Annotated in this window: 55 protein-coding genes, 5 tRNA genes, 1 other RNA gene and 1 riboswitch (2 of these 62 only partly in view); of the genes, 29 read left to right on the top strand and 32 right to left on the bottom strand. The window is 61.5% G+C overall.

Annotation, left to right across the window (positions count from 1 at the left end):
• Both AB5Y80_RS10735 and AB5Y80_RS10730 read right to left on the bottom strand, forming a co-directional pair.
• Positions 1–508: the 5' portion of a siderophore ferric iron reductase gene (locus AB5Y80_RS10735; protein ID WP_368172904.1), read on the bottom strand. 281 nt of this gene lie to the left of the window's left edge; 508 of the gene's 789 nt are visible here — the first part of the coding sequence; it begins with the start codon at positions 506–508; the stop codon falls past the left edge of the window.
• A gap of 62 nt (positions 509–570) precedes the next feature.
• Positions 571–2,715 carry a TonB-dependent siderophore receptor gene (locus AB5Y80_RS10730; protein WP_368172903.1) on the bottom strand — a complete coding sequence of 715 codons (2,145 nt, stop codon included), beginning with the start codon at positions 2,713–2,715 and terminating at the stop codon, positions 571–573.
• 369 nt (positions 2,716–3,084) lie between these two features.
• On the opposite strand from AB5Y80_RS10730, the gene AB5Y80_RS10725 reads away from it, so the two are divergent.
• From AB5Y80_RS10725 to AB5Y80_RS10715, 3 genes are read left to right on the top strand one after another with little or no spacing between them, the layout of a single operon-like run.
• Positions 3,085–3,384: a hypothetical protein gene (locus tag AB5Y80_RS10725; protein WP_368172918.1), complete on the top strand. Its 300-nt coding sequence runs from the start codon at positions 3,085–3,087 to the stop codon at positions 3,382–3,384.
• Complete coding sequence (locus AB5Y80_RS10720; RefSeq protein ID WP_368172917.1) at positions 3,323–4,666, top strand: diguanylate cyclase; 1,344 nt, start codon at positions 3,323–3,325, stop codon at positions 4,664–4,666. The genes AB5Y80_RS10725 and AB5Y80_RS10720 overlap by 62 nt, the downstream gene beginning before the upstream one ends.
• On the top strand, positions 4,656–6,224 hold the full coding sequence (locus AB5Y80_RS10715) for an EAL domain-containing protein (protein ID WP_368172902.1): 1,569 nt from the start codon (positions 4,656–4,658) through the stop codon (positions 6,222–6,224). The genes AB5Y80_RS10720 and AB5Y80_RS10715 overlap by 11 nt, the downstream gene beginning before the upstream one ends.
• On the opposite strand, the gene AB5Y80_RS10710 is transcribed toward AB5Y80_RS10715, so the two are convergent.
• Both AB5Y80_RS10710 and AB5Y80_RS10705 read right to left on the bottom strand, forming a co-directional pair.
• The gene (locus tag AB5Y80_RS10710) at positions 6,221–7,120 is read right to left on the bottom strand and encodes a helix-turn-helix domain-containing protein (RefSeq protein ID WP_368172901.1); all 900 of its coding nucleotides are present in this window, start codon (positions 7,118–7,120) and stop codon (positions 6,221–6,223) included. The genes AB5Y80_RS10715 and AB5Y80_RS10710 overlap by 4 nt on opposite strands.
• 116 nt (positions 7,121–7,236) lie before the next feature.
• Positions 7,237–8,136 (bottom strand): LysR family transcriptional regulator, encoded by a 900-nt coding sequence (locus AB5Y80_RS10705; protein WP_368172900.1) that lies wholly within the window; start codon positions 8,134–8,136, stop codon positions 7,237–7,239.
• A 100-nt stretch (positions 8,137–8,236) separates the two neighbouring features.
• Here AB5Y80_RS10705 and AB5Y80_RS10700 point away from each other — a divergent pair, with 100 nt between their 5' ends.
• The 3 genes from AB5Y80_RS10700 (at position 8,237) to AB5Y80_RS10690 (ending at position 11,502) form a co-directional block, all read left to right on the top strand.
• The gene (locus AB5Y80_RS10700) at positions 8,237–8,875 is read left to right on the top strand and encodes an NAD(P)-dependent oxidoreductase (RefSeq protein ID WP_368172899.1); all 639 of its coding nucleotides are present in this window, start codon (positions 8,237–8,239) and stop codon (positions 8,873–8,875) included.
• 347 nt (positions 8,876–9,222) lie between these two features.
• A complete protein-coding gene (locus AB5Y80_RS10695; protein WP_368172898.1) occupies positions 9,223–10,245 on the top strand; it encodes an isopenicillin N synthase family dioxygenase in 1,023 nt (340 codons plus the stop codon).
• 93 nt (positions 10,246–10,338) lie between these two features.
• Positions 10,339–11,502 (top strand): PLP-dependent aspartate aminotransferase family protein, encoded by a 1,164-nt coding sequence (locus AB5Y80_RS10690; protein WP_323908172.1) that lies wholly within the window; start codon positions 10,339–10,341, stop codon positions 11,500–11,502.
• A gap of 84 nt (positions 11,503–11,586) precedes the next feature.
• Here the strand turns inward: AB5Y80_RS10690 and folD are convergent, their stop codons facing one another.
• Positions 11,587–12,444: a bifunctional methylenetetrahydrofolate dehydrogenase/methenyltetrahydrofolate cyclohydrolase FolD gene (gene folD / locus AB5Y80_RS10685; RefSeq protein ID WP_010674955.1), complete on the bottom strand. Its 858-nt coding sequence runs from the start codon at positions 12,442–12,444 to the stop codon at positions 11,587–11,589.
• Between the two features lie 203 nt (positions 12,445–12,647).
• On the opposite strand from folD, the gene AB5Y80_RS10680 reads away from it, so the two are divergent.
• The 4 genes from AB5Y80_RS10680 to katG all read left to right on the top strand — a co-directional run bounded on the left by AB5Y80_RS10680 (position 12,648) and on the right by katG (position 15,655).
• A tRNA-Pro gene (locus tag AB5Y80_RS10680) sits at positions 12,648–12,724 on the top strand.
• Between the two features lie 36 nt (positions 12,725–12,760).
• Positions 12,761–12,837, top strand: a tRNA-Arg gene (locus tag AB5Y80_RS10675).
• Between the two features lie 46 nt (positions 12,838–12,883).
• A tRNA-His gene (locus tag AB5Y80_RS10670) sits at positions 12,884–12,959 on the top strand.
• A 521-nt stretch (positions 12,960–13,480) separates the two neighbouring features.
• Positions 13,481–15,655, top strand: coding sequence for a catalase/peroxidase HPI (gene katG / locus AB5Y80_RS10665; RefSeq protein ID WP_368172897.1), 2,175 nt, complete (start codon positions 13,481–13,483; stop codon positions 15,653–15,655).
• Between the two features lie 86 nt (positions 15,656–15,741).
• On the opposite strand, the gene AB5Y80_RS10660 is transcribed toward katG, so the two are convergent.
• Entirely contained in the window at positions 15,742–17,184 is a 1,443-nt protein-coding gene (locus AB5Y80_RS10660; protein ID WP_368172896.1) for an HAD hydrolase family protein, read from the bottom strand.
• 272 nt (positions 17,185–17,456) lie between these two features.
• Between AB5Y80_RS10660 and AB5Y80_RS10655 the strand changes: the two genes are divergently transcribed.
• Both AB5Y80_RS10655 and AB5Y80_RS10650 read left to right on the top strand, forming a co-directional pair.
• Complete coding sequence (locus tag AB5Y80_RS10655) at positions 17,457–17,783, top strand: MFS transporter (protein WP_167826043.1); 327 nt, start codon at positions 17,457–17,459, stop codon at positions 17,781–17,783.
• The gene (locus tag AB5Y80_RS10650) at positions 17,780–18,295 is read left to right on the top strand and encodes a phosphoribosyltransferase (protein WP_167826042.1); all 516 of its coding nucleotides are present in this window, start codon (positions 17,780–17,782) and stop codon (positions 18,293–18,295) included. Before AB5Y80_RS10655 ends, AB5Y80_RS10650 begins: the two co-directional genes overlap by 4 nt.
• 217 nt (positions 18,296–18,512) lie before the next feature.
• Here AB5Y80_RS10650 and AB5Y80_RS10645 read toward each other — a convergent pair.
• Together AB5Y80_RS10645 and AB5Y80_RS10640 are read right to left on the bottom strand one after the other, a co-directional pair.
• Positions 18,513–18,600: transfer RNA gene (locus tag AB5Y80_RS10645), tRNA-Ser, on the bottom strand.
• 248 nt (positions 18,601–18,848) lie between these two features.
• Positions 18,849–19,304: a YbjN domain-containing protein gene (locus AB5Y80_RS10640; RefSeq protein WP_160839247.1), complete on the bottom strand. Its 456-nt coding sequence runs from the start codon at positions 19,302–19,304 to the stop codon at positions 18,849–18,851.
• 155 nt (positions 19,305–19,459) lie between these two features.
• Between AB5Y80_RS10640 and AB5Y80_RS10635 the strand changes: the two genes are divergently transcribed.
• Complete coding sequence (locus tag AB5Y80_RS10635) at positions 19,460–20,797, top strand: flavohemoglobin expression-modulating QEGLA motif protein (RefSeq protein WP_368172895.1); 1,338 nt, start codon at positions 19,460–19,462, stop codon at positions 20,795–20,797.
• A 70-nt stretch (positions 20,798–20,867) separates the two neighbouring features.
• On the opposite strand, the gene AB5Y80_RS10630 is transcribed toward AB5Y80_RS10635, so the two are convergent.
• Together AB5Y80_RS10630 and AB5Y80_RS10625 are read right to left on the bottom strand one after the other, a co-directional pair.
• Entirely contained in the window at positions 20,868–21,449 is a 582-nt protein-coding gene (locus tag AB5Y80_RS10630) for a thymidine kinase (RefSeq protein WP_048207844.1), read from the bottom strand.
• An 85-nt stretch (positions 21,450–21,534) separates the two neighbouring features.
• A complete protein-coding gene (locus tag AB5Y80_RS10625; protein WP_041211545.1) occupies positions 21,535–23,115 on the bottom strand; it encodes a Na+/H+ antiporter NhaC family protein in 1,581 nt (526 codons plus the stop codon).
• 87 nt (positions 23,116–23,202) lie between these two features.
• Positions 23,203–23,374, bottom strand: a riboswitch (Lysine riboswitch).
• Between the two features lie 317 nt (positions 23,375–23,691).
• On the opposite strand from AB5Y80_RS10625, the gene AB5Y80_RS10620 reads away from it, so the two are divergent.
• Complete coding sequence (locus AB5Y80_RS10620) at positions 23,692–24,090, top strand: H-NS family nucleoid-associated regulatory protein (RefSeq protein WP_041215041.1); 399 nt, start codon at positions 23,692–23,694, stop codon at positions 24,088–24,090.
• A gap of 79 nt (positions 24,091–24,169) precedes the next feature.
• Here the strand turns inward: AB5Y80_RS10620 and AB5Y80_RS10615 are convergent, their stop codons facing one another.
• The 5 genes from AB5Y80_RS10615 to AB5Y80_RS10595 form a co-directional block, all read right to left on the bottom strand.
• Positions 24,170–24,733: a cob(I)yrinic acid a,c-diamide adenosyltransferase gene (locus AB5Y80_RS10615; RefSeq protein WP_368172894.1), complete on the bottom strand. Its 564-nt coding sequence runs from the start codon at positions 24,731–24,733 to the stop codon at positions 24,170–24,172.
• Complete coding sequence (locus AB5Y80_RS10610) at positions 24,730–24,960, bottom strand: DUF3820 family protein (RefSeq protein WP_336584602.1); 231 nt, start codon at positions 24,958–24,960, stop codon at positions 24,730–24,732. The genes AB5Y80_RS10615 and AB5Y80_RS10610 overlap by 4 nt, the downstream gene beginning before the upstream one ends.
• A 1-nt stretch (position 24,961) precedes the next feature.
• Positions 24,962–25,633 carry a 7-carboxy-7-deazaguanine synthase QueE gene (gene queE, locus AB5Y80_RS10605; RefSeq protein WP_010674994.1) on the bottom strand — a complete coding sequence of 224 codons (672 nt, stop codon included), beginning with the start codon at positions 25,631–25,633 and terminating at the stop codon, positions 24,962–24,964.
• A gap of 61 nt (positions 25,634–25,694) precedes the next feature.
• Positions 25,695–26,402, bottom strand: coding sequence for a 7-cyano-7-deazaguanine synthase QueC (gene queC, locus AB5Y80_RS10600; protein ID WP_368172893.1), 708 nt, complete (start codon positions 26,400–26,402; stop codon positions 25,695–25,697).
• A gap of 22 nt (positions 26,403–26,424) precedes the next feature.
• Positions 26,425–27,078, bottom strand: a complete 654-nt coding sequence (locus tag AB5Y80_RS10595; protein ID WP_368172892.1) for a tRNA-uridine aminocarboxypropyltransferase — start codon at positions 27,076–27,078, stop codon at positions 26,425–26,427.
• On the opposite strand from AB5Y80_RS10595, the gene rrtA reads away from it, so the two are divergent.
• A complete protein-coding gene (rrtA, locus tag AB5Y80_RS10590; RefSeq protein ID WP_368172891.1) occupies positions 27,044–27,622 on the top strand; it encodes a rhombosortase in 579 nt (192 codons plus the stop codon). The two genes, AB5Y80_RS10595 and rrtA, sit on opposite strands and share 35 nt — an antisense overlap.
• Before the next feature lie 86 nt (positions 27,623–27,708).
• Here rrtA and pyrF read toward each other — a convergent pair whose 3' ends face one another.
• The 6 genes from pyrF to cmk form a co-directional block, all read right to left on the bottom strand.
• Positions 27,709–28,407, bottom strand: a complete 699-nt coding sequence (gene pyrF / locus AB5Y80_RS10585; protein ID WP_368172890.1) for an orotidine-5'-phosphate decarboxylase — start codon at positions 28,405–28,407, stop codon at positions 27,709–27,711.
• Positions 28,408–28,528: 121 nt separating this feature from the next.
• Positions 28,529–29,695 carry a lipopolysaccharide assembly protein LapB gene (gene lapB / locus AB5Y80_RS10580; protein WP_010674999.1) on the bottom strand — a complete coding sequence of 389 codons (1,167 nt, stop codon included), beginning with the start codon at positions 29,693–29,695 and terminating at the stop codon, positions 28,529–28,531.
• Between the two features lie 9 nt (positions 29,696–29,704).
• Complete coding sequence (locus AB5Y80_RS10575; RefSeq protein WP_010675000.1) at positions 29,705–29,989, bottom strand: LapA family protein; 285 nt, start codon at positions 29,987–29,989, stop codon at positions 29,705–29,707.
• Between the two features lie 156 nt (positions 29,990–30,145).
• The gene (ihfB, locus tag AB5Y80_RS10570; RefSeq protein ID WP_005299934.1) at positions 30,146–30,430 is read right to left on the bottom strand and encodes an integration host factor subunit beta; all 285 of its coding nucleotides are present in this window, start codon (positions 30,428–30,430) and stop codon (positions 30,146–30,148) included.
• 92 nt (positions 30,431–30,522) lie between these two features.
• The gene (gene rpsA, locus AB5Y80_RS10565) at positions 30,523–32,193 is read right to left on the bottom strand and encodes a 30S ribosomal protein S1 (RefSeq protein WP_010675001.1); all 1,671 of its coding nucleotides are present in this window, start codon (positions 32,191–32,193) and stop codon (positions 30,523–30,525) included.
• A 93-nt stretch (positions 32,194–32,286) separates the two neighbouring features.
• Positions 32,287–32,979: a (d)CMP kinase gene (cmk, locus tag AB5Y80_RS10560; protein ID WP_041215039.1), complete on the bottom strand. Its 693-nt coding sequence runs from the start codon at positions 32,977–32,979 to the stop codon at positions 32,287–32,289.
• Positions 32,980–33,242: 263 nt separating this feature from the next.
• Here cmk and ribA point away from each other — a divergent pair, with 263 nt between their 5' ends.
• Positions 33,243–33,836 (top strand): GTP cyclohydrolase II, encoded by a 594-nt coding sequence (gene ribA / locus AB5Y80_RS10555; protein ID WP_010675003.1) that lies wholly within the window; start codon positions 33,243–33,245, stop codon positions 33,834–33,836.
• A 66-nt stretch (positions 33,837–33,902) separates the two neighbouring features.
• Here ribA and AB5Y80_RS10550 read toward each other — a convergent pair whose 3' ends face one another.
• Positions 33,903–34,805, bottom strand: a complete 903-nt coding sequence (locus tag AB5Y80_RS10550) for a LysR family transcriptional regulator (protein ID WP_368172889.1) — start codon at positions 34,803–34,805, stop codon at positions 33,903–33,905.
• 93 nt (positions 34,806–34,898) lie between these two features.
• Here AB5Y80_RS10550 and AB5Y80_RS10545 point away from each other — a divergent pair, with 93 nt between their 5' ends.
• Positions 34,899–36,152: an MFS transporter gene (locus tag AB5Y80_RS10545; protein ID WP_069651374.1), complete on the top strand. Its 1,254-nt coding sequence runs from the start codon at positions 34,899–34,901 to the stop codon at positions 36,150–36,152.
• Here AB5Y80_RS10545 and AB5Y80_RS10540 read toward each other — a convergent pair.
• The 5 genes from AB5Y80_RS10540 to AB5Y80_RS10520 form a co-directional block, all read right to left on the bottom strand.
• Positions 36,137–36,691, bottom strand: coding sequence for a VOC family protein (locus AB5Y80_RS10540; protein WP_368172888.1), 555 nt, complete (start codon positions 36,689–36,691; stop codon positions 36,137–36,139). The two genes, AB5Y80_RS10545 and AB5Y80_RS10540, sit on opposite strands and share 16 nt — an antisense overlap.
• Complete coding sequence (locus AB5Y80_RS10535; protein ID WP_010675007.1) at positions 36,685–37,449, bottom strand: hypothetical protein; 765 nt, start codon at positions 37,447–37,449, stop codon at positions 36,685–36,687. Before AB5Y80_RS10535 ends, AB5Y80_RS10540 begins: the two co-directional genes overlap by 7 nt.
• A gap of 153 nt (positions 37,450–37,602) precedes the next feature.
• Positions 37,603–38,328, bottom strand: a complete 726-nt coding sequence (nfsA, locus tag AB5Y80_RS10530; protein WP_039038696.1) for an oxygen-insensitive NADPH nitroreductase — start codon at positions 38,326–38,328, stop codon at positions 37,603–37,605.
• Positions 38,329–38,395: 67 nt separating this feature from the next.
• Positions 38,396–39,958 (bottom strand): AbgT family transporter, encoded by a 1,563-nt coding sequence (locus AB5Y80_RS10525; protein ID WP_042880686.1) that lies wholly within the window; start codon positions 39,956–39,958, stop codon positions 38,396–38,398.
• A gap of 154 nt (positions 39,959–40,112) precedes the next feature.
• Entirely contained in the window at positions 40,113–42,053 is a 1,941-nt protein-coding gene (locus AB5Y80_RS10520; protein WP_029314665.1) for a bifunctional diguanylate cyclase/phosphodiesterase, read from the bottom strand.
• A gap of 148 nt (positions 42,054–42,201) precedes the next feature.
• Here AB5Y80_RS10520 and AB5Y80_RS10515 point away from each other — a divergent pair, with 148 nt between their 5' ends.
• The 4 genes from AB5Y80_RS10515 to AB5Y80_RS10500 all read left to right on the top strand — a co-directional run bounded on the left by AB5Y80_RS10515 (position 42,202) and on the right by AB5Y80_RS10500 (position 45,484).
• The gene (locus tag AB5Y80_RS10515) at positions 42,202–42,924 is read left to right on the top strand and encodes a DUF2982 domain-containing protein (protein ID WP_275058586.1); all 723 of its coding nucleotides are present in this window, start codon (positions 42,202–42,204) and stop codon (positions 42,922–42,924) included.
• A gap of 82 nt (positions 42,925–43,006) precedes the next feature.
• On the top strand, positions 43,007–43,951 hold the full coding sequence (locus AB5Y80_RS10510; RefSeq protein ID WP_039038698.1) for a LysR family transcriptional regulator: 945 nt from the start codon (positions 43,007–43,009) through the stop codon (positions 43,949–43,951).
• 46 nt (positions 43,952–43,997) lie between these two features.
• On the top strand, positions 43,998–45,020 hold the full coding sequence (locus tag AB5Y80_RS10505; RefSeq protein ID WP_042016635.1) for a response regulator: 1,023 nt from the start codon (positions 43,998–44,000) through the stop codon (positions 45,018–45,020).
• Positions 45,021–45,052: 32 nt separating this feature from the next.
• The gene (locus tag AB5Y80_RS10500) at positions 45,053–45,484 is read left to right on the top strand and encodes a PAS domain-containing protein (RefSeq protein WP_039038700.1); all 432 of its coding nucleotides are present in this window, start codon (positions 45,053–45,055) and stop codon (positions 45,482–45,484) included.
• Between the two features lie 63 nt (positions 45,485–45,547).
• On the opposite strand, the gene ltaE is transcribed toward AB5Y80_RS10500, so the two are convergent.
• From ltaE to AB5Y80_RS10485, 3 genes are all read right to left on the bottom strand, one after another.
• Positions 45,548–46,564 carry a low-specificity L-threonine aldolase gene (gene ltaE, locus AB5Y80_RS10495; RefSeq protein ID WP_368172887.1) on the bottom strand — a complete coding sequence of 339 codons (1,017 nt, stop codon included), beginning with the start codon at positions 46,562–46,564 and terminating at the stop codon, positions 45,548–45,550.
• An 86-nt stretch (positions 46,565–46,650) separates the two neighbouring features.
• Positions 46,651–47,358 (bottom strand): short-chain dehydrogenase, encoded by a 708-nt coding sequence (locus AB5Y80_RS10490; RefSeq protein ID WP_039038702.1) that lies wholly within the window; start codon positions 47,356–47,358, stop codon positions 46,651–46,653.
• 75 nt (positions 47,359–47,433) lie between these two features.
• Positions 47,434–47,841 carry a transcriptional regulator gene (locus AB5Y80_RS10485; RefSeq protein WP_042016637.1) on the bottom strand — a complete coding sequence of 136 codons (408 nt, stop codon included), beginning with the start codon at positions 47,839–47,841 and terminating at the stop codon, positions 47,434–47,436.
• Between the two features lie 166 nt (positions 47,842–48,007).
• Between AB5Y80_RS10485 and AB5Y80_RS10480 the strand changes: the two genes are divergently transcribed.
• Entirely contained in the window at positions 48,008–48,907 is a 900-nt protein-coding gene (locus AB5Y80_RS10480) for an aldo/keto reductase family oxidoreductase (protein WP_134997461.1), read from the top strand.
• Between the two features lie 69 nt (positions 48,908–48,976).
• Here AB5Y80_RS10480 and AB5Y80_RS10475 read toward each other — a convergent pair whose 3' ends face one another.
• On the bottom strand, positions 48,977–49,255 hold the full coding sequence (locus AB5Y80_RS10475; RefSeq protein WP_029314670.1) for an RNA-binding protein: 279 nt from the start codon (positions 49,253–49,255) through the stop codon (positions 48,977–48,979).
• A 212-nt stretch (positions 49,256–49,467) separates the two neighbouring features.
• Positions 49,468–50,010: a hypothetical protein gene (locus AB5Y80_RS10470; RefSeq protein ID WP_161470304.1), complete on the bottom strand. Its 543-nt coding sequence runs from the start codon at positions 50,008–50,010 to the stop codon at positions 49,468–49,470.
• Between the two features lie 174 nt (positions 50,011–50,184).
• Between AB5Y80_RS10470 and mepA the strand changes: the two genes are divergently transcribed.
• The 7 genes from mepA to AB5Y80_RS10435 form a co-directional block, all read left to right on the top strand.
• A complete protein-coding gene (gene mepA / locus AB5Y80_RS10465; protein ID WP_041215028.1) occupies positions 50,185–50,928 on the top strand; it encodes a penicillin-insensitive murein endopeptidase in 744 nt (247 codons plus the stop codon).
• Between the two features lie 42 nt (positions 50,929–50,970).
• Entirely contained in the window at positions 50,971–51,576 is a 606-nt protein-coding gene (locus AB5Y80_RS10460) for a LemA family protein (RefSeq protein ID WP_201926030.1), read from the top strand.
• Positions 51,573–52,307 carry a YgcG family protein gene (locus AB5Y80_RS10455; RefSeq protein ID WP_041211561.1) on the top strand — a complete coding sequence of 245 codons (735 nt, stop codon included), beginning with the start codon at positions 51,573–51,575 and terminating at the stop codon, positions 52,305–52,307. Before AB5Y80_RS10460 ends, AB5Y80_RS10455 begins: the two co-directional genes overlap by 4 nt.
• A 22-nt stretch (positions 52,308–52,329) precedes the next feature.
• Entirely contained in the window at positions 52,330–52,947 is a 618-nt protein-coding gene (locus AB5Y80_RS10450; RefSeq protein ID WP_039038708.1) for a TPM domain-containing protein, read from the top strand.
• Positions 52,948–53,212: 265 nt separating this feature from the next.
• Positions 53,213–53,300 (top strand) — tRNA-Ser (locus AB5Y80_RS10445).
• Positions 53,301–53,355: 55 nt separating this feature from the next.
• Positions 53,356–53,484: non-coding RNA, RtT sRNA (locus tag AB5Y80_RS10440), on the top strand.
• 670 nt (positions 53,485–54,154) lie between these two features.
• Positions 54,155–54,880 carry the 5' portion of a flagellar motor protein gene (locus AB5Y80_RS10435; protein WP_039038709.1) on the top strand. 33 nt of this gene lie beyond the right edge of the window, so 726 of the gene's 759 nt are visible here — the first part of the coding sequence; it begins with the start codon at positions 54,155–54,157; the stop codon falls past the right edge of the window.

The following is a 54,880-nucleotide window of genomic DNA, read 5'->3' as shown; positions in this document are numbered from 1 at the left end:
GGCGCACGAAACCGGGGCGCAGCCGCTGCACCGTCCCAAGGAGGGTGAACTGCCCCTGCCAGTGCGCCTGGAGTCGCTCTCCTGCCGTCTTGATCAACACGCCGGCCTCCCCTCTGATCATGGGCTCGGCCGGCAGGGTAAAGCCCGACACCACGCCGGCCTCATGCCCCTGTCCCAGCCTGTCGAGGGCAGGCACGGCCTGATGGCGATAGACAGCCACCATGGCGAGATAGATGGATTGCCAGCAGAGCATGCCCCAGCTGCGGGTGAGCCAGTAGGCGGGCCCCGCCTCCGGGTGTGCCTGCTGCCAGTGCGCATGGAGGGCTGCGGCCACCTCGGCCGACGTCGCTCCGGAGGTATCCGTCAGTGGCGGGCGCACGTCACCGACCGCCACCAGGTTCCCCTTGAGGGACGGGATCAGGCTGGCCGCCGCCGCGAACAGGGCCTGGTGATCCGAGACGAGGGCGCGTTCCGCGTCCGCTTTCTCCCGGCCAAGGCCGCGCGGCACACCGCGCGCCCTCTCCTCGCCCATTCGTTGAAAGGGCCCCGGGCGCGTGCCGGGGCGCAAGGTCAGAATGCGTATTTGAGTCGCGCCTCCACGCTTCGCTCGGCCCCGAACCAGCAGTTGTTCTGGTCGTAGCAGGAGTAGTAGGTCTTGTTGAACAGGTTGCTGGCGCCAAGCGATACCCCTACCCCCTTCAGGCTTGCGCTGAGGGCGGCGAGATCGTAGGAGGCGGACATGTCAATCAGGAGGTAGTCCGGTACCTTGTCGGTGTTGGCGGCATCCATCTCGGCCTCCCCCACGTAGCGCAGGCCGGCGCCCACTCGCATCCCCTCGAGGTTGCCGCCGGGGTAGTAGTTGCTCCACAGCGACGCCATCTGTCTGGGGACCCAGACCGGCGTCTTGCCCTGCAGCGTGGTGGTGTCACGCGTGATCTCCATGTCCATCAGGGTGTAGTTGAGGGCCAGATCCAGCTGGCTGGTGAGATCGGCTCTCCCCTCAAGCTCGATGCCCCTGGAGACCGTCTCCCCGGTCTGCAGCTTGGGCCCGTAGACATTGTCCGGATCCGTCACCAGGGCGTTCTTCTTGGTGATGTGGAACGCCGACAGGGTCGCCGTCTTGCTCATGTCGTCGGAGAGGAACTTGACGCCCCCTTCCCACTGATGACCGGTTGCCGGTTTGAACGCCTGGCCCTGCTTGTCCGCCCCCGGCACCGGCTCGAAACTCTCGGCATAGCTCGCAAAGGGGGAGAAGCCGCCATCCAGCTCATAGAGGGCGCCGACGCGGAAGGAGAGGTTGTCCTGATCGATGTGGGCCAGGGACTGGCTGTCCGCCCCCTGATAGAGGGTCCGGCTGTCGGTGTCCATCCGGTAGCGGTCGTAGCGGGCGCCGCCGATGGCCACCAGCCGATCGAGGCGCACCTGATCCTGCAGATAGACGCCGGTCTGGGACTGACGGATCACCTTTTTATCCTGGTAGTTGAAAGTGAGTGCCTCTGGGACTATCTGGCTATGATTCGGGTTGAAAATGTCGATGCTGGGCGCCGAGTAGTCGAGGGTATCCCGGTAGAGGATATGGGCATCCAGGTACTGGTAATCGACCCCAAGCAGCAGGTTGTGCTGGGCAGAGCCCGTCTGTACCTTGCCCGCCAGCTGGTTGTCGATGACAACGCCCCGGGACTCTTCATCGGTGAGATAGGCGTTGCGGGCCAGGGTGCGGTTGTCCGCCGCCAGGGCCGCGTTGTAGGTGTTGCGCTGATAGGCGGACGCATCCATGTAGCGGGCATTTTGCAGCACCTGCCAGCGCTCGTTGAAGTCGTGGCTCAGCTTGTAGCCCAGCAGGGTCACGTCCCGGTTGTACTCGTTCCAGTTCTCGTCGCCAAGGAAGGTGTCGCTGCCAAGCTGCCCCAGGGGGTTGGACTTGGCCGAGCCGCTGGCGGGCACAGTGGTGTAGATGCCGGCCTCGGGATCCTTCTGGTAGTAAAGGTTGAGGTTCAGCAGGGTGCGCTCGCCGAGCTGCCAGTCCAGGGACGGCGCAAAGACGTAGCGCTCCTCCTTCGAGGTCACCGCCTGGCCATCCTTCTCCCGGGCCAGTCCCACCAGCCGATAGGCGAGCTGCTCGTTGATGGCACCGGTGCTGTCGAGGGTCATCTCCTTGAGGGTGCCCGTGCCGGTCGCCACGCTCACGTTGTGCTTGCTCTCCCGCTGGGGGAGCTTGGCGATGAGGTTGACCATGCCGCCGGGGGGCATGCTGCCATAGAGCACCGATGTCGGCCCCTTGAACACCTCCAGCTGCTCGATGGCCACCGGATCTATCTGGGGTTGCAGGTTCCAGTCGTTGTACTGGAGCAGCAGGCCGTCATAGAAGTTCTGGTAGTTGTCAAAGCCACGGATGTTGAACAGATCCAGCCGGTTGACCGCCCCGCCCCGCAGCTCGGTGTTGACGCCGGGCACGTAGCGCAGCGCCTCGCTCACCGAACTGACACCGCGCAGCGACAGGGTCTCCCCATCCACCACCGAGATGGCCTGGGGCGTCTCGATGGGGTCGAGCCGGGTCTTGGTCGCGGTGTTGCGATAGGTCTGGCCGAGCACGGTCAGGGTCTCGTCGGCGGTGGCCGTATCCTGGCTGTCGGACGCGGCGGCCTGTACAGAGCCTGCAAGCAGGGTGGAGATGGTCACGGCGACCAGGGTCAAAGGGGGGTGAACAAGCTGCATCTGATCCTCGATTACTTACTGCATGTGAATAGTAACAAATATCATTTGCATTTTATTGTTCTATTTTGCCCCGATATTAACAATTTGGGGCATGTTGGCGGGGAAGCGGGAAAAGCGAGGGTAGCAGGCATGCCATCTCCTATCGGAGGCAACATGGCAACGTCGTCGAGGCTCTCTGAGAGGGTCCATCATGGCCGCCTGATGAAGGTCACCGCCTTCACTTTCACAGCCAATCGGCAAGTAACCATCACATATTCAGAACATGGCGGCATTTTCACCCCCATATTCACACTCATCAGACAAGTATGGTCGCGTTCTCCCTCCCCTTGTTGATCCTGGTCAATCGCTATTGATAAAGGAGGCGATAGCATGCCCACCCTTTTATCAGCCCTGATTGAGACAATACCAAGCCATCAGCACACGCCTATGAATGAGACCGCCCACCAAAATCTGCACTGCGATACCCAGCTCAACTTCACCTTCGGAGTCATCATCCTGACCCTGCTTATCGCCCTGATGGCCGTCAGTGTCAGCATCCGGACCTCTGCCGAGCGCAAGTACCACAAGGTGGCGGCCATGTTCGTGCACAACATGTGCGACCCAGTCCATCGAGCCACAGTTCAAGTCACTGGAACATGTCCTCAACGAAACGGGCAGTGTCATCGATGAATCAGGCCTGGATGCCTTCCTCAATGAGGATCACACGCCCCTTGGCCTCTCCCTGATGCAAACGTTGGCGCTCACCCCCTATGTGAAGAGCATCCTGCTCGCCGATCCGCAGGGGCGGTTCAACTCCATCCCCCATCTGCCGGTCGGGGAGCACGTTGATGCCAGGGAGCGCCCCTGGTTTCTCGCGGCCGCCGTGCGAACCCTCTTCGTGCACTACACCGACCACTACACCAGCAAGTTCGATGACAAGAGCCGCAGCGTCTCCGTCTCCCGCCCCCTGCTCGACAAGGAGGGGTTCTTCCTCGGCACCCTGGCCATGAACGTGGATCTCGAGCAGATGAGCTATCCCCTGCGTCAGCTCATGAGCCCTCTCAAGGGGGAGTTCTACCTGGTCGATCGGGCGGGCGACATCCTGCTGCATTCGGATGTGGGGAACCTGTTTCGCCATCGCGTGGACCGCCGGCTCATCGAGCAGATGACCAACGGCGCCGACCACCTCTTCGATGCAAAGCGCCAGACCCACCTCTACTACTACTCCTTCTCCAACCCGGACTGGTTCGTCATCTATGCCGTCAGCGATGCCAGGTTCAAGGAGGTAAGCAGCAGCGAGTCCCACCAGCTCCAGATCACCCTGGTGGGCTGCATGCTGATCTGCCTGCTCTGCTGGTGGTCCTTGCGTCATGTGCTCAGCAAGATGATTTTCGAGATCATCGCCCTGATGCGCACCGGACGCATCCACGCGGGCAAACCGGGGGATCAGTTGCACCAGGAGATCCAGAACAGCCATCGCCAGATGCTGGAAGCCGTGGAGGCGTCCAACACGGATGCCCTGACGGGTCTGTTCAATCGCCGCTGCTTTGACAAGGCACTCGACGACCAGCTGATCGCCGGCCGCCCTTTCTGCCTGGGGTTGATCGATCTGGACAACTTCAAATCCATCAATGACACCCACGGCCACCCGGTCGGTGACGACGTCCTGCGGGCGGTTGCCCGGGAAGGGCGGCAGATTGCAGGCCAGGAGGCCACCCTCTACCGCTACGGCGGCGAGGAGCTGGCCATCATCATTCCCGGGGATGACAGCACCAGAGCACTGACGATGCTCGAGCAGTGGCGCACCCAGGTGGCACAGCGACCATGGCGCGAACCGGACCTGGTGGTGACCTTCTCTGCCGGGCTGGGACTGTGGCGACAGGAGTCCGCCGAGCAACTGCTGGCGCGGGTCGATCAGGCGCTCTATCAGGCCAAGGATGCCGGCAAGAATCGGGTGCACCATGCCGACTGATCCCCTTGCACAGCGTCTGCGTCTGGCCATCGTGCTCGGGCTCCTCTTGCTGGTCGGCCTCACCGCCCTCAACCTCCTGCAGGCGGCCAGCGGCCTTCGCAAGGACAACGCGCGCAGCCTGAACCATGCTAGGGCCATGATAGAGAGTGCCATCAACGACAGTCAGTCCCTGGTCAAGGCCGCCCACCCCCTCGCCATGGGCCGCTGCCAGGATGAGCAACTGGCCCTGCGCGACCTCATCACCGCCTCCCCCTATGCGCGGGCACTCTATGTGCTGGAGGGGCAGCAACTGCGCTGTACCACCCTGCACAGGCCCATCCTCACCCGGGATATTCCCCGTGGCCCGGCGGGCAACCAGACGCTGATCCTCGCCAGACACAGCCCCATCACCGGGCAGACCGCCATCCTCTACCGTCAGCCATCCGGCGATCGCACCCTGCTGGCGGAGCTGGACGGCTTCCACATCTTCGGCGCCTTGCAGGCCGTGATGGGAGAGGACAACCTCTTCTTCCTCCTCGGGGACCAGGCCCTCGATGGCCACGGCAGGACCCTGCCCGCAGCCCGCCTGCTGGAAGGGGGACAGCGTCTGCAACAGAGCGAGCCCACCGCTCATCCCTATCGCCTGGTGGCGCTCAACGGTTACAAGGAAGTGCTGGCGTTTGCCTGGGCGTACAACCAGGAGAACCTGCTTGCCGCCCCTGTGCTGGCGCTGTTGCTGGGGCTGCTCACCTTCTATCTGAGGGGGCGCAGCGGCTCCCCTCGCAGCGAGCTTGCCAGAGCCATGGCGGCCCGGGAGTTCATCCCCCATCTGCAACCCGTGATGGACAGGCAGGGGCGCCTGCGCGGTTGTGAAGTGCTGATGCGCTGGCGTCATCCCACACAAGGGATGATTGCCCCCAACCACTTCATCCCCCTCGCGGAGGAGTGCGGCTACATAGTGCCGATGACCCGCCAGTTGATGGCCCAGACCCGGGATTATCTGGTCGGGGTGGCCGACAGGCTGCCCCCCGGCTTTCACGTCGCCGTCAATGTCTGCGCCCAGCACTTCAAAAACCAGGACATCGTCGCCGAGTGCCGCGACTTTCTTCGCGCCTACCCGGGCCAGGATCTGCGCCTGGTGCTCGAGGTGACGGAGCGGGAGATGGTGGATGCGGACGAGCAGACCCGCGCCATCTTCGATGCCCTGGACGAGCTGGGCGTGCTCATCGCCATCGATGACTTTGGCACCGGCCACTCCAGCCTTTGCTATCTGCAGATGTTCCATGTGGACATCATCAAAATCGATCGCAGCTTTATCAAGGGAATGAAAGAGGAAGGCCCCTCCCGCCATATCGTCGAAAACATCCTGGATCTCGCCCATCGCATGGGGCTGGCTCTGGTCGCCGAGGGGGTGGAGACCCAGGAGCAGGTCGAGATGGCACGCCACTATGGCATCGACTACCTGCAGGGCTTCTACTTCGCCAAGCCGCTGCCACCGGCCCAGTTCACTGATCTCCTGGCCAGCGCCACACGCCCGGAGCCATCCCGGCGCCATGCCGGGATGAGCCTCCTTCCCTAACGGGGGGCGACGGGCAGCCAGTACTCCATGGTGGCGTCGGGCTGCTGGCCGTCAAAGCCGGGGGCATAGCGCTCCAGTTCGAAACCGTCCAGCCCCCGGTATGCCGACTCCGGCAGCCAGTGCAGGATGAACCAGTGCAGGCTCTCCCCCAGCTGGGCAATGGGTCCTTTGTGGGTGAGCACGGCATACTCCTGAGCCGGCACGTTGAGACTCGACAGGCCGGGGGGCGTAGGCGCCGTCGTGGCCACTCCGGCCCAGTAAGGCAGCCGCTCCCCTGCCCCCGACACGTCCACCACCCCCAGCCATTCCCTCGACAGGTCCAGCGCCCCCGTCTCGCGCAGCGCTCGCCAGATGGCGGGCACCGTCTGCTGAAAATCCGGTGAGGCATCGAACAACCCCCGGATCGTGCCCCTGACCCCCTGCAAGGTGAACGGCGGCAGGCTCTCTATGCGCACCTGCACCAGGTTGGGAGAGGCAGAGCGGGGGACCGCCGCCCGCACCAGGGGCGTGCGCAGCCCCAGCCGCAGGCCCCGCTTGCGATACGCCAGCGGCGAGCAGCCAAATTGCTGCTTGAAGGCGCGGCTGAAACTCACTTCGGAGCCAAACCCGTGATCCAGCGCCACATCCAGCACCCGCAGCCGGGTGGAGAGCAGCGCCTCCGCCGCCATGCTCAGCTTCAGCTCGCGCACATAGTGAGCCACCGTCTGGCCCGTCTCATGCAGGAATACCCGTTGCAACTGCCAGCGGGACCAGCAGCTCTGCCGGGCCAGCGCCTCCAGGGAGAGCGGCTGATCCAGATTGGCATGGATGTAGTCGAGCACTCGCTCGATGCGGGTGAGGTGGGCGCGCGCCTCGGGTGCCGGCTCACGGAGTGGGTGGGGAGAAGTCGGTGTCATGATGCGCTTGAGACCACACCAGCAGAGGGCGCTCTGGCCCGGGAGGGCCACATTAAACAGGGGTGTCGCGCCGACCGCAAGGCTGGCGCACCGCCTGGCTATTCATCCCGCCCCGCTCAGGGTAGACGGCTCTGGCCATGCTCGGCAAAGTGGCTGCGAAGGGCGCTGATCACCCGCCGCACCTTCTCCGGGATCTCCCGCTGGGGGGTGATGGCATGGATCTCCATGGGAGGGGCCAAAAAGCCCGGCAGCAGCGCGAGCAATCGACCGGTGGCGAGATCTTCTTCTATTTCACCTTCCGGTTGCAGCGAAATCCCCTGCCCTGCCAGGGTGAACTGGCGCAGGGGCAAGACGTTGTTGCACAGCACCCTGGGCTTGGGCTTGACCTTGTGGGCCTCCCCCTTCTCGTCCAGCAGCAGTATCCCGCCCCCCAGCATGTCCGAGGCCAGCCAGTCGTGGGCCAGCAGATCCGCCGGGCTGCGCGGCGTGCCCTTGCGTGCCAGATAGGCGGGCGAGGCACACAGCAGCATCCGGGTCTGACCCAGCCTGCGTGCCACCAGGGTGGAATCTTCAAGCGTGCCGACCCGCAGCGCCACGTCGATGCGATCCTTGATGAGATCCCGCTTCTCGTCGTCGGCAATGATCTGGATGCACAGGCCGGGGTGAGCCTGCAGCAGCGGCGAGAGCGCCCGCGCCAGGGGCTGACCGGCCATCCCCACCGGCGCGGTGATCCGCACTTCTCCGAGCAGGCTGTCGCGCACCTCCGAGAGGCGCAGCTCGGTGTCGTTCAGGGTCTGCTGCAACGACTGGCAGCCCTGCCACACCACCTCCCCCGCCTCGGTCAGGCTGAGACGGCGGGTGGAGCGGTGCAGCAGGGGCAGACCGAGCTGGCTCTCCAGTTGACTGATATGCTGGCTGACGGCGGACGGGGTCATGCCGAGGGCCTTGGCGGCACCGGTCATGCTGCCCGCCTCCACCACGGCGGCGAAGATGGTGTAGCGTCTGAGCTGATCCATTATGAAGCCTTGCTTACAAGTGAATGCAATTTTAAGTGGATTATTAAATCACACTCGGGGGCGTAGGATAACCCCATTCCCACAGTGAAGGAGAATTCCCATGAAGATTGCCCTCATCGGTGCCAGCGGTTTTGTCGGTTCAGCCATCCTCCAGGAGGCCGTCAGCCGCGGTCATCAGGTCACCGCCATCGTGCGTGACGTGAGCAAGGTCGCCGCTCACCCGCAAGTCACCGCCGTGGCGGTGGACGCCCAGGACAGCCTGGCACTGGCCAGGGTGCTCAAGGGGCACGATCGGGTGATCAGTGCCTACAACCCGGGCTGGAGTGCCCCGGACATCTACGATCAGTACCTCAAGGGGGCCAGCGCTATCGTGGCCGCCGCCGTCGCGGCCAACAGCTGGCTGCTGGTGGTCGGCGGTGCCGGCAGTCTGGAAATCGCCCCGGGCGTGCAGTTGGTGGACACCCCGGAGTTCCCGGCAGAGTGGAAGCAAGGGGCCCTCGCGGCCCGGGATGGTCTCACCGCCCTTCGCCGGGAAACCACCCTCGACTGGCGTTTCGTCTCCCCACCCGTGTTCCTCGAACCCGGCGAGAAGCGCGGCGGTTACCGCCTTGGCACGGATCAGGTGCTGTTCAGCGGCGAGCAGCCCGCCGGGATCACGGTCGGCGATCTGGCGGACGGGGTGCTGAACGAGGCGCAAGCACCGGCTCACCTGCGCCAGCGTTTCACCCTGGGTTATTGAGGAAAGGCGCGCCAGCAACCCTTCCCATGACAGTCACACGGAGGGAGGCGGATGCCTCCCTCCGCCTTTTCTCTCCCGCGTCTATCCCGTCACGCCAATGTCGCTCTCGCCCGGTACGGCAGATCGCTGCCTGAGCCGCCCGTTGCTCGTTCCATTCGCTCAAGTCCGAATTCCATTTCGAATTTTGTATATAACTAAGAATATTTTGTTGCTTCCACCTTATAACCTCGAACAGTAGCATCACCCTCAACCCAAACGGCGCCACTCAAGAAGAGTGCGCCCCGGTTTAGCAACACCCCGCACGCCGGGGCACGCAGACCCCGTTCACGGAAAGTGAGGAGATGCCCATGACCACCCCATCATTGCCGATCATCGATCTCGCCGCCCTCAAGGGCACCCCGGCTGCACGCAGCCAGATGCTGACGCAGCTTGGCCAGGCCGCCCGCGAAGTGGGCTTTTTCTATCTGGTGGGCCATGATCTGAGCGAATCGGCGCGCCAGGAGACCCTGGCGCTCGCCGCCCGCTTCTTCGCCCTGCCACTTGAAGAAAAACTGGCGGTGCAGATGGTCCACTCCCCCCACTTTCGCGGCTACAACCAGGTGGGGGCAGAGCTCACCCGGGCACGGCCGGATCTGCGGGAGCAGTTCGATATCATGAACGAGGCCCAGGCCCTGCCTGTGGCGCACATTCGTGAACCCTGGCAGCGCCTCATCGGCCCCAATCAGTGGCCCGCCGCCCTGCCCGAGATGAAGACACGTCTGCTGGCATGGCAGGATCGACTGAGCGACATCACCCTCACCCTGCTGGACGCTTTCGCAGAGGTGCTGGGGCAGCCCGCCTGCGTATTTGACGAGAGCATTCGCGGTGCCCCCTACCAGCACATGAAGCTCATTCACTACCCCGGACAACCGGAAGGCAGCAGTGGTCAGGGGGTAGGTGCCCACAAGGATCCCGGCTACCTGACCCTGGTGATGCAGGACGATCACTCCGGGCTCGAGGTGGAGACGGCGGATGGCTGGATCCCCGCGCCCCCCTTGCCGGGCGCCCTGGTGGTCAACATCGGCGAGCTGCTGGAGCTCGCGTCCGACGGCTACCTCAAGGCCACCCTGCACCGGGTGGTGAGCCCACCTCCCGGGGTATCGCGCCTCTCCTGCGCCTTCTTCATGGCGGCAAGGCTGGATGCGACTGTGCCACTGCTTAGCCTCTCCCCCGAGCTGGCGGCGCTGGCCGAAGGGCCCCAGAGCGATCCCGCCAACCCGCTCTTTTATCAGGTGGGGGAAAACGTGCTCAAGGGGAGGCTGCGCTCCCACCCGGATGTGGCGGCCCGCCACTATGCAGGCGAGCCGCAGCGCGAGCCAGCGCTAGCCTGACAACGCCGCCACACCACATTAGAAAAGGGGCGCGACGGCGCCCCGGATAACACAAGCAGTCGGGCAACAACCTGGCAATGACGGAGTACAAAAATGAAATTCAAGACCATGAGCGTGCACAGCGGCCAGCGGATCGACCCCCAGACCGGTGCCCTCACCACCCCGCTCTACCAGAGCAGCACCTTCAGCTACTTCAACGCCCAGGCGGGCAAGGAGCGCTTCGCAGGTCAAGCCCCCGGCTTCATCTACAGCCGCTTTGGCAACCCCACCACCGCCGAGCTGGAGCAGAAGCTGGCAGCCCTCGAAGGTGCAGATGAGGCACTGGTGGTGGCCAGCGGCATGGCGGCGGTGAGTGCCATCATGTATGCCCTGGCCGACAGCGGTGATGAAGTGGCCTATATCGGCCCCCTCTACGGCGGCACCGATGCCTTCCTCAAGCAGACCTTCAGCCGCGCCGGCATCAAGATCACCGCCTACGAGAGCGATCAGGCGCTGCTGGCCAACATCCGCCCCGCCACCAAGGTGGTACTGTTCGAAACCCTGACCAACCCCACCCTCAAGGTGGTGGATCCACGGGTGGTGGTGGAGGCGGCCCGCAAGGTGGGTGCCATCACTGTGTGTGACAACACCTTCCTTACCCCCTACCTGCTGCGCCCGCTCGAGCTTGGCATCGACATTGTCATGCACAGCGGTACCAAGTACCTGGGCGGCCACGGCGACATCATCGCCGGGGTGGTGGCGGGCTCTCACGCGCTGATGAAATCGATTCGCACCGTGGCCCTCAAGCACATCGGCTCTCCCATCGGCCCGCAGGAGGCCTACCTGCTGCAACGGGGGGTCAAGACACTACCCCTGCGCATGGATGCCCACCTGCACAACGCCCAGAAGGTGGCCGAGTTCCTGGATGCCCACCCGGCGGTGAAGAAGGTAATCTACCCGGGCCTTGCCAACCATCCGGGCCACGATGCCCTCGGCGCCTTCGCCAGCGGCTTTGGCGGCATGGTGAGCATCGAGCTGGAAGGCGGGTTTGAGCGCTGTGCCACCCTGCTCGACAACCTGCAGCTGTTCGTGCAGGCGGTGAGTCTGGGCGATCTCGAGAGTCTCGCCTGCCATCCGGCCAGCACCACCCACGCCGCCATGGACGAGGCGAGCCGCCTCGCCGCCGGGGTCAATGACGATCTCATCCGCTTCAGCATCGGGGTGGAAGACGCCGACGATCTGATTGCCGATCTGGCCGCCGCCCTGGCCCTCCTCTGATACCCAGTAGCGATCCGGGGGAGTGACGCAATAAAAAAAGGGAAGGCAATGCCTTCCCTTTCTCTTTTCTGCCCGGCGCCCTCATCAGGCGTCGTGGTAATCCTGGCAGGCGCTCAGGGTGTTCTCCATCAGGCTGGCGACCGTCATGGGGCCCACGCCCCCCGGTACCGGCGTGATGAAGGCGGCGTGATTGCGCGCGGTCTCATACTCCACATCTCCCACCAGGGAGCCGTCCGCAAGGCGGTTGATGCCCACGTCGATCACCAGGGCACCGGGTTTAACCCACTCCCCCGGAATGAAGTTGGGCTTGCCCACCGCCACCACCAGCAAGTCGGCCCGGCGCACCTGGGTCTCCAGATCCTGGGTGAAGCGGTGACAGGTGGTGGTGGTGCAACCGGCCAGCAGCAGCTCCAGCGTCATGGGGCGCCCCACGATGTTGGAAGCCCCGACCACCACCGCATGCAGACCGTGGGTCTTGACGCCTGTGGTCTCGATCAGGGTCATGATCCCCTTGGGGGTGCAGGGTCGCAGCGCCGGGATGCGCTGGGCCAGACGACCCACGTTGTAGGGATGGAAGCCATCAACGTCCTTGTCGGGACGAATGCGCTCCAGTACCTGGGTGGTATCGCAGTGGGCCGGCAAGGGCAACTGCACCAGGATGCCGTCCACTTCCGGATCCTCGTTGAGCTGGTCGATCAGGGACAGCAGCTCCGCTTGTGTCGCCGTGGCGCTGAGGTCATAGGAGCGGGAGACAAATCCCACCTCTTCACAAGCGCGACGTTTGCTGCCCACATAGACTTGGGAGGCCGGATCCAGCCCCACCAGGATCACCGCCAGACCCGGTGCCCGTTTCCCCTGCGCCAACCGCTGTTGGACTTGCGCGGCGACCTGATTGCGAATCGTTTGCGCAACCTGTTTTCCATCAATGATTTTGGCAGACATCGTTCTTCACTCACCATGTGTTCAACTGCGGCGCATTGTCGCATTTTTTTGGCGCGGGTGTTAGCGGCTCTCGCAGGGAGGGCAATAAGTAGGCACTTGAATTTACTGGCGGAAAAAGTCGTTGACGCTGACTTTGGCGCTTGGGTATGATGCCCGCCCGTTGCCCAGTGGTGCCGCCGAAGGTATGCTGGATGGCGAATTTTCGGTGATTAGCGCAGCCCGGTAGCGCATCTGGTTTGGGACCAGAGGGTCAAAGGTTCGAATCCTTTATCACCGACCAGGTTCATCGGGAAATCCCCGGATTTCTTGATACAACGCGCCCTTAGCTCAGTCGGATAGAGCAACGGCCTTCTAAGCCGTGGGTCGCAGGTTCGAATCCTGCAGGGCGCGCCATCGATACAGATGAGTTTGATAGCTGTATCGAAGGCAGATTTCAGTGGTGGCTGTAGCTCAGTTGGTAGAGTCCCGGATTGTGATTCCGGTTGTCGTGGGTTCGAGCCCCATCAGCCACCCCATTATTCCCCTCCAGGCTGGGATCAGCCTGATGAGACAGCAGCACGCTGTCTGTTTGGACCGGCCACTGGCCGGTCTTTTTGTTGCTGCGCCGCCCGCTTTTTGGCGCAACGCCCCCACCCCATCCTCTGGCGCTCGGTGCCCTGCTCAGGACGCAGTCCGGACCGCCGTCACAAAAATGGGGTTTTCTGCCCCGCTCAAGACAAGCCCTCCTCATGCCATGACCCAGCGCAAGTCCAGGTCTGCTCCCTCGTGTTATGGATAAAAAGATTGATAACACGGCTGCCAGGGCGCTCCTTCCTTCTCTTATCCCTTGTACAGGAGCAGCCAAATTCGATGGCACCGATTCATCTTTTCGTAATACGGTCATCCCATCCTTAATCAATTAGCTGAAATATAAGGAGTTATTGATATCCCCCCGATGCCGGTCCAAGGCCCAGCCTGTCAGATGCCCCGCCGGTTGCAGGAAAAGTTCCCATACTGAGTTGTCTGCATTGCACATGACTGCCAAGGAGAGACAGAGATGAGTGAAGAAAGCAAATGCCCCTTCAACCACACCGCCGGCGTCGGCAGAACCAATCGAGATTGGTGGCCGAACCAGTTGCGGCTGGATCTGCTGCATCAGCATTCCCCCGGCGCCGATCCCATGGACAAGGACTTTGACTACGCCAAGGCCTTCGCGAGCCTGGATTACAAGGCACTCAAGAAAGATCTGGTCAAGCTGATGACGGATTCCCAGGAGTGGTGGCCGGCGGACTTCGGTCACTACGGCCCCCAGTTCATCCGCATGACCTGGCATGCTGCGGGCACCTATCGCACCACCGACGGTCGCGGTGGCGGCGGCCGTGGCCAACAGCGCTTCGCCCCCCTCAACAGCTGGCCTGACAACGTCAACATCGACAAGTCCCGCCGCCTGCTCTGGCCCATCAAGCAGAAATACGGCAACAAGATCTCCTGGGCCGATCTGCTGATCCTCGCCGGCAACGTCGCCCTGGAGACCATGGGTTTTCGCACCTTCGGCTTTGGCGGTGGGCGGCCCGACGTGTGGGAGCCGGATCAGGACGTCAACTGGGGGGATGAAATTGCCTGGCTCGGGGTCGATCCCGATCGGGTCAAGGGCGATCGCGAGCTTACGGCCCCCTTCGGTGCCACCCACATGGGCCTCATCTACGTCAACCCGGAAGGGCCCAACGCCAGCGGCGATTACATGGAGGCTGCCAAGGACATCCGTTCCACCTTCGGTCGCATGGCCATGAACGATGAAGAGACTGTGGCCCTTATCGCGGGCGGCCACACCTTCGGCAAGGCCCACGGCGCCGCGCCCGAATCCCACAAGGGGCCAGAGCCGGAAGCCGCGCCTCTGGAGGCCCAGGGCCTCGGCTGGATGAGCGACTTCGGCAGCGGCCATGGCAAGGACACCGTCTCGAGCGGGCTCGAAGTAACCTGGACCAAGACACCGGCCCTGTGGAGCAACAACTTCTTTGAAAACCTGTTCAACTACGAGTGGGAGCTGACCAAGTCGCCTGCCGGCGCCAAGCAGTGGGTGGCCAAGGATGCGCCCGAGATCATTCCCGATGCGCACATCCCGGGCAAGTTCCACAAGCCGACCATGCTCACTACCGACCTGACCCTGCGCTTTGACCCCGAGTTTGGCAAGATCTCCCGCCACTTCTACGAGGATCCGCAGGCCTTCGCCGATGCCTTCGCCCGCGCCTGGTTCAAGCTGACCCACCGCGACATGGGTCCCATTGCCCGCTACCTGGGGCCGGAAGTACCCAAAGAGGAGCTGATCTGGCAAGACCCCATCCCCGCCGTCAATCATCCCCTGATCGATGACAAGGACGTGGCCCTGCTCAAGGAGCAGATCCTGGCGACCTCCCTGTCCGTGGCCGAGCTGGTGTCGACCGCCTGGGCTTCCGCGTCCACCTTCCGTGGCTCTGACAAACGCGGTGGCGCCAACGGTGCCCGCATCCGACTCGCCCCGCAAAAGGATTGGGCCGTGAACCAGCCTGCCCAGCTTGCGAAAGTGCTTCAGGCCCTCGACGGGATCCAGCAGACCTTCAACGCTTCCACCACCGGCGGCAAGCGGGTCTCCCTCGCCGATCTCATCGTGCTGGCGGGCGGCGTGGGGGTCGAGCAGGCCGCGAAGAGAGTCGGTGTCGCCGTGACCGTGCCCTTCACTCCGGGCCGGATGGATGCCTCCCAGGCCCAGACAGATGTGGACTCCTTCGCGGTGCTCGAGCCCCTCGCAGATGGATTTCGCAACTACGCGGGCGAGTGCGCGGGCTTCGCGGAGACCATGCTGATCGACAAGGCGCAGCTACTCACCCTAAGTGTCCCCGAGATGACGGTACTGGTGGGCGGTATGCGGGTGCTCGGCACCAACGCGGGCAACTGCCACGGGGTCTTTACCGCCGCCCCGGGTACCCTCTCCAACGACTTCTTCGTCAACCTGCTCGATATGGGCACGGAGTGGAAGCCGGCGGCTGGCAGCCAGGGAGTCTATGAAGGCCGTGATCGCCAGAGCGGCAAGATGAAGTGGACCGGAACCCGGGTCGATCTGGTGTTCGGTTCCAACTCCCAGCTGCGCGCCCTGGCAGAGGTCTACGCCAGTGCGGATGCCAAGGAGAAGTTCGTGAAGGACTTCGTGGCGGCCTGGACCAAGGTGATGAACCTGGATCGCTTCGATCTCGCCTGATGACGCTGGCAGGTGCCCCGTTCCCGACGCCCCGGGAACGGGGCGTTTTTTATCCCCGGCCTCTCCCCACTCTTCTCGCGGCGGCATCAGCCGGCGGTGATGACGGTGCAGCCCTCCCCTTCGAACGTCTTGACCAGGACCGGATCCTGCCGGGTGCAGATCAGGTAGTCGAGATCCGCAGCGTGCAGGAAGGGGTAGGAGGCCAGGGACTCCAGCTTGTCGTCATTGCACAGCACCGCCAGCGAGCCGCAACGCTCCGCGACCCGGCGTTTGAACTCGCTGTCCTGGTAATGCACGGCGCTGAAGCCGAGATCCGAGGACCAGGCACAGACCCCCAGGAAACCGAGGTCGAAGCGGAACTTTTTGATGCCCTCGGCCGCCGCGATATCAACGGCCCCGCCGACCAGCGGATCCTGCTCGCCACCGATGAGGATGGTCCTGATGCCGGGTCTCTCCAGCAGCCGGCAGGCGATGGCCGGGCTGTTGGTCACCACCGTCAGACCCTGGTGTTCCGGCATGAGGGATGCCAGTAGCAGGTGGGTGCTGCTGGCATCCAGGAAGATCAGCTGGTTCGGTTTGACCAGGCTCAGGGCGGCCACGGCCAGGGCCTGCTTCTGCGCCACATGCTGGGTACTGCGTTCGGTCAGGGTCCCCGTCTGGGGCGACAGGGAGATGGCGCCACCGTGAATGCGCTTGCAGCGCCCCTCATCGGCCAGATAGCGCAGATCCCGCCTGATGGTCGCCTCCGTGGTGCCCAGCGGCTCCGCCAGCTCCGCCGCCATCACTTTGTGGTGCGCGGCCAGCAGATCCAGAATGAGGAGCCGTCGCTCCTCCGGTGAATACTTGTCCATGGTGTTCCCTTGTAATGGCCGGGCGATCATCGCCCGGCCCGCCTCACGCCCCCTGCCTCTGCCTCTGCAGTGCGAGCAGTTGCAAGATGGTATGCATGACGGCGTCTTCATCGTTCGAGCGGGTGATGAAATGGGCGGCGTCCTTGGTCCGTCGTGGCCATTGCGCATGGCGAAACTGAAGTCGGCGCACGCCATCAGCTCGATGTCATTGAGCCCGTCGCCAAAGACCAGGGTCTCATGACGACCGGCGCCGACCAGCTGCTGCAACCTGGCCACCGTTGTCCCCTTGTGCACGCTGGCATTGGCGATGTCTATCCACTGCTGGTCGGACGCCACTATGTAGGCCTCGTCATCACACTCGCCAAGCTGGCCCCGCAGATCCAGGCAGCAACCCTGCTTGTCATAGAGGGTGATCTTCACAACGTCCGCGGTGATGTCACCAAAATCGGCGACCGTCTGCACCTGGGTGTAAGAGCGGCGCACCAGGGCTTTCAGATGATCCGGCACCGCCTCCCGGATCGCCGCGCAGGCCGCCGTGCAGGCGATGACGATATGCTCGCCCGACAGATACGCCAACCAACGGATGATGACCAGGCCCTGGGCGTTGTCCAGCAGCGCCTCGACCCGGTCGACCTGTTTTCCCGTGCAGGGCGCAAACTCTATCCCCTGCTGCGCCATGGCGGCAACCACCTCGGCGAACAGGGCTCGGTTGTCATCCCCCCTGCTATATGAGGAAGGTGCCGTCCATGTCCGTGATGATGAGTTTGATCATGCTGTTACCTCGGATGTATGCATTCTGATCGCGGTCATCATATCGCCACAATGAACACACACAAACAAATACAAGATCATTTTTGTTCATATGACCTCGAAATGATCATAGCATGACCTCCTCGCTCGGAGGATCCCAGGCACAGCCCCCTCCTTCGACTGTCATCCAAGGAGACCCCATGTTGTCCACACTCTCCAGTCGGCGGCCCCGGCACGAGCGGCTCGCCACCCGAGCCACCTTCTTCTGCTCGGGCTTTGCCACGGCGGCCTGGGCCTCCATCATCCCCTTAGCCAAACTGAACGCCCAGATAAGCGACGCCACCCTGGGCTATGTCGGGTTGCTCTCCAGCCCCTCCCTGGTCGGCTTTGTCGCCGACGCATTCGGTCTGCCGGCTGCCCTCCACGGCGTCGTCTTGCTGATGGTGCTGGCCCTGCTCCTCAGCAGAGGCGTGGGGCTGGCACCCCGGGCCCCCCCTCTTTCTACAACCTGTCAGGAGCTGCCATGAGAAACCCTGTTTTCGGCGACGTGGTATTAAATACCGAGGACATTGCGCTCGGCGTCGAGGTCATCGCCAAACGGCTCAACGAGCGATTCACGGAGGCGGTGGTGATCACCGTGGTGCCGGGCGGCATGCTGTTTACCGCCGATGTCGTCAGGGCGCTGCGCTTTGATATCGCCATGGACTACATCTCCTGCCCCCACACTCCGGGGGAGCGCCACAATGCCTCTCCCATCGTCTTTCACAACAATGTCGGCATCCAGGGCAGAGACGTCATCCTGATGGACGACGCCATCGAATCGGGGGGTACCATGAGGCGGCTGGTCGCGCACCTGCAGGCGTTCGCGCCACGTTCCCTGTCCATCGCGACCCTGTTTGTCAAACCAGGGCGCGTGGCTATCCCCGCCGAGCAGTTTTATGCCTATGAAATGACGAACGATGATCTGCTGGTGGGCTACGGCCTGCCCTGGGAGCACAAGTACCGGAATATCCCCTATGTCTCCAGGTTGAAGAGATAACGGGACGGGACAAGGTTAGGGAACGATAAACCGATCAGGATAAAACCTGACAGCAAGAGAAGAATTGACCAGACCACGTCCCGGTGTCGCCCGGTGTACGGCCTATGCCACTCCAGCAGGGCTAGTCCACCCGCCTGTCGATACCGGGTGGAGACCAGATTGCCGGTTACCGGAAAAACAAAAGGCCCCGTCTTGCGACGGGGCCTTTTGTTTTATTTGGCGGTGAGGGAGGGATTCGAACCCTCGATACGTTGCCGTATACACACTTTCCAGGCGTGCTCCTTCAGCCACTCGGACACCTCACCAAATTTTTACTGCTTGAAGTGGCTTTCGGAGCGCGCTGTGCGTGCATCTTGCCGACTTCGTCGGTGGGCAGCCTCTCGGATACCGCACCAAATTTTTGTCTGTGGTTTAACGTGTTCAGCCAACACGGTGTCCGCTGCGCCGTTGCGCTGGAACGGGGCGTAATTTAGGGGAAAGCCCCGCCGCCGTCAACGGCTTTTTAGCCGCAGCGAACCGTTCGCACATTAAACGCACAGTTCAGGTGCTGAGGTCAGTGAACGGATTCCGGTGCGACCTGGATTTCCGGCAGATTGAGGAAGCCAAGGCGTTCACATTCGGAAACCACTTCATGGGTGGCTGCCGTGGTGCTTTCAACGAACAGCAGGAATTGCTCGACGGTGAGACCCGCCTTGGTAAAGACGGTGTGACCCACAACGAGGCGTGGCAGGTTGTCATCGATGATGTCGAGGAACACCTTGAGGGACGGATATTGCATGTTGAGACGACCCAGTTCGGCCACCAGGGGCAGCAGCGATGAGGGGCGCACCTCCAGCTCGGATGAGAACAGCAGCCCTTCCTCTTCCACGAAGATCCGGCTCTCCTGGATGCCCTCGACGGACTGCAGGGAGACCATGTGGATGCCATGACACTGATCGCACACATAGTGCTCGATCCGGGCCTGTTGCAACCAACGCATTATCATTTCAGAGCTGGGGATATTCATCATTTTCACGACACGGTAGAGATCAAGGGGCGCAGTCTAAACCAATTTTCAGACAACCAAAAGCACACAGGCCGGATCCCCGTCGTCTCGCTTCTTTTTGACAGGCCCTGTGCCTATACTCAGCCATTCTCGTAGCGCACTCGCCTCCAAAGAGCCCGATGACCATCCAAGAAGAGTATCGCCTGCACCTCAAATCCCTCTCGGATGAACTGCTCGCCCTGCAAAAACCCATCCGCATCCTGGATGCCATCAAATGGCCCCGTCACCTGCAAAGCGACTTTCTGGCAAGTGGCGGCAAGGCACTGCCCGCCATCGACAGGCACTTCTATGAATCCCTCCCTCTGGAGTTCGATCCCCGCAACAAGTACCTTGAGCTCAAGGAGCTGAGGGACAGGATCCGCCGACGCCTCGGCCCCCAGGACGATCTCGGCCGGATCCTGCAAGAGACGGTGGATCAGTACATGGTGGTCATCGAGATGCTGCGCCAGCGCGGACAGCCGGACTTTCAACGCTACAGTCAGCGGCTCTACGGCTCGGCAAGCGATCACCTGCGCGGGGATCGCAAGACCCTGAAGGAGCTGGGGGCCAGATTGTGCGACATCTTCTCCCTGCCCGGCGCCCGCCACCTGGTGCGTCCCTACCCCAAGGAGTTCGAGGGGGAAGCCGCGGTGGCGAGGTTGCAGGGCAAGCTGTCGAGCTACTTCAGCGATGGCACAGTCCAGGTCAAGCTCAGCGATGGCATCGTCTCCGATGCCGCCGCCGGGGGGGATTACATCAAGCTCAACTCCCACGCCCGTTTCTCGGAGCTCGATCTGCAGGTGCTGGAGGTACACGAAGGCTGGGTTCACGTCGGCACCACCCTCAACGGCCGCCAGCAATCTTACGCCACCTGGCTCGGCGCCGGCTCGCCCCGCATCACCGCCTGTCAGGAGGGGTTGGCAGTGCTCATCGAGACCCTCACGTTCAGCTCCTTCCCGGACAGGGCCAAGCGCATCTCGGATCGGGTCATGGCCATCGACATGGCGGAGCGTGGCGCCGATTTCATCGAGGTGTTCCGCCACTTCGTGGCCAAGGGGGCCAGCAAGCACGACGCCTACAAGATCACCCAGCGGGTGTTTCGCGGAGGCATGGTCGAGGGGGGCGCCTGCTTTACCAAGGATCTCTCCTATGTGAAGGGCTATGTGGAGACGGTGAACTTCATTCGCAGTGCCGTGCTGGAGGGGGTGCCGGAGATCCTGCCCATGCTGTTCGTCGGCAAGGTGACCCTGGACGACATCCCCGTGCTCTATCAGCACTATCTGGAGGGGCTCATCGACGCCCCCCGCTACCTCCCTCCCATGTTTCGCGACCTCACCGGGCTCTACGTCTGGTTCGGCTTCGCCTCCGGCATGTCACTGGTGGACATAGGTCGGGTACAGCAGCATTTTCGCCAGCTCTTCCACCGCCTGCCGGCGGCAGACCCCATCATCGCCCCTGTCGACATCGAGATCGACTGACCCCCACAGACAAAGAAGGCGCCAGATAGGCGCCCTCTTTGGTGTCCAGGCTGCACGAGCCAGCCACGGGTTACTTGAAGGCCCGTCCTTCCAGATAATGCTTGCGGCAGAGCGACACATAGCGATTGTTGCCGCCGATCTCCACCTGCTCACCGTCGCGCATCACCTGCCCCGCCTCGTTGACCCGCGAGTTCATGTGGGCCTTGTTGCCGCACCAGCAGATGCTTTTGAGCTCCTCGAACTTGTCCGCCAGACAGAGCAGGTGGTAGGAGCCGGGGAACAGTTCGCCGCGAAAATCGGTCTTGAGACCATAGGCAATCACCGGAATGTCCTGCTCGTCGACGATGCGGGCGAGCTGGTAGACCTGCTCACGGGTCAGGAACTGCGCCTCGTCAACGATGAAGACATCGATGTGCCGCTTTGCGTGGCGCGCCTTGACCATCTCGAAGAGATCGCAGCTATCGCTGAACACCTCCACTTTCAGCTCAAGACCGACCCTGGCACTGATGACACCGGCACCGAAGCGATCGTCGATGGCGGGCGTCATGGCCAGCGGATACATGCCACGCTCCAGATAGTTGAAGTGGGCCTGGATGAGCTGGGTCGATTTGCCTGAGTTCATGGTGGCAAATTTGTAGTGCAGTGAAGCCATGATGGGGTTCCGAAACGGGAGTGATGGGGCGCATGCTAACCAAAGCCCCTGCCAAAACCAAGGGGCCCGCAGGCCCCTTGTTCTCTTATGCGACTGCCACGGCGCTATACGCCCGGGCTTTGCGCAAATGGTAACCGGAGAAGATCAGGAACCAGAGCCCGCTCACGGTGAAACCGGCCAGCGCGGAGTGCATCAGCCCCATCACCAGGTAGCCGAGCGCAGCGCCAAAGGCGATGGCCAGGGCATAGGGCAGCTGGGTCATCACGTGATCGATGTGATGGCAACCGGCCCCGGTGGCAGACAGGATGCTGGTGCTGGAGATGGGGGAGCTGTGATCCCCGAACACGGACCCTGCCAGTACGGCGGCCAGCATGGGCAGCATCAGACTGATGTCGCTGGCGGCCGCCATGTCGCCGGCGAGCGGCAGCATGATGCCGAAGGTGCCCCAGCTGGTACCGGTGGCAAACGCCATGGCGCAGGAGAGCACGAAGACCACGGCGGGCAGCACTTCCACCGGCAGATTGCCATTGGCCAGGGAGGCCAGGTATTTGCCGGTTTCCACATCGCGCACCACGGCGCCGATGGTCCAGGCGAACAGCAGGATGTTGATGGCGGGCAGCATGGCCATGATCCCCTGTGGAGCCGCCTTCATCCAGTTGCTTGCCCCGAGCTTGAGGCGCATGGCCAGACCGATGGAGACCACCAGGCTGCACAGGGCGCCATAGACCAGGGAGGAGCCGACATTGGTATTTTCGAAGGAGCCGAGCACGCTGAACGGCAGCCCCTTGTCGGCCAGCACCGCAGCCCCGGAGTCAATCATGAAATAGACGGTGGCCAGGGTCAGGGTCAGGATGGGCAGCACCATGTCAATCATGCCGCCATTGCTCTCCTCCGGGCTCTCCATGTCGAGCCCGATGGGGCGCCCCTTGGACTCGTCCCACAGCTTGCCCTCCAGTGCCCACTGCTCATGCTGGCGCATGGGGCCGATGTCGAGCTGGAAGGCGATCACCACCAGCACCATGATCAGGGTGAACACCGCATAGAGGTTCATGGGGATCATTTCGACGAAGGCGGAGATGGGGCTCTGGTCGGTCAGACCATGAGCCGCCATGATGCCGCCGACGAGGGCGATGATGTAGGCCCCCCAGGAGGAGATCGGCATCAGCACGCAGACCGGCGCGGCGGTGGAGTCCAGCAGATAGGCCAGCTTGGCGCGGGAGATCTGGAAGCGATCGGTCACCGGACGGCAGATGGCCCCCACCGACAGACTATGGAAGAAGTCGTCGATGAAGAAGGCGAACACCATCAGACCGGTCAGGGACTTGGCACCCTTGCGGGTCTTGGCGCGGCGCTCCGCCCACTCGGCAAACGCCCGGGTCGCACCGGAGACGCTCATCAGGCTGATGAGGCCGCCCAGCAGCAACATGAAGAGGATCATGTTGACGTTGTCACGGTTGAGCGCACCGTCGACCCAGAAGATCCTGAGCACGGTGTCGAGCATGTAATGCAGGGACGCAAGGGGAGAGAACTGGTTGAGCAGCAGGCTGCCTGCGACTATGCCCACCCCCAGCGACACCAGGACGCGGCGAGTGATGATCGCCAGCGCAACGGCCAGCAGGGGGGGAACGACGGACCAACCGGAGTCGGCGTAATGAACGATGTCCATGATCTCTTTGCACCTAAAGACAACAGGTGGAGATCTACCGAGAGGATCAAAGAAACAAAACCCATGGGGAGGGTATACTCCTCAGCCCCTTCAGGTAGCGCTCCATAGTGGATGACTATGGCAGTCCTGCACCTATTAGATGCAGAACCAGCAACCCGGTATGATGGCCTGGTCACTTCGGCGCCGACTCCTTTCATCGAGCATCGCAGGCATCACCCTCCGCTCGGTTACTCATAGGCAGCGCGCCTCTACTTAAAGGTATTCGCGGCACATTTTATCGAGCCACCGGGTGATAGCAAGTTTTTTGATTAAATTTCAAGGTTTCTGTGGCCCCCATATCTGTAAAGGTAGTCAAATGGTTCATCAAAGACTCCGCTGGCGATATTTTCATCTGACACGAGCCCATTCGAAGATGTTGGCCCGTCAAACGGATAAAAATATCCTTCATATCTATTTCAAGACTTAATTTATCAGCCTAATTAATTATTTTGGCAGGCTTGACTTGGTACCAATCACCCCTATAAATTATCGAAAAACCAGTTCTTCCCTTAATATTTTGCTCGCGTGGTAGCCAATATGAACGAATTTCTGAAAGTGCTGTTGAATATCCGTAGCCTGCGTGCAGCCTGCCGCGATTTGACGCTGGAACAACTGGAAGAAGGCTTGGAAAAGCTCTCCGCCATCGTCGATGAACGTCGGCAAGATGAATCCGCCGAACGCCAGGCCCGTGAAGAGCATCAAAAGAAAATTGCCGAATATGCCGAAATGCTGAAGGCAGCAGGGATCGATCCCGCCGAATTGGTCAACACCGTGGTTCCCGAGAATACCAAGGTCAGCAAACGTGCGCCCCGCCCCGCCAAATATCGTTATCTGGACAATGGTGTGGAAAAAACCTGGACCGGTCAGGGCCGCATGCCCTCGGTCATTGCCAAGGCCGTTGCTGAAGGCAAATCCGTGGAAGCCTTTGCTATTTGACAGCAATATCAGGCCCCTTTCCACAGCAATAAAAAAACCTCGCAAGGCGAGGTTTTTTTATTGCTGCTTCGAGCGGTGGTCAGCCTCTGTCAGCCGCCTTGACCCAGAGGATCTCCGGGGTACCCGACGATACCAGCAGGTATCGGGCGATGGTGAAAAACCAGTCGCTCAGCCGGTTGAGGTAGGGCAAAACGGCCGGATTCACCCGCTCTACACGGCTCAACCCAAGCAGCAGGCGCTCGCAGCGACGGGTCAGGGTACGCACCACATGTGCCTGGGCCGCCGCCCGCGCACCGCTCGGCAAAATAAAATTGCGCAGCACCGGCAACCCGGCACTGTAGGCATCGATCTGTTGCTCGAGCCTGTTCGTCCAAACCTCGTTCACCTGCCACAGCGCATCCGTTTGCGATTCACTGGAAAATGCCAGCTCCCCGCCCAGATCAAACAGCTCCTGCTGCAACAATATGAGATCGGCCAGGAGAGTCGTCTCCCCGGCGGGTATTTCAGCCATCAACAAGCCTATTTGGGAATTCAGCTCGTCGATGGCGCCATAGGTCTCGACACGTTTATCGTCTTTGGCCAGGGAAGTGCCATCGGCCAGTCGCGTGAGCCCCTTGTCCCCTTGCCTTGTATATATTCTCATTCTGACATCCTGTTAATAATGGGAATAATCATGGACTCGAGTCCATTGAGCTTTATCTCGTAGGCCAGTGCCAGAGACTGGCCCAAGGTACCGGCCGAAAAACCGCTTCGCGCCATCCATACCAGATAGGGTTCGGGAATATCGATGATGCGCCGCCCCTTGTATTTCCCGTAAGGCATCTTGCTGGCCAGCATCAGCAAGATGCGCTCATCGCTAAGTCCATCCATATCAATCGATATTCAGGTATTTATGGGTCTGGATGGAGAGTCGCCAGTTACGGGCAATGCAGGTCGCCATGGCCAGCTCCGTGGCCCTGGCTTTCTGGCTGATGGGTTGCAGCGCAATCATCACGTCGGGGCGCAGCCGGGCGGTGGCCAGCAGGGCATCCAGCTCCTCGATATGGTGCTCGGTGGCCACCGGGTGCTTGATCTCGTTGGCCCGCTCGAGGGCAGAGACCAGCACCGGCAACCCACCCTTCATGCCGATCTTGGGGGAAACAGTCACCCAGGTCTGCTCATGGGTCAGCACCTCGCTGGTCCCGCTGGTTTCGATCTGCACCTGATAACCCGATGCCACCAGGGCCGAAGAGAGCTCGCGCAAGTCGTAGAGGCAGGGCTCACCACCGGTCAACACCACGTGACGGGCCCGGTAACCGAGCCGGGTAAAGCTGGCCAGAATATCTTCCGTGCTCATCTTGCTCCAGCCGTCGGACTCATTGGAACGATCGAGTACCTCGCCAGGGGCCACCTCACGCTCGGGGTCCACCACCCAGGTGTGGCGGGTATCGCACCAGGGGCAGCCCACCGGGCAGCCCTGAAGGCGAACGAAGATGGCGGGCAGGCCGGTAAATACCCCCTCCCCCTGGATGGTCTGGAAGATCTCGTTGATTGGGTAGTGCATCTTGGTCACGACTTGCTGCAAAAGGGGCGGATTATACCCCAAACCCGGGCTAGGCACAGGCTCAGGATCCGCTTTTCTCGCCCAGTCCGCTCTTCTCGTACAGTCTGGCACGGATGCCGGTCTTGTCAGCCAGATAGTGATCCAGGCCACGGCGACGCAGCTCGCAGGCCGGACAGGCCCCGCAACCATCTCCCTGGACACCGTTGTAGCAAGTGAGCGTCTGGTAACGCACGGTATCGAGGTGACCGTAATGATCCGCCAGCGCCCAGGTTTCGGCCTTGTCGAGCCACATCAGGGGGGTTTCGAAGCGGATGGGGCGATCCAGCCCCAGGGAGACCGCCTGATTGAGCGCCTTGACGAAGTCGTCGCGGCAATCGGGATAGCCGGAAAAGTCGGTCTCGCACACCCCGGTGATCACGGCCTCGGCGCCCACCTGATAGGCATAGATGGCCGCCAGGGTCAGGAACAGGATGTTGCGTCCCGGCACGAAGGTGTTGGGCAGGCCGTTCTCCTGAAGCTCGAAGCTCACCGGTATGTCGTCCCGGGTCAACGCAGAGATGGCCAGCTCCCCGAGCATGGTCACATCCATTACCTTGTGGGCGGCGATCCCGAGCGCCGTCGCCAGATGGCGGGCGGTGTCAATCTCCGCCCGGTGGCGCTGGCCGTAATCGAAGGTGATGGCATGCACTTCGTCATAGCGGGCCTGTGCCTGCACCAGACAGGTGGTGCTGTCCTGCCCGCCACTAAAGACCACGACGGCTTTTTTCATGTTTTTCACTCCTCTGGGCAACTCAACGGCGGCGGCCTTGTGCAAAGTCATGCCACTGCCGGTTCAAATGGGTAAACAGGGTCATCAGCGGGGCGAAGCGCTCAGGCTCTCCTTCCCACCGGGACAACAGATGGTAGCCCGCTTCCAGGGTGGACAGTGCCTCCTCAAAGGGCTTCTTGCGAATGGAATATTGCCCGGCAATGGCGCCGAGGGTGATCCGCGGCAACCCGAGCAGTGCAGGCGAGCTGTGCAACATGCGATAGGCTTTGCGCCAGGTGCCATCAAGGAGGATGAAGTGGGCTCGCACGGTGCGCCCACTTCTCAGGAGATGCTCCCTTGCCTCTATCAGGGTCAGGGCCTCCTCATCGGGCCACAGCACATAGCACTGGACAGCGGGGTCGGCAAGCAAGGCATTGAGCCCTTCGTCGTCGGAAAAGTCCTCCCCCACATGGATGCGCACATCGGTCAGGGACGCCGCCAGCAACGCAGCCGTCCCCTTGGGGTGACCTACTTCGGCAGGGTGTTGCAGGATATGGAGCGCAGCCAGGTTCGGCACCCGCTGAATATAATCGCACAGGCACGCTTTGAGGGCCCGGGTACAGCGTGTACAGTATCGGCTCTCTTTGTCGTTGGGCTGCTTCATGTTGTTAGGAAAATCGGGTCTGCTCTGGGTCATCGCGCTTTCGCTCGTCACTGCCTTGCTCTTTTTCACCGTGCCAAATCATCAGCTCGCCTTCGATCGCGACCTGATCGCCCAGGGCGAAGGGTGGCGCATCATAACAGGCAATCTGGCACACACCAATGGATGGCATCTGCTGCTCAACCTGAGCGGTCTGGCCGTGCTCTACAGCCTGTTTCAGGAGTACCTGACGGGATGGCGCCTGCCCGTGCTGCTGCTGCTGCTGGGGACGGCGGTCGGACTCGGCATCTGGTGGGGCTGCCCGCAAACCCAGTGGTACATGGGACTCTCCGGCCTGCTGCACGGATTGTTCGTATGGGGTGCCATGCAGGACATCCGCTTTCGCCGTCACTCCGGCTGGCTGATGCTGGCGGGCGTCGCCATCAAGCTCGGTGTGGACTTTTACAGTGCCGGCGAGAGCCCTGTCTCCGCCTTGATCGGTGCCAGGGTACACATCGAGTCACACTTCATCGGTGCACTCGCCGGCCTGCTACTCGGTTTCTTCCCCATTCGTCTGGACGCCCAGGCCGTCCACTCCTGAGCTCCCCATAGGCAAGGCCAGCCCACGGCCAAAATGCAGCAGGCCGGATCTGGGATCCGGCCTGCGCTCATTCGCCCATTACGCCGTTACCGGCAAAGCTCGGCATTGATCGCCCCAAGCATGGCGGCGGGATCCGAGGACTGGGTGATAGGACGACCGATCACCAGATAATCCGCCCCCGCCTCCACCGCTGCCAGCGGCGTCATGACGCGGCGCTGATCACCGGCAGCCGATCCGCTCGGACGAATGCCCGGCGTCACCAGCTTGAATTCGGCTCCCAGCAGCCCCTTCAGCGCACTCGCCTCTTCCGCGGAGCAGACCACACCATCCAGCCCGGCCGTCTTGGCAAGGGTGGCCAGGCGGATCACCTGTTCTGCCGGCGTCACATCCAGACCCAGGGGCACCATGTCGGACTGCTCCATGCTGGTCAGCACGGTTACCCCGATGAGCAGGGGCGCCTTGTCGCCGTATGGCAGCAACGCCTCTCTGGCGGCACGCATCATGCGTTCGCCACCGCTGGCATGGACATTCACCATCCAGACGCCCAGCTCCGCACTGGCCGCCACCGCCTTGGCGACGGTGTTGGGAATATCGTGAAATTTCAGATCCAGGAAGACGTCGAACCCCTTGGCCACCAGTTGGCGAACGAACTGGGGACCAAACAGGGTAAACATCTCCTTGCCTACCTTGAGGCGGCACTGGGCCGGTGAGATCTGCTCAATGAAGGCAAAGGCGTCGGCTTCGTGCTGATAATCCAGCGCGACCAGTACTTTGGGGTCTTGCATGTCACTTCCTATGGATTGTTATGCCACAGCCAGGCGCAGCAGAGCCGGGGCCCGGTTGCACGCTGGCATCTGAAATTCTTGGGTATCCGTGCTCGCCCGGGCGTGTTGGCCTCGCTGGCGTTTACTCCCCATCCAGCCCTCGGATCGGCTTGATGGTGCCCCACTGCCGGCAGGAAGGGCATTGCCAGAACAGCGAATGGGTGGCAAAGCCGCACTGACGGCACTTGTGGGTCGACTTGATCTTGATCTGCTCACCGACCAGCTGTTGCAGCAGCTCCAGGCTCTCCTTGGCAGGCCCCTCCTCGGCACTGGCCAACTGGAAACCGACCAGTTGATAGAAGCCCTTCATGGAGGGGTGGCGACGCAGTTGGCGCAGCACCAGGGCCCGGGCCTGGCTCAACCCATCGCGGGCCTCCACCAGATTGGCCAGCGCCAAGGTCACGCTGACCCCCGCATGATCCTCTACCGCTTTTTCAAGCAGCGGGATCAGCTCCTGGCTGCGACCAAGCTGGCGATAGCATTCGAGCAGTTTTGGCATGGCTTCGGAGGCAAAGTCGATATCCTGCTCGAACACCCGCAGGAGCTCCTTGGCCGCATCCTCGAACCTGCCCTCCTCCATCGCCAGATCGGCCAGCCGCAGGCTGGCGCGGGCACAGGCCGGGTGGGCACCGAGCGCACGCTTGAGCTTGGCGATGCCCGCAGGCTTGTCGCCATCGCGCAAGGCACTCTCAGCCTGTTCGCAATAGAAGTGGGAAATGGGCTCGGCCAGCTTCTTGCCCTGGAATTTCTGCAGACGCACCGCCACGGCGATGGCATTGTCCCAGTCACGCAACTGCTGATGAATGATCAGGAGCTGTGCCAGAGCCGTCTCTTCGAAATCGCTGTCATCACACAGCTCTTTCCAGAGTGCTTCGGCCCGATCGAGCAAGCCGGCAGCCAGAAAGTCACGGGCCAGCTCCTGCAAGGCAAGCTGACGCTGCTCACGGGTCAGCTGACGGGCGACCAGGTTCTGGTGGATCTTGATGGCGCGATCGACCTCGCCCCGTTGACGGAACAGGTTGCCGAGGGAGAGGTGGGTTTCGATGGTTTCGCTGTCGACTTCCAGCAGCTGGATAAAGAGATCCACCGCCTTGTCCGACTCGTCAGAGAGCAAATAGTTGAGGCCCGCCACGTACTGGCGGGAAAACTGGTTACTCTGTTGCTGGGTGTCCTGGCGAACACTCCTGCGGCCCATGTACCAGCCATAACCGGCGGCGATGGGCAACAGCAGGAAAAGCAGTTCAAGCATCGAGGGACATTATTCCTTGGTTGTCGACCGGGCAAGCTCCAACTCGCGAGATTGACGACGCATGGTTCGGTTCAGGGTGCGATTTTGCAGTTTGAGACGCAGGAACAGCAGACCAAATACCAGCCAGCCCAGCAGAAAACCGCCGGCGAAGAAGAACCCCAGCAACATGGAGAGCGAGAACTCCCCCTGGGCAATCAGGTAGTTGAACTGCACCAGCTGACCATTTTGAGAACCGATGGCAAGGGTCAGGACAAACACCAGCACCAGTGGAATGAGGGCCAAGATACGCTTCATGGGAGCTCCCTGTCTGTAGCGAATGAGTGACTGATTATCCTTAAAATCACAGGCAGACTCTAGCGCGAATGGGAAAAGAGTGTGAGAAACCCGACAACGGGCAGACTCCAGGCCATAAAAATGAAAAAGGCATACTCAGGTATGCCGTTTTCTGCATTATTCGATGATGTTGACGCGTTCGCGCAACTCTTTGCCAGGTTTGAAGTGCGGGACATATTTCCCGGTCAGTTCAACCTTGTCCCCGGTCTTGGGGTTGCGACCCACGCGGGGCGCACGATAGTGCAGCGAGAAACTGCCAAATCCTCGGATTTCAATCCGGTCGCCGTTTTGCAAGGTCGATGCCATCTGCTCAAGGATCTCCTTGATAGCGGCTTCGACATCCTTGGCCGGCATATGCATGCGGCTGGCTGCCAGTTGTTCGATGAGATCTGATTTGGTCATAAGGTTAAATCTCCTTCCCCGATCACATGCAATAATCATTTTGCCAAGATAAAAAAGGGCGGCGCAATGCCGCCCTTTTCTTGCATCAAGGATTACTCACCCTTGGCGGCTTTGAACGCTTCCATCATGGCATTGCTGAACACAACTTCTTCTTGTTGGTTCAGGCTGTCGATGGCAACACGCTCATCAGCCTCGTCCTTGGCACGGACAGACAGGCTTACGGTGCGGTTCTTGCGATCAACGCCCATGAATTTGGCTTCAACTTCGTCACCAACAGACAGCACCAGAGTGGCGTCTTCTACGCGGTCACGAGCAGCGTCGGAGGCACGCAGGTAGCCTTCTACGCCGTCAGCCAGTTCGATCACGGCACCCTTGGCATCAACCTCGGTAACCTTGCCCTTCACAATAGCACCTTTCTTGTTGTCAGACAGGTACTTATTGAACGGGTCTTCTTCGATCTGCTTGACGCCCAGGGAGATGCGCTCACGCTCCGGGTCAACTTGCAGAACAACGGCTTCGATCTCGTCGCCCTTCTTGAATTCACGCACGGCTTCTTCGCCCTGGTTGTTCCAGGAGATGTCAGACAGGTGAACCAGGCCGTCGATGCCGCCATCCAGACCGATGAAGATACCGAAGTCAGTGATGGACTTGATCTTGCCGGAAACACGGTCGCCCTTGGCGTGAGTTTCGGCAAACAGCTGCCACGGGTTGGATTTGCACTGCTTCAGACCCAGGGAGATACGACGACGCTCTTCGTCGATGTCCAGAACCATCACGTCAACCACGTCGCCAACGTTGACAACCTTGGACGGGTGGATGTTCTTGTTGGTCCAATCCATCTCGGATACGTGTACCAGGCCTTCAACGCCTTCTTCGATTTCAACGAAGCAGCCGTAGTCGGTCAGGTTGGTCACGCGGCCAGACAGACGGGTGGTCTCCGGGTAACGCTTGGCGATAGCAACCCAGGGATCTTCGCCCAGCTGCTTCAGGCCCAGGGATACACGGGTACGCTCGCGGTCGAACTTCAGAACCTTGACAGCGATCTCGTCGCCAACGTTGACGATTTCGGAAGGATGCTTAACGCGCTTCCACGCCATGTCGGTGATGTGCAGCAGGCCGTCAACACCGCCCAGATCTACGAATGCACCGTAGTCGGTCAGGTTCTTGACGATACCCTTAACTTCTTGACCTTCTTGCAGGTTGGCCAGCAGGCTTTCACGCTCGGAGGTGTTCTCGGTCTCGATCACGGCACGACGGGAAACAACAACGTTGTTGCGCTTCTGGTCCAGCTTGATGACTTTGAACTCGAGTTCTTTGTTTTCCAGGTGAGCGGTGTCACGGATCGGACGCACGTCAACCAGAGAACCCGGCAGGAAGGCACGGATGCCGTTCAGCTCAACGGTGAAACCACCCTTGACCTTGCCGTTGATGATACCGATAACGGTAGCTTGCTCTTCGTAAGCTTTTTCAAGCTGCAGCCAGGCTTCGTGGCGCTTGGCTTTTTCGCGGGACAGCTTGGTTTCGCCGAAACCATCTTCGATAGAGTCCAGAGCCACGTCAACGGAGTCACCTACGTTGATTTCCAGCTCGCCCATGGCGTTCTTGAATTCTTCAGCCGGGATAGCAGACTCGGATTTCAGACCGGCATCAACCAGTACGAAACCGTTCTCGATAGCAACGACAGTGCCCTTGACGATGGAACCTTGACGGGTTTCAACGGCGTTCAGGGACTCTTCAAAGAGTTGAGCAAAAGATTCGATCATTGTTTATGTCACAAATGAAACATCCACTTGCAATCCGGCACAAGCGGGGTTGTTTTAAATTATCTGCGCCATCCTTGGTGCAGACGACTGACATCAGTTTGCGCTGACATCACCAAGTTGTTGCTCTGCATAGGCAAGCACCGTTGCCAGCACTTCATCTATGGTCATGGACGTTGAGTCTACAACAAGAGCATCTTCCGCGGGTTTCAGGGGAGCGACGGCGCGATTTCTGTCGCGATCGTCACGTTCCCGAATCTCGGTTAAAAGACGCTCAAAGTTAACATCAAAGCCCTTATCTTGCAACTGCTTATAGCGGCGCTGGGCCCGCTCCTCGGCGCTGGCGTCGAGGAAAATCTTTACATCCGCTTCGGGGAAAACCACTGTACCCATGTCGCGACCGTCGGCGATGAGACCGGGGGCTTGGCGAAATGCTCGCTGACGACGCAGCAGGGCTTCACGTACCCGGGGAAACGCCGCGATTTTGCTGGCTGCGTTGCCCACTTCTTCAGTACGAATGGTGCGGGAAACATCCTCCCCTTCGAGGATCACCTTGACCAGCTCCCCTTCTACCTGGAATTGCACATCCAGATTGGCGGCCAGGGGAACCAATGCTGCTTCGGAATCGAGCTCCACATCGTGATGCAGGGCTGCCAGGGAGAGCACCCGGTAGATGGCACCGGAATCGAGCAGGTGCCAGCCCAGTTTTTCAGCCAGCAACTGGCACAAGGTGCCTTTTCCTGCTCCACTTGGGCCATCAATAGTCATCACGGGGGCCATCTGAGCCATAACGTTTCTCCTGCGCACTCGGCATCTTGACTGGTTGCACACATCCCTGTCGGGATGGGGTAATGGGCGCCGATTATACCCGAATGCGCCGTCGCTGGCAGTTGTCAGGGCACACAATTGCGCAAAAGTCGTCGTGATTGCACCTATTCTGACCAATCGGGTTAACCCACTTCTCACGCAAGGTTTTGTTCTTATGGTTGTTCCGAACAATGCGCGCTAAACTGGCCGCCCTTTTTTAAGCAGCTGTAGTCAGGAGCAACCATATGAGCAGCGTTACCCTCGTGGCCAAATCCAAGTTGCCGACCCCCTGGGGCACTTTCACGCTGGTTGGTTTTCAGGAAACCGGCACGGGCAAGGATCATGCCGCGCTGGTGATGGGCGATATCGCAGACGGCGAACCCGTGCTGGGACGCATTCATTCCGAGTGTCTGACCGGGGATGCCCTGTTCAGTCTGCGTTGTGACTGCGGCTTCCAATTGCAGGCCGCGCTGGAAAACATCGCCAAGGCGGGCCGCGGCGTCCTGCTGTATGTCCGTCAGGAAGGGCGAGGCATCGGCTTGCTCAACAAGATCCGGGCCTATCATCTGCAGGATCAGGGGGCCGATACCGTGGAGGCCAACGTGGCGCTTGGCTTTGCCGCCGACATGCGCGACTACACCATCTGTGCCGACATGCTCAAGGCGCTCGAGGTCAAGTCCCTGCGCCTGATGACCAACAACCCGCGCAAGTTGAAGGCGATGGAATCCTTTGGCATCCCGGTGGCGGAGCGCGTGCCCCTTCAGGAAGGTCGCAATCCCCACAACGAGTTTTATCTCTCCACCAAGGCAAACAAGCTGGATCACCTGTTCAAGAAGTAAGGTTGCATCCACCTTGTCAGCATACGCCTCCAGATTGGAGGCGTTTTTATTGGTGATACCACTCAATCATTGAGTATCTGTAGCGCAATGGTGAGACGCATCCCCTTGTGCCAGCAAAAAATCCCGCAATGCCCGGTTCGCCATGGAGAGCGGATCCCCCCGTCGCCAGGCTACGCAGAGATCCAGGAAGATGGGGGGTGAAAAAGGGATGCCGGTGAGGGCCGGCTCCCCTTCCAGCGCCATGCGCAGGAAGGTCGTCACGGCGAATCCCTGACGCACCACCGCCTTGAGCAGCGGGATGAGATTGCTTTCGAACGCGATGTCAGGCTCAACCCCCAGCCCCTGCGCCAACACCTCCATGTGTTCCCTGTGGTAGAAGCCTCGCCGGAACATGGCGAGCTCCTGGCCGAAGAACTGTGGCAGCGAGACCGACTCAGCGCCGCGCAGGGGGTGCTCCTCCCCCACCACCATCAGCATCTCTTCCCGCAGCAGTTGCGCCCCCTCGAGGACCGGTGGCAGATCGCTGGTGATGAGGATGGCGAGATCCAGACTGCCATCCACCATGCGGCTGAGCAGCTCCCGGGTGCCCGCCTCCTCCACCCGGATCTTCAAGCCGGGGTAACGATGCTTGAACGCCATCAGGATTGGCGGGAAGTAATAGGAGCCCATCATGTAGGGGATGCCGATGCGCACCTCCCCCCGCTCCAGCCCCTTGAGCTCGGCCATCTCGGCCTCGGCCTGGTGCATCTGGCGCAGCAGCCGTTCGGCGTGGCGACAGAGGACCTCTCCCTCCGGGGTGAGGCGCACGCTGCGGTCCTGCCGGTCAAACAGCCGCAGATCGAGCTGCTGCTCCAGCTTGGCGATGGCCATGCTGACGGCAGGCTGGGCCACGTTCAGCCCCTGGGCCGCCCTGGTGAAGGAGCCGGCATCGCGCACCGCCAGCAGGTATCCGAGCTGTTTCAGATCCATATCAATTTCATTTATCAGGGTGATAACTTAAATATATTATATTTATACGTTTCGTCGCACTACTCTGCACAAAAGTCGTCGGGACAACTCCATATGATCGAAGTAGGCAGTCGCGAATGGATACGCGCCACCCTGGCTCTCAGCCTGGGCTCCTTCCTGGTATTCCTCAATCTCTACCAGACCCATCCCCTGCTGCCGCTCCTGGCAGAGGTTTTCTCGGTCAGCGCCCTGTCCGCCAGCTGGACGCTGGCAGGCTGCACCGCAGGGCTTGCAGGCTCCCTGCTCGTCTGTGCCCGTCTGGCTGATCGGTTCGGACGGCGGCGGATCATGCTGTGGACCCTGGCGGCCGCCATCCTGCTCTCCCTGTGCATCCCCTGGGTCACCCACTTTGATGTGCTGGTGAGCCTGCGCATCCTGCAAGGCGTCCTGCTGGCAGGGCTGCCCGCCACCGCCATTGCCTACATGGGGGAAGAGTTCAGCAAACGAGCCCTCATCGTAGCCGTCGGCGTCTATATCGCGGCCAACTCCCTGGGGGGCATCGCGGGTCGGGTGGTCGGCGGTCTGCTGGCTGGCTGGTTTGGTGACTGGCAGCACACCTTCCTCGGTATCGGGATCATCAGCCTCGCCCTGCTGCCACTGGTCATCTGGCTGCTGCCCGCCCAGCGCTGCTTCGTGGCCGTGGAGGCAGCCCCTGGGCAACTGCGCCGCGCCATCCAGAGCCACCTTGGCAACCCCTTGCTGGTGGGGGCCTATCTCATCGGCGGCCTCAACTTCATGGTCTTCCTGAATCAGTACAGCTATCTCACCTTCCTGCTGGCCAAGGCCCCCTTCTCCCTGCCGACCCAGTGGCTCGGCATGCTGTTTCTGACCTACCTCACCGGTACCGTCGCCTCTTCACTGAGCGGCCGCGGGGCCCATCGCTGGGGAGCACAACGCCTGCTGCTGGCGGGAATAACCTTGATGGCACTCGGCAGCCTGGCCCTGCTGCAGGGGAGCCTTGTCGCCATCATCGGGGGATTGCTTGTCTCGAGCTTTGGCTTCTTCCTGGCCCACGCCTGCGCCAGCGCCTGGGTCGGCCAGCACGTGGAGCACAACCGGGCGCTCGCCTCGTCGCTCTATCTGGTGGGGTACTACCTGGGAGCCAGTCTGGGCGGGCTTTATCTGCATCCCTTCTGGGAGCAGGGGGGGCTCTGGGGTCTGGTACTCGGCATCGAGCTGGTGTTGATGATCACCGCGGGGTTGAGCCTCTGGCTCGGTCACTTGAAAGGACGTGTGGCGCCCGCTTGTGCGTTGACGCCACAGGGTCAGGCTCCCGTCAACGGGCCCTCCCCTCACAGACCGTCATAATAGTCCGCCGGTACCGGCACTACGGCGCCGGTGCACAGCTCTTCGTCTATCACCTCGTCAAGCGAGCGCAGATGAAACTTGATCTGCCCAGAAGGCAGCATCAATCCTATATCCGGGTTGCGTCCGTCATCGATGTTGCCGGTCTTGAAGGGGACATCGGGATGCGTCGCCACCAAGGCCGTGAGCGAGGGCACCACCAGCTCGATATGTTCGAGCCCGGCCTGATGGCTTCGGCCCGCCTTGGGGGCGGCCAGTTCGATGCAGGGGACAGTCACCTGCTCCCAGCAGACGGGCTGGTGCAGGCGATAGGTGGCGATGGGACGCCCGCCTATCATCCCCTCCACCAGCAAGACTCCGTGGGCGGCCAGCACCGCTTTAAACTCCAGATATTCCGGCAGGGTGGCAGCGCGGTAGCAGAGGTGATCCACCACGGGGGAGCCATTGACTCCCATGACGGCACGCATTTCCGTGAGCAGTTGGCAAACAAATGGGGCCATGGGCCCCAGTGTGGAATCCAGGGGATGTGACATGATCACCATTTCTTCTTGGGTTGGAACAGGACGTCCAGTTCGTCCGTCTCTTTGTCCTTGATGTTTTGCAGCTCCTTCTCGCTGTGTTGCTGCAGGTGTTCTTCCAGCTGGCGCATCCCCTGACGCATGTCCTCTTCCCGCGCCAGCAGGTAGGGATCCTTGTCGGTGACATTGGCCAGCGCCCCCAGCCCCTTGGTATAGAGCTGCCGGCAGGTGCCGTACTGCCCCTGGATCTGGGCATCCATGGCCCGCTTGAGCAGGTTGGCGATGTTGATCTTGAGCTGCATCAGCTCGAGGCGGCGATCCTCCTGGGCAAAGCCCTGGGGATCTATCTTGCCCTTGTTGTGCTCGACCCGCAGCACGGCCCGCATCTTCTTGGCCAGTTGCAGCATCTGGATGGCCTGGCGGTCGGACTCCGGCGTCTTGAAATGTCCCTCGTCCTGGCTGCTGTAGTTCTCCTGCACGTTCTTGATCTGGAGCTGGACGTCGGCGATGCGCTGCTTGACCTGCGCATTGGGCATCACCAGCGCGATGGCGCGGTAGGCATCCAGGATCCGGTGTTGCAACAGCAGCACCATGTTTTTGGAAAAGGGCACCAGATTGACGTTCAGCAACACCTCTTCGGTCTCGTCTGCCACCGCCTTGTGACGGGCAATGGCCTGGCGCTTGTCCGATTCGGCCTTCTGCTTGTATTGCTGCACCACGTTATAGGCGATGACCAGAAACAGGAGTGCGCCGATTGACAGCAATATCAGGGTTAAAATCATAGGGTGTTCACACTCCAGTCCCAATCCAATTGCGAGATCCTACAACAGCTTAGCCTCATAGGGTAGCGCCCAGATCCCGTATTGCCTCACAAGAACGCTCGCAGGCGGTGACCGCATCCGGTGCGTCATGCTCCATATCGCCCGCCGCCCCCATTACTTGAGGCAAAAACCCTTCGACTGCAGGAATCCCAGCATGAAGGGCCTCGCCTCCTTGCCCAGGATCCCCCTGATCTGCCCGCTCCAGGTCTGATCCTTGTTGTTGCTGCTGCGGGCCTGGTAGTAGTCGTGGATCTGCCCGTCATACCGGGCCAGCAGGGCGCTATCCAGGGTGGCAGGATAGCGGTTCTCGTGCACCACCAGCGCCCGGGGCAGCCGCGGTTTTTGCTCCGGCCGCTGGGCGGGATGGCCCAGGCAGAGGCCAAACAGCGGGATCACCTGATGGGGCAGACCCAGCACCTCGCTCACCTCGGCCGGATTGTTGCGAATGCCGCCGATATAGACCCCGCCCAGCCCAAGTGACTGGGCCGCCAGCAAGGCATTTTGCGCCATCAGGGCGCCGTCGATGGCCCCGATCATGAGCTGCTCCACAAAGCCGGTGCGGGCCTCCGGCACTATCTGGCTGTGACGATGGTAGTCGGCGCAAAACACCAGAAACTCCGCCGCTTCGACCACATAGGCCTGATGGCCGGCCAGCTCCGCCAGGGTGGCCCGCAACCCCTTGTCGGTGACCCGGATGATGCTGTTGGCCTGGAGGAAGCTGGAGCTCGCGGCGCTCTGGGCGGCGCTCAGGATCTGATCCAGCTGCTCTGCGCTGACGGGCTCTGGGGTGAACTGGCGAATGGAGCGATGGGAAAGAATGAGATCGATGGTCGGGTTCATGGTACCTCCGGGATGAAGGGCACACTCTACCCAAAAAAAGCGGGGGGCCCAAGGCCCCCCGTCACCCTCAAGGGGCAGGATAGACATAGGGGGCCTGCAACCCAAGCGGGAACCCCAGCGCCCAGTAGATCAGCAGGAAGCCCGTCCAGCTCACCAGGAAGGCCAGGGAATAAGGCAGCATCATGGAGACCAGGGTGCCGATGCCTGTGCTCTTTACATACTGCTGGCAATAGACCACCACCAGGGGGAAGAAGACCATCAGCGGGGTGATGATGTTGGAGGCGGAATCCCCCACCCGATACGCGGCCTGAGTCAGCTCGGGCGAGATCCCCACCGCCATCAGCATGGGCACCAGGATGGGGCTGATGAGGGCCCACTTGGCGGAGGCCGAGCCCACCACTAGGTTGACGGTGGCCGTCAGCAGTATGATGCCGACGATGGTCACCTCTCCCGGCAGCGCCAGGGCGTGAAGCACCTCGGCACCGGAGAGCGCCAGCAAGGTACCGAGGTTGGAATCCCCGAACGCCTTGATGAAGAGGGCGCAGAAGAAGGCCATCACCATGTAGGAGCCCATCTTGTTCATGGTGGCCGACATGGCGTCGATCACATCCTTGCCGCTCTTGAAGCTGCCGGCGACAAAGCCATAGACGATCCCGGGCAAGATGAAGAGCAGGAAAATGAGGGGCACGATGGACTTCATCACCGGCGCGGCGAAGGTGGTGAGGGAACCGTCCGGTGCCCGCATCGGCGAGTCGCCGGGGGCCAGCGCCAGCCCCAGCAGCACCACGGCCGCCAGCATGGCGAACCCGGCCCAGTTGAAGGCCCGGCTCTCCTGAGCGCTGTAACGACCCATCTCGTCGGCGCTCTCCAGATCCTCGTTGAGAGGCACCTGCTTGAGGCGCGGCTCGACAATCTTCTCGGTGACAAACCAGCCCACGCAGATGATCAGCAAGGAAGAAGCGCCGGTGAAGATGATATTGCACAGGGTGTTGACCATGTAGTCAGGGTCGAACAACTGGGCTGCAGACTGGGTGAAACCCTGAAGCAGCGCATCCCCGCCGGAGGGCAGGAAGTTGGCGGCAAACCCGCCGGAAACCCCGGCAAAGGCTGCGGCAATCCCCGCCAGCGGGTGGCGACCCGCTGCATGGAAGATGATGCCGCCAATGGGGATCACCAGCACATAGCCCGCATCGGCGGCGGTATGGCTGACGATGGCCACTAGGATCAGCATGGGGGTCAGAAAGCGCGCCGGCGTCACCTTGAGCAGCTTCTTGAGCCCGGTGTTGATGAAACCGGACTGTTCAGCCACCCCGACCCCCAGCATGGCCACCAGCACGATGCCAAGGGGAGCAAACCCGGTGAACGTGGTGACCATGCTGGCGAGAAAGTCCGCCAGCCCTGCCCCGGTCAAGAGGTTGTTGATGACCACGGCCTCTCCGGTGCGGGGATTGACCAGATCGAAGGAGAACTGGGAGCCTATCCAGGAGCCGACCCAGACGATCAGCAAGGCATAGAGGAAGAGCATGGCGGGATCCGGCAGCTTGTTGCCCGCCTTCTCCACCCCGTTCAGAAAGCGGTTCAACCAGCCGTTGGGAGGGGCCGGACGCTCGTTCACTGCAGCTTGACTCATTATGGTGATACTCCATTACCAAGGAATGAGCGCGCATACTAGCGATAACGTCTAATGGATCCCATGATATGAGACAAAAATTCGATTAATTATGTTTAATTTGGCATCTCACACTTCATAAATGGGAGATGCCGCACATTTATCGACAACTTGCTCAATGGTTTGCGAGGGGATAGCGACCCAGCCGGCACTGTACTGCGAACCCCGCTGCCGCCACCTCTTCCGGGGTCATGGGACGGCTGAACAGAAATCCCTGGAAGACGTGGCAACCCTGGGTCTGCAGGGCCGCGAGCTCGTGCTCCTCCTCCACCCCTTCCGCCAGGATCCCGAGCCCCAGACTGGTGGCCATGGCCACCGTCGCCCGGATCACCGGCAGGTTGAGCCCCACCACGAAGGAGCGGTCCAGCTTGATGGTGTCGATCGGCAACCGGTTGAGGTAGGCCAGGGAGGAGTAGCCCGTCCCGAAGTCGTCGATGGCGATCTTGATCCCCTGCTCGCTCAGGGCGTCGAGGATCTCGATGCACCCCTTCATGTCCAGCATCAGCACCGTCTCGGTCAGCTCCAGGGTCAGCAGCGCCGCCTCCACCGAGAATACCTCGAGCAGTTGGGCCACCAGCTCCGGCAAACTGGCAGAGAGCTGGAAGCCCGAGAGATTGACCGACACCGGCACCCTCACCCCGTCCTGTCGCTGCCACTCCCCCATCTGGGCCAATGCGGTGGAGAGCACCCAGCTTCCAATTTCCCGGATGAGCCCCATCTCTTCGGCCAGCGGAATGAACTCCGCCGGCGACACATGGCCGAGCACGGGATTGTACCAGCGTACCAGGGCCTCGAAACCGATGACCCGACCTTGCGCCACATCCACCTGGGGCTGATAGCGCAGGCTGAGCTCCCCCCGACCGACGGCCTTGGCCAGAAACTGCTTGAGGGTCAGCTTGCGATGCAGGCTTTGCTGCATGCTGGGGGTGAAGCGCTGCCAGCGAAGCCGCCCCATCTGCTTGGCCTGATACATGGCCATGTCGGCACGGGTGATGAGATTGTCGCCATCATCCGCGTCGTCCGGGTAGATGGCGATGCCGATGCTGCCGCCGATGGTGACCTCGGGGACACCGCTCAGCTGCAGTGGCTTGCTCATCTGGGAGAGCATGAGATCCGCCACCTCCTGGGCCCGATCGCTCGCCTGGTTGAGGGGCACCAGGGCGGTGAACTCGTCCCCGCCAAGGCGCGCCAGCTCCACGTCCCGCGGGCAGATCTGCTTGAGCCGTCCGGCGACCCGCTCCAGCAGGCGATCCCCTGCCTTGTGGCCGTAGTTGTCATTGACCAGCTTGAAGTTGTCCAGATCCATGAACACCAGGGCAAAGCGCCCCCCGAGGCCGCAATAGGCTTCCAGGGATTTCATCAGGCCGTAGCGATTGAGCAACCCGGTGAGGGAGTCGTGCCAGGCCAGGTGGCGATGCTCCAGCTCTTCGAGCTTGCGATCCGTGATGTCCCGCATGGTCAGCAGGATCCGTGCCCCCTGCTGGATATGGCGAAACTGGTACTGGAACCAGCGCATCCCCTTCTGGGTGCGGCACTCCCCTTCGGCCACCACTTCGTCCAGACGGGAGAGGCGACGATAGAAGGCCTCGTCCGCACCGGAGAAGATCTGTGGCAGCGTCAGAATGCCGGTGCCAAAGCACATGTCGAAGTGATGGTTGCCGCTCTCGAGGCGCCCCTCGTTGTCAAAGAGACAGGCCAGGGTGTCGCCGGTGGCGAGGGAGGACTCCTGATAGAGGGTGTCGGCATCGATGACCGCTTCCGCCATCATCATCTGCCGTCCGGCAAGCTGGATCCCGGAAAGACGCAAATAGACCTGCTTCTTGACCCCCTTGGGCGAGAGGGTCCACCACTCGTTGTAACTGCGCTCCTGCTGGAAATCGCCGAGATAGCGCTGCAGCAGCAGATCGATGGCGGCGGCCATGTCGGCGGAGAAATCCCGGGACTTCAGCTCGGCCAGGGAGCTCGCCTCCCAGAGCCCGAGGGCAGCATCGTTGGCCCAGTAAATATGATGACGCTGGATGTCATAGACCCAGACAGGCGTGTGGAGGACATCCATCACGGTGAGCAGGCGTTCGTCTAGCGTATTCATGTTGAGTGATGATTCATGCTGAAAGCTCATGGTCGAACCAGTCGGTTGCGCCCCCTGACAGGAGCATTCGCGCTGGTACAAAATCCGTTCCGGCCCATAATCGGATAACAAACGGATGAAAAAAGGCCGAAATCATATGAAAACGCTACATGTGATCCCCATGGTACGAAGAAATGGACTCACACTGGTATTGTTGGGCATGGTGATAACCATTGCTATGATTTTTATACTTTTTTTTCTTCGTGAACAACTACTAATCCCCGCCATTTCCCTCCTCCTCGCGGGCCTGATGACAATTCTTGTCGGGGTTTGGAAACTGGGTGAGCCTCATTTTAGTCTCTCTTTGTGTCAGGACTGCCTGCAATACCATCACAAGTACGGCGGCTGGATCCTGAAATGGAGAAATATTCAGCGAATTGACCAACCACGTATCCATTTGGGGTGGGATCTGGTGGAGCTGCCCTACATCGGTTTGAAAATAAAGGATTACGACGCTTTTTTGACGCTGATCACACCCCGGCTCGCCGTCCGTCTGCTGACCGAGCAGCGCGCCGTGCTGATGCAGGCCATGCGAAGCGAGCGCTCCGACTGCCCGACCGGAGGGTGCGGCAGTGGGCTCCTGGGAGAGGGACTGCTGGAGGAGAGCCGCTTCTGCTCACCCTCCGGCCAGCGCTATGAGGGGGTGATCGCCATGCTCGGCAACCGCATGGCACGGCTGCGTGATTTGCTGGGGTACGATCTGCTGGTGCCCGACAACAGCCTGGACAGATCCCCGGAAGATTTCGTCCATCTGCTCCAGCAATACCAGCGCGAGTCGAATCTAATCCAGATCAATTAAACGCCGGATTGCGCTTGCCAAGCCCGGTGACTCTTCATAAGGTCACTGGCTTGTTACAGCCAGAACACCCCCTAAAACCGCTATGAAGTACATCGAAGAGTTCTATCTGTTCGTCAAGGTGGTGCAAGAGGGCGGTTTCTCCCACGCCGCCGCTGCGCTGGGCATGCCGACCGGCACCATTAGTCGACGTATCTCCCAACTGGAAGAGCAGCTCGGATGCAGCCTGCTGCACAGATCCACCCGCAAGCTGCGTCTCACCGACGAAGGGCTGCGCTATTACGAGCGCCTCTGTACCCCCCTTGCGGAAATAGAGCAGGCCACCGGCGAAATCCGGGGTGAGGAGACGGACATCAGCGGCCTCATCCGCCTCGCGGCCCCCATCGCCCTCTCCAACACCATCCTGGTCGACATGCTGGCGGACTTCGGCCTGCGCTATCCCGGGGTACAGTTCGACATCCGCCAGTCCAACGATCATGCCCTCCAGGCGGATCAGGACAGGGACCTGGTCTTTTTCAACGGCGAGCTTCCCCAGACCCTACCCAACGCCCTCTGCCTGGGCCACATCCAGTACGGTCTGTTCGCCTCCCCCCTCTATCTGGAGAAGATGGGGGTGCCCTCCCACCCGACCCAGCTGGAAGAGCACGATCTCATCTACTGCTGGCCCCACCAGCACTGGCAACTGAGCGGGCGGGACGAACAGACGGTCTGCATCAAGCGCACACCCCGCCTTTGCATCGACCAGACCCAGGCCGCCGTGCGAGCAGCCCAGCGCCACCTCGGCATCGTCAACGCCCCGCAGCACTATGTGCACCCCTTCCTGCAAGATGGTCAGCTCGTCCCCGTCCTGCCGGACTGGCAGTCGGGAAAACGTCCCTTCTACATGCTCCATTGCCAGCCCCGGTTCACCCCGTTGCGTGTTAAGATGTTCGCCGATTTCGTCGAGAAGCACTCCGAGCGCTATCGTACCCGTCAGCAGAACGATCAATTTTCACCGGCGCAGCCGCTGCCCGTTGCATCTGACGGCTGATGACCCACACTTAGCGCAATCCTCGTTGCACTGGTCGGCTAACACTATGAATGTATTGATATGTGATGACTCCGGGTTCGCGCGCAAACAGCTGGTGCGCGCCCTGCCCGCCGATTGGGATGTCACCTTGCACCAGGCCGCGGACGGGCTGGAAGGGGTCGAGCAGATCCTGATGGGGCACGGGGACCTGATCTTTCTCGATCTCACCATGCCGGAGATGGACGGATATGGGGTTCTCGAGACCCTCAAGCGAGAAGGGGTGCGCAGCAAGGTGATCGTGGTTTCCGGCGACATCCAGCCGGAAGCCCATGAGCGTGTCATGGCCCTTGGCGCCCTCGATTTCATCAAGAAGCCGGCCTCCCCGGACACCCTCCTTGCCCTGCTCAAGCGCCACGGTCTGTGGCAATCGGCCACCCAGGTGACGGCCATCCAGCCCCAGCCCGTCGCCAGCCACCAGGCTGCCCAGAGCAGCATCCAGTTCACCCCCGAGCTGCGGGATGTCTATCAGGAGCTGGCCAACGTCGCCATGGGCCAGGGGGCGGATCTGCTGGCCCGCCTGCTCGGCGCCTTCGTGCTGCTCCCCATCCCCAACGTCAACGTGCTGGAGGTCTCCGAGCTGCACATGGCGCTCTCGGCCGCCGCCGAGTCGGAGACGCTCTCTGCGGTCTGCCAGGGCTTCATCGGGGCCGGGATCGCCGGGGAGGCCCTGCTGCTGTTCCACGATGCCAGCTTCCAGGACCTGGCCCGCCTGATGAATCATCAGGGGGAGCTGGATCACGGCGCCGAACTGGAACTGCTGATGGACACCGCCAACGTGCTGATCGGTGCCTTCCTGCGCGGCTACGCCAACCAACTCGACACCCCTTTTAGCCAGGGTCACCCCGTGGTGCTGGGCCAGCACAGGCCCATTCAGGATCTCATTCGGACCAACCAGAGCCGCTGGCGCCGCACTCTGGCCATCGAGATCAACTATCGGGTGCAGGGCTATGCGGTGCAGTGCGATCTCTTGCTGCTGTTTACCGAAGATTCCATCGCCACCATGAACAACAAGATCATGCACATGCTCTGACCGCCCCGCGGCAGCAACCACCAGGAGTGACCATGGACATTCGGGAATTTCATTGGCTGATGAACATCGTCCAGAATCTGGACGTGGGGCTGGTCGTGCTCGACAGGGAGTACCGGATCCAGGTGTGGAACGGCTTCATGGAGAGTCACAGCGGCCGGCTGGCAGGCGAAGTGCGCGATCAAGGGCTGTTCTCGCTCTTCCCCGATGTGGACAAGGCCTGGTTCGAGCGCAAGGCCAACATGGTGTTCAAGCTCAACAACCGTGCCTTCAGCACCTGGGAGCAGCGCCCCTACCTGTTGCGCTTCTCCAACTACCGCCCCATCACGGGATCAGCCCCCTACATGTACCAGAACCTGACCCTGGTGCCGCTGGCCGACTTCGCCGGAGAGGTCACCCACCTGGCCATCATGATCTATGACGCCACCGACGAGGCCATGCTGATCACCGGCCAGCGCCAGGGATGACCGACCCTGCCATGACAACAAGGGCGCCCGATGGCGCCCTTGTTGTTGCGATGGGGAATGGCGTCAGCCACTCAGATACTCGGTGAAGGCGTCGATCACCTCGTCGATGTCATCGTCGGTGATCTGCAGGTGGGTCACCAGCCTGAGTTCCCCGTAGCCGGAGAAGAGAATACCGCGCTCCTTCATGAAACCCAGCAAGGTGACGGGATCCCCCTGGGTCAGGCGCAGGAATACCATGTTGGTCTGCACCTCCCCCAAGTTGAGTACGATGCCTGGCAACGCGGCCAGCCCCTCTGCCAGACGCCTGGCGCGGCGATGATCATCCGCCAGCCGGGCAACGTGCTGATCCAGCGCGAACAGGGCGGCCTGGGCCAGGATCCCTCCCTGGCGCATGCCGCCCCCCAGCATCTTGCGCAGCCGTCGGGCGCGGGCGATGAACACAGCCGATCCCACCAGCAGGGAACCCACCGGCGCCCCCAGTCCCTTGGAGAGGCAGACGGAGATGCTGTCAAAAGGCGCCGCGATGGCGGCCACCGGTTCCCCGCTCGCCACCACCGCATTGAAGAGGCGAGCCCCGTCCAGGTGAAGCTTCAGCCCCTTCTCGTCGACGAATTCGCGCATGGCGCGCAGGTAGGTCAATGGCAGCACCTTGCCGTTATGGGTATTTTCCAGGCAGACGAGGCGCGTCTGGACGAAATGGGGATCATCGGGAGCGATGGCCCCCCGCACATCCTCGATGGCCAGGGTGCCGTCCGCCTGCATGGGGACGGATTGCAGGGCCACCGAGCCCAGCACGGCAGAGCCCTGGGCCTCGTAGCGATAGATGTGGGAGGCCGCCCCCAGCACGGCCCCTTCCCCACGCTGGCAGTGACTCATCATGGCCAGCAGGTTGGACATGGTGCCGGAGGGCACGAACAGGGCCGCCTCCTTGCCAAGCAGTTCGGCGCCGCGGCGCTCCAGCGCATTGATGCTGGGATCTTCCCCATAGACATCGTCTCCCACCTCGGCATGCAGCATGCTCTGGCGCATGGCTTCCGTGGGCTGGGTCACGGTATCACTTCGTAAATCGATATAGCGCATGTCATCCTCCTGATGCAGGACGATGACATTAACCAGCCGACACCCGGCTGGCAAGAAACGGCAAGCGGGAATGTGAGCCCGGCGGCTCACCAGGGCAGCGACTGACCCTGCAGATCCACGAAACGGCCCGAGTGCGCGGGCGTCAGTGTGGCCATCAGATCCAGCAGGCGGACGGCGACCTCGGCGGGGTCCTGCAGCAGGGCGGGATCCATCTCCTGAAGAAAAGGTTGCTGCATGGGGGTATTCATGAGGCCGGGATGCACGGTGATGACACCGGCGCCGGGAAAACGTCCGGCCCACTCACCCGCCAGGATCCGGGATCCCATGTTGAGGGCGGCCTTGCTCATGCGGTAGCTGTAATGGCACATGGCCTCCTGGCCCCCCTCCTCCAGGCTTCCCGCCCGATCCGAGAGGGTGCAGAGCCAGAGCGTGCTCTGGGGCATCATGCGCCGGCTGAGGTTGGCACCAAGGGCCAGGTGGGGCCAGGCATTGGCCAGCAGACTCTCTTCGAGCCATTGGGGGGTCACCTCCTCCACCCGCCGCTCCGGCATGTGGGCAAGATCATGGAGCAGGCCTATGGTGTTGATCACCACCGTCGGCAGGGTGGTGCTGTCATAGAGGGTGAAGAGGGCCTCAAAAGAGAGCGAGTCCACTTCCTGCAGCGGAAAGTAGCAGGCGGGATCCAGCCCCCTGGGCAGTTGCCTGCCCGCCAGCAACCACTCTTCGCCCCGTCTGGCCAGCTCCCGTGCCAGCGCACTGCCCAACCCGCCACTGCCCAGGATCAGATAGCTCATCTGCGTGTCCTTGGATTTGATCACTGCTTAGAGGGTATCAGAAGAATGGCGGACTGCCGGGAGTACCCGTCAGGCTCAGGCCTCGGCCAGATGGCGCCCAAACTCCCGCGCCCGGGCCAGGTCCAGAAAACCGTCCGCCTGCTTGTGGCTGCGCAGGAACTGGTAATAGGCGAGCAGGGTCACCAGTTGCTCCTCGTCCGGCATGGGCTTTCCCGGACGGGTCTCCTGCACCAGCGACCCCGCCGCCGCCAGCGCGTCCCTGTCCACCACCTCGGCCTGACGATAGAGATACCCGCAACCGGTGGCGAGCCACTCCAGCGAGCAGTTGGCCCCCATGGCAATCTGGTTCGCCTTGCCAAGGCCGGGCTCGGCCCCTTTCAGATACTTGCGGATCAGGGCTTCACTCAACCCCACCTTGCGGGCAAAGGCGCTCACACTCCCCTCCCCGATCAGGCTTTGCAGCCTGGCGGCAAATCCTTCCATCACCCCTTCTCCTCTCACTGACACCGGGATCTTGACCCGTCGGAGTCAGAACCATAGTTCGAATTCGCGAAGGGGGCATTATTGCCTTGTCCGCCGGAAGAGACCAAGATGCTGGCACATGATTTTGCCCCTTTCTTTTCGCATTGTTATCTCCAGAGGAGTCACCATGTCCGTATCCCGTCTGGCCCTGCATGAGCAAGGCCCCACCTTTTCCCGCCTCATCATGGGCTACTGGCGCCTGATGGAGTGGCAGCTCTCCCCCGCCGCCCTGCTGGACCTGATGAAATATCACCTTGATCTCGGGGTCACCACCATCGATCACGCCGACATCTACGGTGGCTACCAGTGTGAGGAGGCCTTCGGCCATGCCCTGCGCCTGGAGCCCTCCCTGCGCGATCGCATGGAGATCGTCAGCAAGTGCGGCATCGCCCTCACCGCCAATCCGGCCCACGCCCTAAATCACTACAACACCGGCAAGGGACACATCGTCGCCAGTGCCGAAGCCTCCTTGCAAAAGCTCGGCACCGATCATCTGGATCTGTTGCTGATCCATCGCCCCGACCCCTTGATGAACGCCGACGAGGTGGCCGACGCCTTCATCACCCTCAAGCAGGCAGGCAAGATCAAGCACGCCGGGGTCTCCAACTTCACGCCCCATCAGTTCGCCCTGCTGCAATCCCGCCTGCCCTTCCCCCTGGTCACCAACCAGCTGGAGATCTCCCCGCTCCATCAGGAGGGGACGCTGGATGGTGCCCTGGATCAATGCCAGCAACTGCGCATCAAGCCCATGGCCTGGTCCTGCCTTGGCGGCGGGCGGCTGTTCCATGCCCCCGACTATGCCCCGCTGCGGTCGGAACTCGAGCAGATCCGCCAGGAGGTGGGCGCCGACTGTCTGGAGCAGGTGGTCTACGCCTGGGTGATGATGCTGCCGAGTCAGCCGCTGCCCCTCATCGGCTCCGGCAAACGGGAGCGGATCGCCGCCGCCGTGGCAGCCGAGTCCATTGAGCTCACTCGCCAGCAGTGGTTCCGCATCCGCAAGGCCGCTCTGGGTTATGACGTTCCCTGAGTCTGCACCAGACCCTGAAAACAAAAACGGCATGGAGGATTCCATGCCGTTTTCCGTTATCGAGACGATTCAACGATGGCGCTGGGGGCGACCACGGGGTGCATCCGTCTTCGGTTTGGCCTGATTGACCGTGATGGTGCGGCCGCCGACCTCGGTGCCGTGCAACTCGGCGATGGCCTTCTCGGCCTCGCCATTGACCGGCATTTCAATGAAACCAAACCCCTTGGACTGACCGGTATCGCGGTCGATGATGATATCGACCTTGTCTACCTGCCCAAATTGGCTGAACACGGTTGTCAGTTCGTCGGCCGTCATCCGGTACGACAGATTACCTACGTAAATCTTCATGCCATCCACTCTCGATTCAAGGTGCCTTATCTATGCATCCACCGACCTGGGAGTAAGGGCACAACCCCCCTGCCGGACCAGCCACGGCATCATGCCATGGCACTTCCAGCTTCGTATCCCAAGTCCTTGATCTCTTGGGCTATCGGAGCAGGAAAGATCAAATCGAATCAGAGGCAGTATCTGAGCATTGGGATGAATTGTCGAGAAAATAGTCAGAGCGGGTGCAGCTCGGCCAGTAATGTGCCGAGGGCACGACGCCCATGCCAGGCACGTTTGAACCCGAATCGATAGACCCCGGGGGCCACTTCGTGAGTCCCTTCCCGGGACAACCCGAGCAGGCTGGTGGCCGTCGCCAGGGTCACCTCATCCAGCCCGAGATCCAGGCTGAAATCGAGCCACTGGCCATCGTGTCCCACCTTGCGATCCCGCTCCAAGCCCACCAGCACAGCTCTGGGCAGCGCCAAGGCCCGGTCTTCGCCACCATTGAGCAGATAGAGATGGCGTTCATCCCAGGCAAGCTCCGCCAGACGCCAGCGCTGCCAGTTGCGCGGCAACACCATCATCACCAGCACGATACCGCCAAAGACCACCCCGACCCAGGGCAGCAGGCCCATGTCGGGATATCCCAGCCAGAGGGCGGCCACCACAGTGGCGAGACTCGCCAGCAACAGGCAGATCATCACCCCGTAAAACCGCCGGGCCGGGGGCATCAGCCAGCGCACGTTCTCTTGCGCTGCCAGCTCACTGACTCTCATCTTCTCTTCTCCTTCTGTGATGCGAACGGCCTTGCCGTCGCTGCGTTGCCGCGCATTGTGCGCGAGCGACGCGCCGCGATGCAACCGCCACCGCGACACGGATGACGGCCAGCCGCCACTCTTGGTATGCTTGGGGCTGTCTGAGCCCGCACTGGGCGCCATCCCGGGAGTCCCATGTTCGCCACCGCCCTGCTCTTGTCCGCGAGCACACTCTATGCCGAGGCCATCGGCGGCTACTCCGCCGGCTGCCTGAAAAATGCCGTGGCCCTGCCCCTCGAAGGTCCTGGTTATCAGGTGATCCGCACCAAACGGCTGCGCTATTACGGTCACCCCGACCTCATCCATTACCTGCAGCATCTGGCCAACCAGACCAGACTGGCCGGCATGCCGGATCTCTATATCGCCGACCTCGCCATGATGCATGGGGGGCCCTTTACCTCAGGTCATCGCAGCCACCAGACCGGCCTGGATGCCGACATCTGGTTCAGGATGGCTGACAGACCCATCAGCCGCTGGGAGCAGGATGCCCCCAGGGAGTGGGCGCTGATCGACGAACCCAGCTACCGGATGCTGCCCGGCCGATTCGGCCCAAGGCAGCTCAATCTGCTGCGCCTTGCGGCTGATCGCCCCGAGGTGGCGCGTATCTTCGTCAACCCCGTCATCAAAGCCGAGGTGTGCAAACAGGCACCCGGTGAAGCCTGGGTCGGCAAGCTGCGCCCCTGGGTCGGCCACTTCAGCCACTTTCACGTGCGCCTGCGCTGCCCGGCAAACAGTCCGGACTGCCAGCCCCAGGCTCCCATTCCCCCCGGCAATGGCTGTGGGGAGGAGCTGGCCTCCTGGCTCAAGGACAAACCCCAGCTGCCCAAGGTGTCGATGAGCTACCGCGCCCCCCTCTTACCCAGGCGTTGTGAGGGCTGACCACAAGCTGTTATGGTGAACCTATTTCCGAGAGAAATATCAATGGAGAACAACAAGATGGCCACTTCACTCTGGCAGCGTGGTACCCGTGCCCTGCTGACCCTGACCCTGCTGCTGGGTTTGACCGGCTGCGGCATGAACACCATTCCGACCCTGGATGAGCAGGTCAAAGCGAGCTGGGGACAGGTCGAGAACCAGTACCAGCGCAGGGCCGATCTCATTCCCAACCTGGTGGCCACCGTCAAGGGGTACGCCAGCCATGAGCAGGAGACCCTCAAGGCTGTCACCGATGCCCGTGCCCGAGTCGGCAGCGTGCAGGTGAGTGACCTCTCCCAGCTCAAGGCGTTCGAGGCGGCGCAGGAGCAGCTCTCCAGCGCCCTCTCCCGGCTGATGGTGGTGGTCGAGCGCTACCCGGATCTGAAGGCCGATCAGCAGTTCCTGACCCTGCAGGCCCAGTTGGAAGGCACCGAGAATCGCATCGCGGTGGCCAGACGGGATTACATCGAAGCAGTACGCCAGTTCAATACCGAGATCCGTACCTTCCCCGGGGTCATCTGGTCCAAGCTGCTCTACTCCGATCTGGAAGCCAAACCCACCTTCAGCGCCAAACCCGGTGCCGATGAGGCGCCCAAGGTCAGCTTCCAATGAACGTGATGAGACGCTGGCTGGCGCTCTGTCTGCTGCTCTGTGCCACGGCGCTGCATGCCGCCCCCGATTTCCCGGCCCTGACCGGGCGGGTGGTGGACGAGGCCAATCTGATGTCCCGCAAGCAGGCCCACCAACTCGCACAGCAACTGGCCGTCTTCGAGAAGCGCAGCGGCGTCCAGCTGGTGGTGGTCTCCATCGACACGCTGGCGGGGGATACCATCGAAGAGTACGGCTACCAGCTCGGTCGCCACTGGGGCATCGGCCAAAAAGGCAAGAACAACGGCGTGCTGCTGATCATCGCCCAGGACGAGCGCAAGGTGCGCATCGAGGTGGGTTATGGCCTGGAAGGTGCCCTGCCCGACGCCATCGCCGCCAATATCATCCAGACCCGGATCCTGCCCGCCTTCAAGCGCGGTGACATGGTGGCCGGCATCCTCGCCGGCAGCCAGGGCATCATGCAGGCCCTGGCCGGGGAGTATCAGCCCGTGGACAACACCAGCAAGGCCGACAAGCAGGGAGGTCCCTGGCTCTTCATCCTGGTGGTGATTGCGATGATCGTGCTGCACAACCTGCGCGGCGGCGGCGGTGGGCCGGGAGGACGTCGCCGGGCCGCCTACATGGCCGGTGGATTCGGTGCCGGCTCCTTTGGCGGCCGCACTGGCGGTGGTGGTGGCGGTTTCAGTGGTGGCGGCGGCAGCTTTGGCGGCGGCGGTGCATCTGGCGGTTGGTAATCAGGGAAAAAGAGACAACAAGATGATTTCGAAACAGTTTTTCCACACCTTGCAGGCCAGGGTTCGACAGGCCGAGCAGGCCACGGATGCCGAACTGGTCACCGTGCTGGCCCCGGCCAGCGATGGCTATCGCTATATTCCGACCCTGTGGGCCGCCCTGCTCGCCATGCTCACCCCCCTGCTGGTCTTCCAGCTCGGCTTCTGGCTTGGCTGGTACGAGATCCTGCTGGTGCAGTGGTCGGTCTGGTTGCTGCTGAGCCTGCTGTTCCACTGGACGCCCATCAAGATGCGGCTCATCCCCCACAAGGTACGCCGTCACCGGGCCGCCCTGATGGCCCGCCTGCAGTTTGTCGAGCAGGGACTTCACCGCACCCGGGACCGGCTCGGTGTGCTTATCTTCGTCTCGGTGGCGGAGCACTATGTGGAGATCCTGGTAGACGACGGGATCGCCCAGCACATCGACAACACCCAGTGGCAGCAGATCATCGACGACTTCGTGGTTCGGGTACGCAACAAGGAGGTCGAGCAGGGGTTCCTGGAGTGCGTGGAGCGCACCAGCGCCATTCTGACCGACGCCTTCCCCGCAACCCGGGATCAGAACGAGCTGCCTGACAGCCTGATCATTCTCGACAAGCCCTGAATGGGCTTAAAAAACCAGCATTCTGTTCAAGGGATAGGCACTCGATAAAGATTATGAAAAATAAGGGGAAAAGTGGTTGACCCAGGCAGCCCTTTCCCCTAAATTACGCCCCGTTCCAGCGCAACGGCGCAGCGAACACCGTGTTGGCTGAACACGTTAAACCACAGACAAAATTTGGTGCGGTATCCGAGAGGCTGCCCACCGACGAAGTCGGCAAGATGCACGCGCAGCGCGCTTCGAAAACCACTTCAAGCAGTAAAAATTTGGTGAGGTGTCCGAGTGGCTGAAGGAGCACGCCTGGAAAGTGTGTATACGGCAACGTATCGAGGGTTCGAATCCCTCCCTCACCGCCAAATTGTAAAAACCGACCTCAGGGTCGGTTTTTTGCATCTGGTGACATGGCAACATCCGATGCCGATGGAGGGAGGGTGAGAAGCCTCGTCGGGTTCGAGCAGAGCAGCTTGCTGCGATGAACGGCCGCAGGTCGCCCCGAAGGGGTGAGCCACGCAGTGGTGAATCATCCCTCCCTCACCGCCAAATAAAGTAAAAGGCCCCGTCGCAAGACGGGGCCTTTTACTTCTTCCGAAGATGGGCGGCTCGGTTCGAACCCTGTCGACAGGCGGGCAGGATAGCCCGACTGGACGGCCAGAGGCCGCCCACAGGGCGAGCGCCAGGGATGGTGCGAGTCAATCCCGAACCAGCGTACAGCTTGAAGAATCGACCCCAGGGTCGGTTTTTTGCTTCAAGGCGTCTGCCAACCCCCTGGCAGGAGAAACCCGTCATCGGCGGGGCCAGAAAAAACGGCTTGCCGCGATACCTGGCCAAGTGCCGCCCAGCCAATCCCATCCCTTCCGCCTCTCTGCTCTCAGCTCTCTGCTCTCTGTCGACAGGGGATATACCCCGAGGGCAGCCAGCCCTTTCTCGTTGACAGCGCATTACGCCAAGCAAAGAGAAAATGACGATATAAATAACCAATATCCTCTCACAGATAGCACAGTATATTGTGATATCACCTGGAGAACTGCCTCGTCCTGCCATACCAGCGCCGTCAACCTGCTCTGCTGACCAGGCGGCACAGGCCGATGCCACCGGACAATACCGGGTCTGCGCAACCTCTCGGATATTGCTCACCGATTGGATATCGTTTTGAAAAACTGATAGTTAAATGGCTACACTAGCCTCACACATCGCATAGGGATATGGACAAATGAGTCTTATTGGCTTGCTGCTGGCCCTGGCAGCCATTCTGGGTGGTAACATGATAGAAGGGGGGCACCCCAGCGCCCTGCTCGATCTGCCCGCCTTTCTCATCGTGATCGGCGGTACCGTCGGTGCCGCACTGACCCAGTTTCCTTTCTCCGTGGTTGGTAAAACCCTCAAGCGCTTCAAGTGGCTCATCACTCCCCTGCGCCTCGACATGCTGGAGCAGGCCCAACTGCTTGAAACCCTGGCGGGCAATGCACGGCGCAGTGGCATGCTGGCACTGGAGGGTATGATCGACGACATCAAGGATCCCTTCCTGCAAAAAGGGGTACAGATGATGGTCGATGGCTACGAGAAGACCAAAATCCACGAGGTACTGGAAAACGAGATCGAGTTCGAGCAGGAAGATATCGAACAGACCGTCAAATTCTACGAGGCCATGGGGGGCTACTGCCCGACCATGGGGATCGTCGGGGCCGTATTTGGCCTCATTCACGCCATGGGCCTGCTGGATGCCCCCGACAAGCTGGGGGGCGCCATCGCGGTGGCCTTTATCGCCACCATCTACGGGGTGTCGGCCGCCAACCTCATCTTCCTGCCCTTCGGCAACCGCTACAAGTCGTTTGCCCATCAGATCCGCCACTACAAGGAGATGACCCTCACCGGCATCCTCTGCATCGTGGACGGCGAGTCACAGCAACGGCTGCAAGTGACCCTTGAGCCTTACCTC

It is taken from the genome of Aeromonas sp. R2-1 (assembly GCF_040908425.1).
GTDB lineage: Bacteria > Pseudomonadota > Gammaproteobacteria > Enterobacterales > Aeromonadaceae > Aeromonas > Aeromonas caviae.
This window is presented reverse-complemented; position numbering and strand designations above follow the sequence as displayed.

Coding starts and splice junctions, on each gene's coding strand:
- pyrF (WP_368172890.1), bottom strand. CDS start 28,407: ATGCAAGACCCCAAAGTACTGGTCGCGCTGGATTATCAGCACGAAGCC.
- AB5Y80_RS10545 (WP_069651374.1), top strand. CDS start 34,899: ATGATCGAAGTAGGCAGTCGCGAATGGATACGCGCCACCCTGGCTCTC.
- AB5Y80_RS10620 (WP_041215041.1), top strand. CDS start 23,692: ATGAACGAATTTCTGAAAGTGCTGTTGAATATCCGTAGCCTGCGTGCA.
- AB5Y80_RS10515 (WP_275058586.1), top strand. CDS start 42,202: ATGAAAAAAGGCCGAAATCATATGAAAACGCTACATGTGATCCCCATG.
- AB5Y80_RS10695 (WP_368172898.1), top strand. CDS start 9,223: ATGACCACCCCATCATTGCCGATCATCGATCTCGCCGCCCTCAAGGGC.
- nfsA (WP_039038696.1), bottom strand. CDS start 38,328: ATGAACCCGACCATCGATCTCATTCTTTCCCATCGCTCCATTCGCCAG.
- AB5Y80_RS10615 (WP_368172894.1), bottom strand. CDS start 24,733: ATGAGAATATATACAAGGCAAGGGGACAAGGGGCTCACGCGACTGGCC.
- ihfB (WP_005299934.1), bottom strand. CDS start 30,430: ATGACCAAATCAGATCTCATCGAACAACTGGCAGCCAGCCGCATGCAT.
- AB5Y80_RS10520 (WP_029314665.1), bottom strand. CDS start 42,053: ATGGATGTCCTCCACACGCCTGTCTGGGTCTATGACATCCAGCGTCAT.
- AB5Y80_RS10660 (WP_368172896.1), bottom strand. CDS start 17,184: ATGGCGCAGCAGGGGATAGAGTTTGCGCCCTGCACGGGAAAACAGGTC.
- AB5Y80_RS10525 (WP_042880686.1), bottom strand. CDS start 39,958: ATGAGTCAAGCTGCAGTGAACGAGCGTCCGGCCCCTCCCAACGGCTGG.
- AB5Y80_RS10510 (WP_039038698.1), top strand. CDS start 43,007: ATGAAGTACATCGAAGAGTTCTATCTGTTCGTCAAGGTGGTGCAAGAG.
- AB5Y80_RS10690 (WP_323908172.1), top strand. CDS start 10,339: ATGAAATTCAAGACCATGAGCGTGCACAGCGGCCAGCGGATCGACCCC.
- AB5Y80_RS10640 (WP_160839247.1), bottom strand. CDS start 19,304: ATGATGAATATCCCCAGCTCTGAAATGATAATGCGTTGGTTGCAACAG.
- rpsA (WP_010675001.1), bottom strand. CDS start 32,193: ATGATCGAATCTTTTGCTCAACTCTTTGAAGAGTCCCTGAACGCCGTT.
- ribA (WP_010675003.1), top strand. CDS start 33,243: ATGAGCAGCGTTACCCTCGTGGCCAAATCCAAGTTGCCGACCCCCTGG.
- AB5Y80_RS10710 (WP_368172901.1), bottom strand. CDS start 7,120: ATGACACCGACTTCTCCCCACCCACTCCGTGAGCCGGCACCCGAGGCG.
- AB5Y80_RS10500 (WP_039038700.1), top strand. CDS start 45,053: ATGGACATTCGGGAATTTCATTGGCTGATGAACATCGTCCAGAATCTG.
- AB5Y80_RS10625 (WP_041211545.1), bottom strand. CDS start 23,115: ATGGACATCGTTCATTACGCCGACTCCGGTTGGTCCGTCGTTCCCCCC.
- AB5Y80_RS10635 (WP_368172895.1), top strand. CDS start 19,460: ATGACCATCCAAGAAGAGTATCGCCTGCACCTCAAATCCCTCTCGGAT.
- AB5Y80_RS10455 (WP_041211561.1), top strand. CDS start 51,573: ATGAACGTGATGAGACGCTGGCTGGCGCTCTGTCTGCTGCTCTGTGCC.
- AB5Y80_RS10630 (WP_048207844.1), bottom strand. CDS start 21,449: ATGGCTTCACTGCACTACAAATTTGCCACCATGAACTCAGGCAAATCG.
- AB5Y80_RS10715 (WP_368172902.1), top strand. CDS start 4,656: ATGCCGACTGATCCCCTTGCACAGCGTCTGCGTCTGGCCATCGTGCTC.
- AB5Y80_RS10485 (WP_042016637.1), bottom strand. CDS start 47,841: ATGGAAGGATTTGCCGCCAGGCTGCAAAGCCTGATCGGGGAGGGGAGT.
- AB5Y80_RS10705 (WP_368172900.1), bottom strand. CDS start 8,136: ATGGATCAGCTCAGACGCTACACCATCTTCGCCGCCGTGGTGGAGGCG.
- AB5Y80_RS10725 (WP_368172918.1), top strand. CDS start 3,085: ATGCCCACCCTTTTATCAGCCCTGATTGAGACAATACCAAGCCATCAG.
- AB5Y80_RS10470 (WP_161470304.1), bottom strand. CDS start 50,010: ATGAGAGTCAGTGAGCTGGCAGCGCAAGAGAACGTGCGCTGGCTGATG.
- AB5Y80_RS10505 (WP_042016635.1), top strand. CDS start 43,998: ATGAATGTATTGATATGTGATGACTCCGGGTTCGCGCGCAAACAGCTG.
- AB5Y80_RS10535 (WP_010675007.1), bottom strand. CDS start 37,449: ATGATTTTAACCCTGATATTGCTGTCAATCGGCGCACTCCTGTTTCTG.
- AB5Y80_RS10540 (WP_368172888.1), bottom strand. CDS start 36,691: ATGGTGATCATGTCACATCCCCTGGATTCCACACTGGGGCCCATGGCC.
- AB5Y80_RS10730 (WP_368172903.1), bottom strand. CDS start 2,715: ATGCAGCTTGTTCACCCCCCTTTGACCCTGGTCGCCGTGACCATCTCC.
- AB5Y80_RS10475 (WP_029314670.1), bottom strand. CDS start 49,255: ATGAAGATTTACGTAGGTAATCTGTCGTACCGGATGACGGCCGACGAA.
- AB5Y80_RS10460 (WP_201926030.1), top strand. CDS start 50,971: ATGGAGAACAACAAGATGGCCACTTCACTCTGGCAGCGTGGTACCCGT.
- folD (WP_010674955.1), bottom strand. CDS start 12,444: ATGTCTGCCAAAATCATTGATGGAAAACAGGTTGCGCAAACGATTCGC.
- AB5Y80_RS10575 (WP_010675000.1), bottom strand. CDS start 29,989: ATGAAGCGTATCTTGGCCCTCATTCCACTGGTGCTGGTGTTTGTCCTG.
- AB5Y80_RS10610 (WP_336584602.1), bottom strand. CDS start 24,960: ATGGATGGACTTAGCGATGAGCGCATCTTGCTGATGCTGGCCAGCAAG.
- cmk (WP_041215039.1), bottom strand. CDS start 32,979: ATGGCTCAGATGGCCCCCGTGATGACTATTGATGGCCCAAGTGGAGCA.
- ltaE (WP_368172887.1), bottom strand. CDS start 46,564: ATGCGCTATATCGATTTACGAAGTGATACCGTGACCCAGCCCACGGAA.
- mepA (WP_041215028.1), top strand. CDS start 50,185: ATGTTCGCCACCGCCCTGCTCTTGTCCGCGAGCACACTCTATGCCGAG.
- katG (WP_368172897.1), top strand. CDS start 13,481: ATGAGTGAAGAAAGCAAATGCCCCTTCAACCACACCGCCGGCGTCGGC.
- AB5Y80_RS10655 (WP_167826043.1), top strand. CDS start 17,457: ATGTTGTCCACACTCTCCAGTCGGCGGCCCCGGCACGAGCGGCTCGCC.
- queE (WP_010674994.1), bottom strand. CDS start 25,633: ATGCACTACCCAATCAACGAGATCTTCCAGACCATCCAGGGGGAGGGG.
- AB5Y80_RS10700 (WP_368172899.1), top strand. CDS start 8,237: ATGAAGATTGCCCTCATCGGTGCCAGCGGTTTTGTCGGTTCAGCCATC.
- AB5Y80_RS10650 (WP_167826042.1), top strand. CDS start 17,780: ATGAGAAACCCTGTTTTCGGCGACGTGGTATTAAATACCGAGGACATT.
- AB5Y80_RS10480 (WP_134997461.1), top strand. CDS start 48,008: ATGTCCGTATCCCGTCTGGCCCTGCATGAGCAAGGCCCCACCTTTTCC.
- AB5Y80_RS10595 (WP_368172892.1), bottom strand. CDS start 27,078: ATGACCCAGAGCAGACCCGATTTTCCTAACAACATGAAGCAGCCCAAC.
- lapB (WP_010674999.1), bottom strand. CDS start 29,695: ATGCTTGAACTGCTTTTCCTGCTGTTGCCCATCGCCGCCGGTTATGGC.
- rrtA (WP_368172891.1), top strand. CDS start 27,044: ATGTTGTTAGGAAAATCGGGTCTGCTCTGGGTCATCGCGCTTTCGCTC.
- AB5Y80_RS10550 (WP_368172889.1), bottom strand. CDS start 34,805: ATGGATCTGAAACAGCTCGGATACCTGCTGGCGGTGCGCGATGCCGGC.
- queC (WP_368172893.1), bottom strand. CDS start 26,402: ATGAAAAAAGCCGTCGTGGTCTTTAGTGGCGGGCAGGACAGCACCACC.
- AB5Y80_RS10450 (WP_039038708.1), top strand. CDS start 52,330: ATGATTTCGAAACAGTTTTTCCACACCTTGCAGGCCAGGGTTCGACAG.
- AB5Y80_RS10490 (WP_039038702.1), bottom strand. CDS start 47,358: ATGAGCTATCTGATCCTGGGCAGTGGCGGGTTGGGCAGTGCGCTGGCA.